This is a genomic window from Janthinobacterium sp. UMAB-60 (genome assembly GCF_900095235.1).
Classification (GTDB): domain Bacteria; phylum Pseudomonadota; class Gammaproteobacteria; order Burkholderiales; family Burkholderiaceae_D; genus Janthinobacterium.
Window position 1 is genome coordinate 1 of record NZ_LT607506.1, and the last position, 56,047, is coordinate 56,047.

Consider the following 56,047-nt stretch of genomic DNA (forward strand, 5'->3'; position numbering starts at 1 on the left):
GCCAGGCGATAACGTGTCGATCACCGTCAAGCTGATCAACCCGATCGCGATGGAAGAAGGCCTGCGCTTCGCTATCCGTGAAGGCGGTCGTACCGTCGGCGCCGGCGTGGTTGCAAAAATCCTCGCATAAGGAAATGTTATGCTTCCACCTGGGGCGTCCTGGGTGGTAGAATAGCACTCCTCGAAAGTTTTACGTAGGGACGTAGCTCAATTGGCAGAGCGTCGGTCTCCAAAACCGAAGGTTGGGGGTTCGATGCCCTCCGTCCCTGCCACCGTCAAGGTGCAGGGCACCGAAAGTAGAAAAATGTCAAATCAATCCGTGCAAACCGTTAGCACGTCGAGTGACAAGATAAAAGTCGCGCTGGCAATAGTGGCTGCGATTGCAGGAGTAGTCGGGTTTTATTACCTGGCAGGCCAACCAGCTCTGGTGCGTGCAAGCGCGCTTGTGGCTGGTTTGGTTATTGCTGTTGCACTCTTGTATATCTCGACGACCGGCCGTGAATTTCTCAATTTCGCCAAAGAAGCTGTGCGCGAAACCAAGAAAGTCGTTTGGCCTACCCGCAAAGAAGCCACGCAGATTACTGCGATCGTGTTTGCCTTTGTGCTGGTCATGGCGATTTTCCTGTGGGGCACGGATAAATTGCTCGAGTTTTTGTTGTATGACGTAATTCTGGGTTGGAAAAAATAATGAGCGAAAATGTGCATGATGAAGCGGCGGACGAGTCCGTTCCGGGCGACGCTCCGGTAGCGGACACTGGTGCCGCGCTGAGCGTGCCAGTCAGCAGCAAGCGCTGGTATGTCGTGCATGCTTATTCCGGCATGGAAAAAAGCGTCATGCGCGCACTGACCGAGCGCATCGAGCGCGCGGGCATGCAAGACCAGTTCGGCCAGATCCTGGTGCCGATCGAAGAAGTGGTCGAAGTCAAGAATGGTGTGAAGTCCGTCACCGAACGTCGTTTCTATCCCGGCTATGTGCTGGTTGAAATGGAAATGACGGACGAGAGCTGGCACTTGGTCAAGAACACCAGCAAGGTTACCGGTTTCATTGGTGGCAAGTCGAACAAGCCGACGCCGATCTCCGCGCGCGAAATCGACGGCATCATGAAGCAGATGCAGGAAGGTGTTGAAAAGCCCCGTCCAAAAACCTTGTACGAGGTGGGCGAGCAGGTGCGCATCAAGGATGGTCCGTTCACCGACTTCAACGGCAATGTCGAAGAAGTCAATTACGAGAAATCCAAAGTGCGCGTCTCGGTCACCATCTTCGGTCGCGCTACTCCGGTAGAGCTCGAATTCGGCCAGGTCGAAAAAGTTTAAGTCTGTATCAAGCGCCACCAGGAGCGTTGCGGTTGTATCAGCAAAATCCGGTCAGAGGAGCCCCGCCAGGGTAGGATCGGCGGGGCGCTACTACTCAATCCAAGATAGGAGCCATCATGGCAAAGAAAATCATTGGTTTTATCAAGCTGCAAGTACCAGCTGGTAAAGCAAACCCATCCCCACCAATCGGTCCAGCTCTGGGTCAACGTGGTCTGAACATCATGGAATTCTGCAAAGCCTTCAATGCACAGACCCAAGGTCTGGAAGCAGGCATGCCGATTCCAGTCGTGATCACCGCGTTTGCGGACAAGTCCTTCACGTTCGTGATGAAGACGCCTCCAGCAACCTACCTGATCAAAAAAGCTGCTGCGATCACCAAAGGTTCGCCGAAGCCACATACCGACAAAGTCGGTACGCTGACCCGCGCACAAGCTGAAGAAATCGCTAAATTGAAAACCCCTGATCTGACCGCTGCCGACATGGATGCTGCTGTACGCACCATCGCTGGTTCCGCTCGTTCGATTGGTATCACGGTGGAAGGTGTTGTATAATGGCTAAGTTATCCAAACGTATCAAGGCTTTGAAAGCCAAAGTCGACCGTACCAAAGTGTACGCTTTCGACAACGCTGTCGCTCTGATCAAAGAGTGCGCAACGGCCAAGTTCAATGAATCGATCGACGTATCGGTACAACTGGGTGTTGATCCTAAGAAATCCGACCAAGTGGTGCGCGGCTCCGTCGTGCTGCCAGCTGGTACCGGCAAAACCGTACGCGTGGCAGTTTTTGCGTCGGGCGAAAAAGCAGAAGCTGCTAAAGCAGCTGGCGCCGACATCGTTGGTATGGAAGACCTGGCTGAGCGTATCAAAGCCGGCGACATGCCTTTCGATATCGTTATCGCTTCGCCAGATACCATGCGTATCGTTGGTACCCTGGGTCAGATCCTGGGCCCACGCGGCATGATGCCTAACCCGAAAGTTGGCACTGTTACTCCTGACGTCGCTACCGCCGTGAAAAACGCGAAAGCCGGTCAAGTTCAGTACCGTACCGACAAATCCGGTATCATCCACGCTACCATCGGCCGTAAATCGTTCGCTGACGCAGATCTGAAATCGAATCTGGTCGCACTGATCGACGCACTGAACAAAGCCAAGCCAGCATCGAGCAAAGGCGTGTACCTGCGCAAAGTTTCGCTGTCGTCGACCATGGGCGCTGGCGTCCGTGTTGACCAGACTAGCCTGGCAGCTTAAGTAAAGAATCAAGTCCTGTGGCGCCTTCGGGCGCCGCGGGCGCATCTTTGGGCTGTCTGCCCGGTGTTCGCACCAGGCAGGCAGACAATCAAAGACCGTTGGGCCGACTGCGATCGCACATGCAGAAGGTTAATAGGCTTGCCGGCAACGGCAAGTGCCCAACGCAGATGGTGTACCCGAACAAGTTTTGTAGTCCTCATGCTGCGTGAATCCATCCGCTCAGTTTAGTACTTCTTGACTTCGGACGCCGTGTTCGAACCGATGCAAGGCGCTCAACCACTCGGTTGTGATTGCCGAACATCATTTAAGGAGGTTGACCGTGAGTCTCAATCTGAATGACAAAAAGGCCGTCGTCGCCGAAGTTTCCGCACAAGTAGCAAATGCGCAAACGATCGTCGTGGCCGAATATCGTGGCATCCAGGTTGGTCACTTGACGCAACTGCGTGCTAAAGCGCGTGCCCAAGGCGTGTACCTGCGTGTGTTGAAAAACACTCTGGCTCGTCGCTCCGTTGAAGGTACCGCATTCGCCAGCCTGGCAGATGCCATGACCGGCCCGTTGATCTACTCGATCTCGGCCGATGCCGTTGCAGCAGCTAAAGTCATCGCTGACTTCGCTAAAACCAACGACAAACTGGTCATCAAAGCAGGTAACTACGCAGGCAAGCCGCTGGATACAGCTGCTGTCACCGCGTTGGCGAGCATTCCTAGCCGTGAAGTTCTCATTTCGCAGTTGTTGGGCGTTATGCTGGCTCCGGTTTCGGGCTTTGCACGTGGTCTGGCTGCCCTGGCAGCGAAAAAAGGCGAAGGCGCCGAAGCTCCTGCAGAAGAAGCAGCAGCAGAAGAAGCCCCAGCAGCCGCTTAATTGCGCGCGCTTTTTTCTCTCAGTACCAATCTGATGTAACTAACGTAATAAATTTAGGAGTTTCAAAATGGCAATTAGCAAAGACGATATCCTGGAAGCAGTTAGCGCCATGTCCGTAATGGACCTGAACGACCTGGTTAAAGCATTCGAAGAAAAATTCGGCGTGTCCGCAGCAGCGATGGCTTCGGCCGGTCCTGCAGCAGGCCCAGCAGCTGCTGCTGAAGAACAAACCGAATTCAACGTCATCCTGGACAGCTTCGGCGCAAACAAAGTTGGCGTCATTAAAGCAGTTCGCGAAATCACCGGCCTGGGCTTGAAAGAAGCTAAAGACCTGGTCGATGGCGCACCAAAAACTGTGAAAGAAGCAGTGTCGAAAGCTGACGCTGAAGCAGCACAGAAGAAACTGGTAGAAGCCGGCGCAACCGCTTCGATCAAGTAATATCTGTACCGGCGGCAGTTAGCGCCCGAGTCAAAGTCTGAGGTTTCCCCTCGCAAGGGGGGAAATCCGACTTTGGCTCCTTTGTCGTCTGCATCGTATTTGTCATGTAGTTGTAGCAGCAGTTTTTATTCGATTCAAGCCGGAAAGCAGAGCCTTGAGGTTTCGTCTGTGTCACACGCAGCGGTGCAAACGAACACTTGCAAAACCTGAATTTTCTATCCTTTCTGTCACTCACGGAGTGTCCATGCACTACTCATTTACTGAGAAGAAACGCATTCGCAAATCATTCGCGAAGCGCGCCAACGTTCACCACGTTCCGTTCCTGCTGGCGACCCAGCTCGAGTCTTATCATAGCTTCTTGCAAGAGGACATAGCACCGTCCGGCCGCAAGAATGATGGCCTGCAGTCGGCTTTCACTTCGATTTTCCCTATCGTGTCGCACAATGGTTTTGCGCGTCTCGAATTCTTGTCGTACGTCCTGGGCGATCCTGCCTTCGACGTCAAAGAATGTCAACAACGTGGCCTGACGTTCGCGTCGCCGCTGCGCGCGAAAGTGCGCCTGGTGATCCTGGACAAGGAATCGCCAACCAAGCCTGTCGTCAAAGAGATGAAGGAACAGGAAGTCTACATGGGCGAATTGCCGCTCATGACGACCACCGGTTCGTTCGTGATCAACGGCACGGAGCGGGTTATCGTTTCCCAGCTGCACCGTTCGCCTGGCGTGTTCTTCGAGCACGACCGCGGCAAGACTCACTCGTCCGGTAAACTGCTGTTCTCCGCGCGTATCATTCCTTACCGCGGTTCGTGGCTGGACTTCGAGTTCGACCCGAAAGACATCCTGTTCTTCCGCGTCGACCGCCGCCGCAAGATGCCAGTGACGATCCTGCTCAAAGCCATCGGCATGTCGCATGAGCAAATCCTGGCCAATTTCTTTGTCTTCGACAATTTCAACCTGCGCTCCGAAGGCGCGGAAATGGAATTCGTCGCCGAACGTCTGCGCGGCGAAGTGGCGCGCTTTGACATCGTCGACAAGTCGGGCAAGACCCTGGTGCTGAAAGACAAGCGTATCAACGCCAAGCACGTGCGTGATATCGAAGCTGCCGGCATCAAGCACATTTCCGTACCGGAAGATTACCTGCTGGGCCGCGTATTGGCGAAGAACATCGTCGATGGCGACACCGGTGAAGTCGTCGCCTCCGCGAACGATGAGCTGACGGAAGACTTGCTGGGTCGCCTGCGCGATGCCAACATTTCCGAAATCCAGACCTTGTACACCAACGACCTGGATCAAGGCGCCTACATCTCGCAAACCCTGCGTATCGACGACACCGCCGACCAGATGGCTGCGAAAGTGGCGATCTACCGCATGATGCGTCCAGGCGAACCGCCAACGGAAGACTCCGTTGAAGCGCTGTTCAATGGCCTGTTCTACAACTCGGACCGCTACGACCTGTCGGCCGTGGGCCGCATGAAGTTCAATCGCCGCATTGGCCGCGATGAACTGACCGGCGCCATGACCCTGTCGAACGAAGACGTGCTGGCCGTGATCAAGATCCTGGTGGAACTGCGCAATGGCCGCGGCGAAGTCGACGATATCGATCACCTGGGTAACCGTCGCGTACGTTGCGTGGGCGAACTGGCCGAGAATCAATTCCGCGCCGGCCTGGTGCGTGTTGAGCGCGCCGTCAAGGAACGCCTCGGCCAAGCCGAAGCGGACAACCTGATGCCGCACGACCTGATCAACTCGAAGCCGATTTCGGCTGCGATTCGCGAGTTCTTCGGTTCGTCCCAGCTGTCGCAGTTCATGGACCAAACCAATCCTCTGTCGGAAATTACCCACAAGCGCCGTGTATCGGCTCTGGGACCCGGCGGTCTGACACGCGAACGCGCCGGCTTTGAAGTGCGCGACGTGCATCCGACCCACTACGGCCGCGTCTGCCCGATCGAGACACCGGAAGGTCCGAACATTGGTCTGATCAACTCGCTGGCTCTGTATGCCCGCCTGAATGAATACGGCTTCCTGGAAACCCCGTACCGCAAGGTCGAAGGTTCCAAGATCACCGATCAGATCGACTACCTGTCCGCCATCGAAGAAGGCCGCTACATCATCGCTCAGGCGAATGCGACCATCAGCGATGAAGGCACGCTGTCCGATGAACTGGTCTCGGCCCGTGAAGCCGGCGAAACCATCCTGGTCTCCCCGGAGCGCATCCAGTACATGGACGTGGCGCCAGGCCAGATCGTTTCCGTCGCTGCCTCGCTGATTCCGTTCCTCGAACACGATGATGCGAACCGTGCATTGATGGGCGCCAACATGCAACGCCAGGCTGTGCCTTGCTTGCGTCCGGAAAAAGCGCTGGTCGGTACCGGTATCGAACGCACCGTTGCGGTCGACTCGGGCACCACCGTGCAAGCCTTGCGTGGCGGTATCGTCGATTACATCGATGCGGGCCGTGTCGTGATTCGCGTCAACGATGACGAAGCCACCGCCGGTGAAGTGGGCGTCGACATCTACAACCTGATCAAGTACACCCGTTCGAACCAGAACACCAACATCAACCAGCGTCCTATCGTGCAAGTGGGCGACCGTGTTGCCAAGCGCGACGTGATCGCCGATGGCGCATCGACCGACCTGGGTGAATTGGCACTGGGCCAGAACATGACCGTGGCTTTCATGCCATGGAATGGTCTGAACTTCGAAGATTCGATCCTGATCTCGGAAAACGTCGTCAAGGACGACCGCTACACGTCGATTCACATCGAAGAGTTGTCGGTCGTTGCGCGCGACACCAAACTGGGCGCGGAAGAAATTACGCGCGACATCTCGAACCTGGCTGAAAATCAGCTGGCACGTCTGGATGAGTCCGGTATCGTCTACATCGGCGCTGAAGTACAAGCCGGCGATACCCTGGTTGGTAAAGTGACGCCTAAAGGCGAAACCCAGCTGACCCCGGAAGAGAAGCTGCTGCGCGCGATTTTCGGCGAAAAAGCTTCGGACGTAAAAGATACGTCGCTGCGCGTGCCTTCGGGCATGATCGGTACCGTGATCGACGTGCAAGTCTTCACGCGTGAAGGCATCGTGCGCGACAAGCGCGCTCAGCAAATTATCGATGACGAACTGAAACGCTTCCGTCTGGATCTGAACGATCAGATGCGTATCGTCGAAGGCGATGCCTTCCAGCGTCTGGAAAAAATGCTGATCGGCAAAGTTGTCAACGGCGGCCCTAAAAAGCTGGCCAAAGGCGCCAAGATCACCAAGGACTACCTGGCCGATCTGGACAAATACCACTGGTTCGACATCCGCCCTGCGGATGACGATGCAGCGGTAGCGCTCGAAGCGATCAAGGAATCGATCAACGAGAAGCGTCACCAGTTCGACCTGGCCTTCGAAGAGAAGCGCAAGAAACTGACGCAAGGCGATGAGCTGCAACCAGGCGTGCAAAAAATGGTCAAGGTGTACCTGGCCGTGAAACGCCGCCTGCAGTCGGGCGACAAGATGGCAGGTCGCCACGGTAACAAGGGTGTGGTTTCCCGTATTGTTCCTGTGGAAGACATGCCATACATGGCCGACGGCACGCCAGCCGACGTTGTGCTGAACCCGCTGGGCGTTCCTTCGCGGATGAACGTTGGTCAGATTCTCGAGACTCACTTGGGCTGGGCTGCCAAGGGTCTGGGTATCCGCATCGGCGAAATGCTGAAGGCGCAAACCAAGGTCGAGCAAATGCGCAAGTATCTGACGACGATCTACAACGACAATGGCCGCGCGGAAGATCTGGACAAGTTTGATGATGAAGAGATCATGAAACTGGCCGAGAATCTGAAAAAAGGTGTGCCATTCGCCACGCCAGTGTTTGACGGCGCGAACGAAGAAGAGATCCGCCGCATGCTGGACCTGGCGTATCCGGACGACATCGCCAAGAACCTGGGCATGACCCCGTCGAAGAACCAGGTGACCATGTATGACGGTCGCACCGGTGAAGCCTTCGAACGCAAGGTCACTGTCGGCGTCATGCACATGCTGAAACTGCATCACTTGGTCGATGACAAGATGCATGCGCGTTCGACCGGTCCTTACTCGCTGGTGACGCAACAGCCGCTGGGTGGTAAAGCCCAGTTCGGTGGTCAGCGTTTCGGTGAGATGGAAGTCTGGGCACTGGAAGCGTATGGCGCGTCGTATGTCTTGCAAGAGATGTTGACCGTCAAGTCCGATGACGTGAATGGCCGTACCAAAGTGTACGAGAACCTGGTCAAGGGCGACCACGTGATCGACGCCGGCATGCCGGAATCGTTCAACGTGCTGGTCAAGGAAATCCGTTCGCTGGGTATCGATATCGACCTCGAACGCAACTAAAAGACAGCCACCTGTCATTTGGTTTGGGAAACACAAAGCCCGGCTGGGAAACCACGCCGGGCAATGTAGTCTCAGGAATATAGAAATTTAATCACCTCTGGAGTGATACATGAAAGCACTGCTCGATCTATTCAAGCAAGTACAGACCAACGAGACCTTCGATGCAATCAAGATCGGTCTCGCTTCGCCTGAGAAAATCCGTTCGTGGTCCTACGGCGAAGTCAAAAAGCCGGAAACCATCAACTACCGTACCTTCAAGCCTGAGCGTGATGGCCTGTTCTGCGCCAAGATCTTTGGCCCGATCAAGGATTACGAATGCCTGTGCGGCAAGTACAAGCGCCTGAAACACCGCGGCGTGATCTGCGAAAAGTGCGGCGTCGAAGTCACGCTGGCCAAGGTGCGCCGCGAGCGCATGGGCCACATCGAGCTGGCCTCGCCGACCGCGCACATCTGGTTCCTGAAATCGCTGCCGTCGCGTCTGGGCATGGTCCTGGACATGACCCTGCGGGACATCGAACGCGTGCTGTACTTTGAAGCATACGTCGTGACCGATCCGGGCATGACCCCGCTGAAGAAGTGCCAGATCATGTCGGAAGACGACTACGCCGCCAAGTACGAAGAGTACGGCGACGACTTCACCGCCTTCATGGGCGCCGAAGGTATCCGTGAACTGCTGCGCTCGATCGACATCCACCGCGATGCCGAAACCCTGCGCGTGGAACTGAAGGAATCGAAATCCGAAGCCAAGATCAAGAAATACGCCAAGCGCCTGAAAGTGCTGGAAGCGTTCCAGCGTTCGGGCATCAAGCCTGACTGGATGATCATGGAAGTGCTGCCGGTGCTGCCGCCGGAACTGCGTCCGCTGGTACCACTCGATGGTGGCCGTTTCGCGACCTCGGATCTGAACGATCTGTATCGCCGCGTCATCAACCGTAACAACCGTCTGAAACGCCTGATGGAGCTGCGCGCTCCAGAGATCATCACGCGCAACGAAAAGCGCATGCTGCAAGAAGCGGTCGATTCGCTGCTGGACAATGGCCGTCGCGGTAAAGCGATGACCGGCGCCAACAAGCGTCCGCTGAAGTCCCTGGCAGAAATGATCAAAGGCAAGGGCGGCCGTTTCCGTCAAAACTTGCTGGGCAAACGCGTCGATTACTCCGGTCGTTCGGTCATCGTCGTGGGCCCGCAATTGAAACTGCATCAGTGCGGCTTGCCGAAACTGATGGCGCTGGAACTGTTCAAGCCATTCATTTTCAATAAACTGGAACTGATGGGTCTGGCGACCACGATCAAGGCAGCGAAAAAGCTGGTCGAGATTCAAGAGCCGGTCGTGTGGGACATCCTGGAAGACGTGATTCGCGAACATCCGATCATGTTGAACCGCGCACCTACGCTGCACCGTCTGGGTATCCAGGCGTTCGAGCCAGTCCTGATTGAAGGCAAGGCCATCCAGTTGCACCCACTCGTCTGCGCCGCATTCAACGCCGACTTTGACGGTGACCAAATGGCGGTCCACGTTCCTCTGTCGATCGAAGCGCAGATGGAAGCACGCACTTTGATGCTGGCATCGAACAACATCCTGTTCCCATCGAACGGCGAACCGTCGATCGTGCCGTCGCAGGATATCGTGCTGGGTCTGTACTACGCGACGCGTGAAGCGATCAATGCGAAGAACGAAGGGATGATGTTCCCTGACGTCTCGGAAGTGATCCGCGCCTACGACAACAAGGAAGTCGAACTGACGACCCGCGTCACCGTGCGTATTACCGAATACCCGAAAAACGCCGAAACGGGCGAATTCGAGAAAACGATTACCCGCTACGAAACGACGATCGGCCGTGCGATCCTGTCGGAAATTCTGCCTAAAGGCTTGCCGTTCTCCGTCCTGAACCGCGCGCTGAAAAAGAAAGAAATTTCCAAGCTGATCAACACGTCGTTCCGCAAGTGCGGCCTGCGCGCCACCGTGGTGTTCGCAGACAAACTGATGCAATCGGGTTTCCGCCTGGCGACACGCGCCGGTATCTCGATCTGCGTCGACGACATGCTGGTACCGCCGCAAAAAGTCACCCTGATCGCGGCGGCCGAGTCGGAAGTCAAGCAGATCGAACAGCAATACGCCTCGGGTCTCGTGACCGCCGGCGAGCGTTACAACAAGGTAGTCGATATCTGGGGCAAAACCTCGGATGAAGTCGGCAAGGCCATGATGGACCAGCTCAAAGTCGAAGACGTGATCCGCCGCGACGGCACCAAGTCGACGCAAGAATCGTTCAACGCCATTTATATGATGGCCGACTCCGGCGCGCGCGGTTCCGCAGCCCAGATTCGTCAGTTGGCTGGTATGCGTGGTCTGATGGCCAAACCGGATGGCTCGATTATCGAAACGCCGATTACCGCGAACTTCCGCGAAGGTCTGAACGTTTTGCAGTACTTCATTTCGACCCACGGTGCGCGTAAAGGTCTGGCCGATACGGCGCTGAAAACGGCGAACTCCGGTTACCTGACGCGTCGTCTGGTTGACGTGACGCAAGACTTGGTGGTGATCGAGGACGATTGCGGCACCATGAACGGCGCGCTGATGAAGGCGCTGGTCGAAGGTGGTGAAGTCATCGAAGCGCTGCGCGACCGTATCCTCGGCCGCGTCACCGTGCACGATGTCGTCCATCCTGAAACCCAGGAAACGCTGTACGAAGCCGGTTCGCTGCTGGACGAAGACATGGTCGAAGAGATCGAGCGTCTGTCCATCGATGAAGTCAAGGTCCGTACGCCACTGACTTGCGACACGCGCTTCGGCCTGTGCGCCAAGTGCTATGGCCGCGATCTGGGCCGCGGCATGCTGGTCAACGCCGGCGAAGCCGTCGGTGTGGTGGCAGCGCAGTCGATTGGTGAGCCGGGTACCCAGCTGACCATGCGTACGTTCCACATTGGTGGTGCGGCATCGCGTGCGGCAGTGGCATCGTCGGTGGAAGCGAAGTCGAACGGTACCATCCGCTTCACGGCAACCATGCGTTACGTGACGAACGGCAAGGGCGCGCAAATCGTCATTTCCCGTTCCGGCGAAGTGCTGATCACCGACGACCATGGCCGTGAGCGTGAGCGTCATAAAGTACCGTACGGCGCGACCCTGATCGTCAAGGACGGTCTGGTCATCAAAGCTGGTACGGCACTGGCAACGTGGGATCCGCTGACCCGTCCGATCATTACCGAATACGCCGGTCAAGTGCGTTTCGAGAACGTCGAAGAAGGCGTCACCGTAGCCCGTCAGGTCGACGAAGTGACCGGTCTGTCCACCCTGGTGGCGATCGATGCGAAACGTCGCGGTTCGTTGACGAAAACGTTGCGTCCGCAAGTCAAGCTGATCAACGAAGCGAACGAAGAAGTCAAGATCGCCGGCACCGAACACTCGGTGGCGATCGGCTTCCAGGTCGGCGCGCTGATCATGGTCAAGGACGGTCAACAGGTATCGGTTGGTGAAGTGCTGGCACGTATTCCTACCGAATCGCAAAAAACGCGCGATATTACCGGTGGTCTGCCACGCGTTGCGGAACTGTTCGAAGCGCGCTCGCCGAAAGATGCCGGTATGCTGGCGGAAGTCACGGGTACGGTTGCGTTCGGTAAAGAAACCAAGGGCAAGCAGCGTCTGGAAATCACGGACATGGACGGCAACAAGCATGAGTTCTTGATCACCAAGGACAAACAAGTGCTGGTGCATGACGGCCAAGTCGTGAACAAGGGCGAGATGATCGTGGACGGCCCGGCCGATCCGCAAGACATCCTGCGCCTGCTGGGTATCGAAGCACTGGCACGTTACATCGTCGACGAAGTGCAAGACGTGTACCGTCTGCAAGGCGTGAAGATCAATGACAAGCACATCGAAGTGATCGTGCGTCAGATGCTGCGCCGCGTACAGATCGTCAATGCCGGCGACACCAACTACATCGTTGGCGAGCAGGTTGAGCGTTCGGAACTGCTGGATCAGAACGACCTGATGGAAGCTGGAAACAAAATTCCTGCGACCTACGAAAACGTTCTGCTGGGTATTACCAAGGCTTCGCTGTCGACCGATTCGTTCATCTCGGCCGCATCGTTCCAGGAAACCACCCGCGTGCTGACCGAAGCGGCGATCATGGGCAAGCGCGATGGTTTGCGCGGCCTGAAAGAGAACGTCATCGTCGGTCGCCTGATTCCTGGCGGTACGGGCCTGGCCTTCCACCGCGCACGCAAAGAAAAAGAAGCGTGGGAAGTGGAAGAGCGTCAAGCACTGCTGCTGGCCGAGAAAGCCTCGATGGCCGGCGAAGCTGCCGAAGCGTTGCAGGATATCGAAAGCCAGCAACACCACGGCGACGAAGCGTAATCTACGCTGTCAGCTGACAAGAACGGCACCTTCGGGTGCCGTTTTTTTATGCCTGCGCGCTTATCCGAAGCATGCGCACGAATATCGTGGAATGCGAAAAATCATGGTGATCCATTTATAGCCCGGACTATCAATACTGAAAAACGTTATTTATATGGTGAACTGAAATAGTGGCTGAACGGGTCAATTGAAAACAAGCGATATATTGAAAGTCATGCCGATATTAATGGCTGAGATTACTAATCCAATCGATACCATGATAGTCATTCTATTAGGCTTGCACATAATATGGCAGGTTACTATTGCGTCGGGAATGCTTTATTTTGACGGGTTCAAACCCAGGTGATGCCGTTGCTGCAAGGTAGGTGGAGAGGCTGGCTGGGATGTCTGGTCGTCGTCTCAACGGATCGGAAGTAAGCGCTCACAAGGATGACGGATTGCTGGCTACCCGCAGTTGGGCAAGCGCTACCTCGCCCGCATGTATTTACCCAGCTGCTCTGATCGCGTAGCACCGCGTTGTGGTGCCATCACGCACTATTGCCCTCACCACGCCAGTTTCCAGTTTATTCATGCTAAGATTTGGCGCATGATTGCCCAAGCCCTGTTTACTCCCGCCCAGCAGAAACTGCTGGGCTTGCTCTTTGTTCGTGTGAATGAAGGCTTTCATTTGAACGAGATCATGCGTTTGACGGGCCTGGGCAGCGCATCGGCGCAGCGCGAACTGCGCCGGCTGCATGATTCCGGCCTGATCACGTCGGAACGGATTGGCAATGTGCGGCGCTTCTGGCCCAACAAGGAAAGCCTCGTGTATCCCGAGTTGAGCGGACTGGTGCAGAAAACCTTCGGCATCGTCGGCGTGCTCAGCGCGACCCTGGCGCCCTTGCGTGCCGAGTTGCACCTGGCATTCATTTCTGGCGCCACAGCGAAGGGACAGGACATGCCCGGTAGCGCCATCGACTTGCTGCTGGTGGGCGAGGAAGCCAATTATGGCGATCTGCTGACACGATTGGCCCCGGCCGAGCGAACCTTAAGGCGTAAAATCAATCCCAACTTGTATACGTTGGCCGATTATCGCCGACGTCTGCGTGAAGGTCAGCCATTTCTGTTGCAGGTATTACAGCAGCCGAAGTTGTTTGTCATCGGCGATGAATCGTTATTGCAGGCGCTGGCATTGCCAGAGGCTTCCTTGCAAACGAATGACATGCCATCTGTATTCTAAAGGCCGGGCCTGAAAAGCAGTTTCTGCAATAAAGTGAAATTGTTTGCTGGAATAATATCTGAGGCGGATTGATCGTATGATGAATAAACTACAGGCTTTCGGTTTAATTGTTTCCCAGGCAGTGCGCGGCGAATTAACGTTTCCCACGAGTGTTAATTCAGCGCTGCAATTGCAATTGGCCCTGGCTGAACCGGACTGCCATATCGATCATGCCATCAAGCTGGTGCTGGCCGAGCCCTTGCTGGCGGCGCGCACGGTGGCCCTGGCCAATTCGGCCGTGTACAGCCGCGGCGATGCGGCGCCCGTGACCAGCGTGCGCGCCGCCGTCATGCGCATGGGTTACCGCAATCTGTATGCGCTGGTGGCGGCCATGGTGGTGCGCCAGTTCGGCAGCAAGATCATCGACCCCGTCCTGCGCCAGAAGGCGACCCAGCTGTGGGAGCACACGGCGCACGTGGCGGCGCTGGCGCACGTGCTGGCCCGCCGCGTGACGCACGTCGATGCGGACACGGCGCTGTTCGCCGGCATCGTGCATGAGGTGGGCGGCTTTTACCTGCTGTCGCGCGCCGATGAATTCCCCGGCCTGCTCGATGATGATGCGGATCACTGGATGGAATCGGCCGAAGAGATCATTTCCCGCGAAGTCATGAAGAAGCTCTTGATCCCGCTGGCCGTGAGCGAAGCCATCGAAGGCTTGCGCGATGGCTTGCTGTCCATTCCGCCCGACTCCCTGCTCGACACTTTATTGTTGGCCAAGCAATTGTCGCCCGTGCCGTCGCCGTTGCAGGCGACGTACGTGGAAATGCTCACGCCTTCCGACTCCGTCATCGATTTCATTATTGATAACGAAACCCTGCAAAGCATCCTGGCCGAGTCAAACGAGGAAGTGCGCTCGATGAGTGCGGCGTTGCTGGTGTAACGGAAAACGCCAGCGGCGAAAAAAAACGGCAGCGCCATCGAGGTGCTGCCGTTTTGCCTTCAGGCTTTGCGTTTTACTTCTGCTGCGCGATCCACCGGTCGACCTTGGCTTCCAGCAGTTTCAGGGGCAGGGTGCCGTCGCTGAGCACGACTTCATGGAATTTCGGCAGGCTGAACTTGTCTCCCAGCGCCTGTTGCGCGCGCTGGCGCAGTTCGACGATCTTCAGCGCCCCGATCTTGTAGCCCAGCGCCTGACCCGGCCATGCCATGTAGCGCTCCGTTTCGCTTTTCGCCACGGCGTCATAGCCGAGGGTGTCGCGCATGTACTTGATCGTCTGCTCGCGCGTCCAGCCTTTGGTGTGCAAGCCCGTGTCGACCACCAGGCGCACGGCGCGCAGCATCTCGTCGTTCAAGTGGCCGAAGTACTGGGCCGGGTCGTCGAACAGGCCCATCTCTTTGCCCAGGGTTTCCGCATACAGGGCCCAGCCTTCGGTGAAGGCATTGTTGCCGCCGAAACGGCGGAAGTTTGGCAAGTCCATCTCTTGCACCAGCGCCAGGTGGAAATGGTGGCCAGGCTTGCCTTCGTGCAGGAACAAGGTGGTCATGCCCGTATCGCCATACTGTTTCGGATCGGTGACGACGGACCAGAACACGCCGGGGCGCGAGCCGTCGGCCGCGGGCGCCGTGTAGTGGTCGGCGGCCGTGTCGCGGCTCAGTTCAGGCTCCAGGCGCAAGTCCAGCGGCGCTTTCGGTACCAGGGTGAACAGGGCAGGCAATTTGCTGTCGAGCAGCACGTTCAGCTTGCGGTAGACGTCGAGCACTTCCTGCTCCGTCTTGAACGGGCGGTATTTCGCCTGTTCCGAGACCCACACGGGCAAGCCGGCGGCCGGGCCGGTGTAGCCCATCTTCGGTCCCACGATCGCGTATTGTTCCTGGATGCGCGCCACTTCCTTCAAGCCGATGGCGTGGATCTGCTCCGGTTTCAAGTCCGTGGTCGTGCTGCTGGCCACGCGCGCCTGGTACCAGGCAGCGCCATCGGGCAGGGCGCTCCAGCCGCTGCTCGTGCGGCTGGCCGGCAGGTAATCGCGTTCCATGAAGGTGGACAGGCGCTGCAGCGCGGGCATCAGCTTGGCCGCGATGATGACAGTGTAGGTTTGCGTCAGGCGCGCCTTGTCGGCGTCAGAAAAACTGGCCGGCAAGTTCTTGATGGGCGTGTAATAGACGCTGTCTTGCGGCGTGGCGCTGACGAGTTTCTTGAATTGCGGCAGGGCCGACTCCGTCAGCGCCTTCGGCAGCACGATGCCCTTTTGCATGCCGACTTGCATGTTGGCGATGGCCTGGTCTATCCAGCCCGGCAACTGGCCGATACGGCTCAGGTAAGCGTCGTACTGCTTGACCGTGGTCAGCGGTTGCGATGCCTCGCCGCCCGCATAATTGGCCAGGGTGACGGGCATGCTGTCCATCTGGTTCAGTGGCAACAGGTATTCGGGGAAGCGCTCGAAGCTCAGCGCCGTCGCCAGTTCATAGTCGAGGATATCGTAGTTGATCTGGTCCTGGTGCGACAGCTGCGCGCGGCCGATGCTGCGCAGGGTCTTCTGGTACTGGCGGTACAGGGCAAATTGTTTCGCGCGCGCGGCGGGCACGATGGCTGAACCGAGCTGGTCGTCAAAACGGTTGTCGCCGCTTTCGGTCGCATTGATCGGCTCGAAACGGGCCAAGGCATCGTAGTACTGATCGGCCACGACCTGCAATCGCTGCTTGGCTTGCGGCGTACTGACGGCCACGCCTTTGGCAATGGGCTGGACCGCTTGCGCCATGGGCGCGTAGGCGAACAACAGGGAGATGGCCAGGGTGCCGAGGGTGCCGGCGGCAAAACGATGCTTCATGCGCGATGTCCTTTGTAAGGAGGGGAATGAACGGAGGCGTAGCGAGGTCGGGGTGGCCGGGGGCCGCCGGGGCGTAAGCATACGCCATTGCCCAGTGCGGTTGGATAAATTGTATGAGGGGAATGTTGCTATTTCGCTGTAGGCGGCAAGGCCGCTTTCATCTGCTGCCAGCCGCTGCTGTGCAATGGCACGCAGGCGGGGCAGGGCGTGGCGGCGATCAGGCTCTCGATCTGCTGTGCGCGCGCCGCCGTCTGCGGGTGCGAGGAAATCCAGCCCGGCACCTTGGCCTTGTCCTTGTCATCGCGCTTCTGAAAAAAGCGCAGCATGCCGTCGGGACGGATCTGTGCGCGCTGCAAGGCGAGCAAACCCAGGCGGTCCGCTTCCTCTTCCATATCGCGGCTGAAATACAGGGTGCCCGCCTGGTGCGCCAGCATGGCGGCCACGGCGCTGATGTCGCCGATGGTCACGCCCACCAGGGCGCCCCAGCCCAGGCTGCTGATCATCTGCCGCAGCGAATGGCGTCGCTCCACGTGCTGCACTTCATGCGCCAGCACGCCGGCCAGCTCGCCCGGATCGCCCGCCTGGCGCAGCAAGCCCGTATGCACGACGATGATGCCGCCCGGTATGGCAAACGCGTTGACCGTGTCATCCTGCTTGACCAGCCAGCGGTACTGGTAGCGCGACCCCGTTGTCAGCTTGCGGCCGATCTCCTGCACCGTCTGCTGCGCCACGCCGTTCTCAACGATGCCGCCCTGCGCGCGCACTTGCGACAGGGCCAGTTCGCCCAGCTGCTTTTCCGTCGACAAGGGGATCCATCCGGCCAGCGCGCCGATGGCGTTGCCCCCTTGCCACCACAGCAGGGCAGAGGCGACAACTGCCGCGCCCGTCAAGGCGGCCAGCCAGCCCGATACTTGCCGCCGGTTGCGCTGGCGCTCGCCCCACAGGCGCTGCAGTTGCGGCTGCAGCGCGGGTGGCGCTTCTTTTAACACGATGGTGATGTCGCCCGCTGTCAGCGGCTTGAGCGAGGCTTGCCGTCCTTGTTCGTCGAGCCAGTTCAGGAACAGTTCCGGTCCGTCGACACCGCCCACGCTGACGACCAGCTGTGCCACATCCACGTCATGGCCGGGCGCGTCGATGGCCAGCTGCCTGCCGAAAAAATGCGCGCTGACGGGTGTGTCGGCGGCGCCGCCATCGGGGCCGGTCAGCAGTGCCTGGAATGGCGTCATGCGGCCGCCTCGGCAAAGCGGCTTTCATATAAGGCCGCCATCAGATCGGACTGGCTGATGATGCCTGCCAGGCGCTCTTCAGCGTCGAGGATGGGAATATGGTGATAGCCGGCGTCGGCCATCAGCGGCACCAGGTCGATGATGGGCGTGCCCAGGCGGGCCGTGTGCGGCGATGGCGTCATCAGCTGGCCCACCACCTCGGGCTTGTCGCCGTGGGAAAGCCCGCTACGCTGCAGCAAGCCGCGCAGGCGCTGGCGCACGCCCTGATAATCGTCGAGGCCGCCATGGCGCAGAAAATCCGTCTGCGTGATGATGCCGATCACGCGGCGCGCCCGGTTGATGACGGGCAGGGCGCCCACGTCGTGCTCGCGCATGGTGCGCCAGGCAACATCGAGCGGCGTGCCGAATTCCACGCTGAGCACGTCTTTCGACATGATGTCGGCGCAGGTGACGACGCCGAAGCGGCGCTGGTAGGCGCGCATTTCCGTTTGCAGGAAGATCGCCTGCAAATCGTCGCGGCTGATGTCGAGCACTTCGCTGTGCTGGCGCAAGACGGCATCGAGGTCGTCCGGCGAAAAGCCCAGGCGGTTGCTGGGTACGTCATCCCTGGTGGCGTGCGGATGTGGCGCGACCAGTTGCTGGATATGCGGGTAGCGGCGTCCCGTCAGGTTGTTGTACAGCACGGCGCAGGCGACCAGCACGGCGGAATTGAACAGCACGGTGATGAAGACGAATTCAAAGCCGGCCGCATGCACGCTGGCGCCACCGACGACGGTGGTGAGCGCCACGGCGCCGCCCGGCGGATGCAAACAGCGCAGGGCAAACATGGCGCTGATGGCCAGGCAGGCCGCCAGCGCCGCCACGCCCACGCCAGATCCTAACCATTTGACGCAGGCCATGCCGACCAGGCCGGAGACGACATTGCCGCCCACCACCGACCACGGTTGCGCCAGCGGGCTCGCTGGCAGGCAGAACAGCAGCACGGCCGAGGCGCCCATGGGCGCGATCAGGTAGACGCTGGCGCTGTCGGGGGCCAGCAGGAAATGGCAGACGAGACCAGTGAGCAGCAGGCCGCAGATGGCGCCCGCGCAGGCGCGCAATTGTTCGCGGCGGCTGCCGTTGTTCGGTTGCGGCAGCCAGCGTGCCAGGAAAGAAGTCGTCATGGGGAGGGCGCGTTCGGGCCGCGTTGCTCAGTGTGAGCCCGAGATTATCCCATGCGTTGCATTTCGCTGCCGGCGTTACTCTTCCGCGCAGACCGCCTGCAAGCCGTGCCGCTCCAGCAGGCGCCTGGCGGCTGCGATGGCGGCCGCCTCCGGCCTGCTGCTGGCGCAGGCATAGACGTCATTGAGAATCGTCGCCGCATCTTTGCCCGTGACGGCGGCCATCAGCTCGGCCAGGTTACGGTCGGAAAAGTGTTCATACAGCAGGGCCAGCACGGCGACATACGCCGTCTCTGGCATGCCGCCGGGGTAGGCGCTGCGCAGCATGTGCGCGGCGCCGGACAGTGTCGGGGGCAGGGTATCTGGCATGCTCAAGCGGCGACTCCTTGGTGGCGCTGATACGCGCTTATGCGTTTTGCGCATAAGCACAGTGCAATTAAATGGTGGATATTTCCTACAGGTACGCATATTCTAGACAATCACGCCCGCTGGCAGCTGTTCAGCTGGCCTCACGATTTCTCTCAGGAGCCCTGCATGCGCCTTTCCCTTTTCTTTGCCAGCCTGCTGCTTGCCGGCACCGCCGTTGCCGCTGCGCCAACGCCAAGCAACCCGGTCGCCACGCCGCACTTGCCGTACAACGCGGCGGCCGACGCCAAGGCCGACGTGGCCCGCGCGCTGGCCGATGCCAAGGCGGCGCACGTGCCTGTCTTGCTGATCTTTGGCGCCAACTGGTGCGAGGATTGCCGTGCGCTCGACAAGGCCTTGAAGGAAGGCAAGAACGCCGAGTTGATGCAACAGCAGTTCAAGGTCGTCAAGGTCGATGTGGGCAACTTCGACCATAACCTGGACGTGGCGCACGCCTATGGCAATCCGCTCAAGAAAGGCATCCCGGCTGCCGTGCTCGTATCGAGCGACAACAACCAGGTGCTGTACGCCACCAAGGGCGGCGAACTGGCGAACGCCCGCCGCATGAGTGAAAGCGGCATTTATGATTTCTTCAAGCAAGCGGCGAGCGTGAAAGCGCCGGCGATTTGATCTCTTCCAGTTTGAAGACGCTGACCACCTGTGCCAGCCGGCCCGCCTGATCCTGCAGGGATTGGGCCGCCGCCGCCGCTTCCTCCACCAGGGCCGCATTTTGCTGGGTCGCATCATCCATCTGCGTCACCGTGGCATTGACTTGCGCGATGCCCTGGCTTTGTTCCTGGCTGGCCGAAGCGATTTCTCCCATCAGGTCGGCGACCCTCTGGACGGAGACGACGATGTCCTGCATGGTGGCGCCGGCCGAGTCGACCAGCTTGCTGCCGGCTTCCACCTTGCTGCCCGAGTCGACGATCAAGTCCTTGATTTCCTTCGCCGCCGCTGCCGAGCGTTGCGCCAGGTTGCGCACTTCTGTCGCCACCACGGCAAAGCCGCGGCCCTGTTCGCCCGCGCGCGCCGCCTCGACCGCCGCGTTCAGGGCGAGGATATTGGTTTGAAAGGCAATGCCGTCGATCACGCCGATAATGTCCGCGATCTTGCGCGAACTTTCCGTAATCGCGCCCATCGTCTGTACGACTTGTCCGACCACTTCGCCACCCTTGACGGCATGGCTTGACGCCGACACCACCAACTGGTTTGCCTGGCGCGCGTTGTCCGCATTCTGTTTCACGGTCGACGTCAGTTCTTCCATGGCCGCCGCCGTCTCTTCCAGGCTCGATGCCTGGGTTTCCGTGCGCGCCGACAGGTCCAGGTTGCCCGACGCGATCTGGCTCGACGCGCTGGCAATGGCCCCCGTACTGTCGCGTACTTCGCGTATCGTCACGTTCAGCGATGCGACGAAACGGTTGAAGGCGGCAGCCAGCGCGCCGACCTCGTCTTCCGATTCGACGGGCATGCGGCGGCTCAGGTCGCCGTTCCCGCTGGCGATTTCGCTGAGCATGTCCGCTGCGCGTGCGACAGGGGCGGCAATGGCGCGGCTGATGACATAAATGATGCACAGGGCGATGCCGCCACCGACCAGCCCGGCGATCAGCGCGGCGATCAGGGCCGAACGCGTGACATTGCCCAGCACTTCCGCTTCCGGCACTTCGGCCACCACGTACAGATTCAGTTCTGGCACGAAGGAAGCGGCCACCAGTTGTTTGCCGGTGGGCGCCGCGTAGCTGGCATGCGCGTACTTGTTACCGGTCAGCAGGCTCTTGCTCAGTTCTTCGCTAAAGCCGGGCAAGTCCTTCAACTGATGCTTGCCGTCGGCCAGGGCAGGGTCGCGGTGGATCAACAGGCTGCCGTCGGCGCGCACCAGGTAGACATAGCCGGTCTGGCCGATCGTGTAGCGGCGGATGGTCTCGGCCAGGGCATCGATGCTCAAGCCCAGGCCCGTGACGACCTGCTTGCCGCCCGCTGTCTGGCCCCGGGCATTCAGGAACAGCATGAAGCTGGTCGAGCCGACATCCTTGTCGATATCCATGGTGTAGCCCTTGTCGCTGGCCAGCAAGCCATAAAACCATTTGTCCGACGCCTGGTTCTTGTCCAGTGTGCGCATCAGGCCGCCCGTGGTGAAATACTTGCCGGTGCTGCCGGAGGCCCAGCTGACCGACGCCGCCTTGTTCTTTTCCTTCAGGGCGGTGGCATAGCGCTGGAAGGTGGCGATGCCGCTCTCGGGCAGGCCGGCGTCTTCCCAGTCTTGCAGGAAGACATCGTTGGCCATGGTCATGGCCACGGACAGGGGTTGGCTGATCTGGCGCAACACATCGTTGCGGATTTCACCCACTTGCGCCGGCAGTTCCTGGTTGACGACGCGCTCGCGCACATACTCGCTGCTCATGCGCACGCTGAGGAAGGACGAGATCGCCATGAATAGCAGCAGGCACAAGCCCATGCTGAACATCAATTTTTTCTGGATGGAGAGGCGGCGGAGCAGATGCATGGAAGACCCTGGAATGGGCCTGCGCGACGGGCAGAAGTTGCCGGAAAGACGCAGGCAGGCAAGCTTCAAGTATACGACCCGTTGCCGCAGGAAGCCTTGGCGCGGCTGCATTTAGTTGAGGCATGTTGCAATGCGGCAACGTAAATAAAGTGCAATTGTGCACTTTACTCAAGTGAATCTGCTGCCGTTGGAAAACATTCAGGCAGGCAAGCCGTGGGCGATCAATTCCAGCGGCAATTCCGTGCTGCACTTGATTTGCTCCATGGAAAAAGCGGACGAGACGCCCGTCAGCTGCACGGCCTTGATGAGCTTTTTATAGAAGGTATCGTAGCCCTTGATGTCGGTGGTGACGACTTTCAACAGGTAGTCGATGTCGCCGCTCATGCGGTGAAATTCCTGTACCTCGGGCAAGACAATGACGGCGGCGGCGAAGCGGCGCAGCCATTTTTCATCGTGCTGCCCCGTGCGCACGCTGACGAAGACGGTCACGGGCAGCCCCACTTTTTGCCGGTTGACGATGGCCACGCGGCTCTCGATATAGCCCTCTTCCTCCAGGCGCTTGACGCGCTTCCAGCACGGCGTGCTGGACAGGCCGATCTTCTCGCTGAGGGCGGCGATCGACAGGGTGCCGTCCTGCTGCAGGGCGGCCAGGATGGCGCAGTCAAATTTGTCGAGCGAGGTGCTTGGTGAATTCATTTTACTATTCCGATTTTTATAGCATGAACATGCTGCATAGTAGCGTAGTTGCAGTGTCTTTTGGCATATCTTCATGGGGGCAGGCCGGTAGACTATCCATATATTCCAGCCGCCTGCGCTGTGCCCTGTTTAGCTGCACCCTTTTTAGAGAATACTCAGACTGCCATCATGAAAGAAATCTACCTCGACAGCAATGCCACCACTTGCGTGCTGCCCGCCGCCGTTGCCGCCGCCAGACAAGCGATGGAGCAAGGCTATGGCAATCCCAGCAGCACCCATGCCACGGGATTGCGGGCCAAGGCCATGATGGATGGGGTACGTCAGCGCGCCAGCGGCTTGCTGGGCGTGGGTGACGGCCGCTTGATGTTCAATAGCGGCGCCACGGAAGGCATCCAGACGGCCGTGCTGTCGGCCCTGTGCGCGCTGCGCGAACGGCGCGATGCGGGCAAGCGCATCGGCAGCCTGCTGCTGTATGGCGCGACCGAGCACAAGGCCGTGCCGGAAAGCCTGGCGCACTGGAACCGGCTATTGGGCCTGAACCTGGAAGTGCGCAAGTTGCCCGTCGATGCACACGGGCGCCACGATCTGCCGGCGCTCGACGCGCTGATCGGCGACACAGCCATGCTGTGCACGATGGCGGCGAATAATGAAACGGGCGTCATCAGCAATTTGTCCGCCATCGCGCAACTGCTGCAGGAGCGCGGCGCGGACGCCTACTGGATGGTCGATTGCGTGCAGGCGCTGGGCAAGCTGAAACTGAACCTGGCCGCCACGCGCATCGATTACGCGCCATTCTCCGGCCACAAGCTGTATGCGCCGAAGGGTATCGGCATGCTGTATGTGCGCGCCGGCGCGCCTTTTACACCGTTGATGATGGGCGGCGGCCAGGAAGCGGGCCTGCGCTCGGGCACGGAGAACATGGCCGGCATCGCCGCCCTGGGCGCCGTGCTGGCCGCGCTGGACGATGGCAAGACCTTCCGCAGCGATGCGGAACTGGCGGCTTTCCGCGCGCAGCTGGTGACCAGCCTGGAACAGGCTTTCCCTGGCATCGTTTTCAATATGCCGTTCGAGTTGTCGCTGCCGACCACGCTCAATTTTTCCGTGCCGGGCTTGTCCTCGAAAGAGCTGCTGGACCTGTTCGACGCGGCGCGCGTGCGCGTCAGCTCGGGCAGCGCCTGTTCCGCCGCCAAGGCCCTGCCCAGTTATGTGCTCGAAGCGATGCACGTGCCGCAATGGCGCGCCAGCTCGGCCATCCGTTTGTCGTTCGGCCCGCAGATCGATGCGGCGACGATAGCGGCCGCCTGCGCGCGCATCGAGCGCTGCGGCGAAGCGCTGCGCAGCAGCTGTTTGCTGCCGTCGGTGCTGGCGCCATCGCAGCAGGACGGCGCGCAGGACGGCGTAATCCAGCTGAGCGTCGATGGCCAGTGCACCTGGCTGCTCAGCGACGCCGCCAGCGCCAGTTGCGTCGTCATCGATCCCGTCGCCGCGCTCGTGCCGCGCCTGGCCGCCTTCATCCGCTGCCAGCACCTGGCCTTGCGCGCCATCGTGCACACGACGGCTCCCTCCGACCATGGCGTGGCGCGCCTGGCCTTGCTGCAGGAACTTGCTATCGAACAGGTGGGCCGCATCGATATCGACGGTGAGCTGGCACTGGGCCAGCAGCGTTTGCGCCGCATCGAGTGTGGCGAAAACCATGTGTATTTGCTGGAGCAGCGCTTCGCCTTCATCGGCACCCTGGCGCCCGAGGCGCTGACACCCTTGCTGGATGCGGCGCTGCTGACGCAAGACACCGTGCTGTGCGGCGCGCGCGACGATGGCGGCATCTGCTGCACCGTGCGCGCCGCACGCGAAGACGCAGCCCCCGCGCGCGAACTGCAGCTCGATGCGGCCAGCTTGCCCGCCTTCCTGCGCCAGCATCCCGACGCCATCCTCGTCGACGTGCGCGAAGCGTATGAACACGCGGCTTGCGCCGGCACCGTGTTCGAGGGCTGCGCCGTGCACAGCGTACCGCTGAGCCGCCTGGCGGGGCAGGTGGCCGCATGGCTGCAGCAGCCTCAATTCCCGCTGGTCTTTTTCTGCCGCAGCGGCAACCGCAGCGCGCGCGCCGCCGCCTGTCTGCGCCGCCTGGGCCATGCCGCGGCATGGCAGCTCAACGGCGGCATGGCGATGGCGGAGGCGACGCGCCACCCGCTGGCCCTCGCTGCTTGAGCGCCTTGAACTTTCTTCTTTGAAATATTGCACCGTGCCATCATCGGCACGGTGCCCGTCACGTAGTGTCTCCCATTCATTTCCTGCCAGCATTTTTCTGCCATTCAACGTGCTGATTCTTTGCTGAAACGTCCCTAAAACACTGTGTATGTACGCTAGCGCACGGTCCTGCACACAGGGCGCACCTACGATGAAGTTCAGAAAATCTCCCTATACCCTGAGATTCGTCGCAACGCTCCGGCGCTTCGCTTTCCGTCTTCGCCAGTGTCCGATCGTGTTCTTCCAGACTGGGCCTGCGTAACGGTGGCCGCTGGCTGCTTGCGCGCACCTAGCGAGGCCAAGTTGAAAGAGTACACCGCAGTCGTCACGCAGCAGATCAAGGAACAGCTTTCCAAATTCAAGGAAATCTTCCGCGACCATTCCCATGTACCGGACAGTTTCGACGCCGCGCGCGACGATGCCTTGCCTTTGCGTTCGGAGTTATTCAGCGCCATGCAGATGGCCGCCCACGGCAAGCATCTGGCCGCCGGCCATGCGGTAGGGCGACACCATGGCCGCGACCGCCTGCTGGCGCGCCTGGCCGACAATGCGGCCCTGATCACGGCCACCGTCAACGAGCTGACGGCGACCGTCAAAAGCGGACGTCAGGTCACGCCCGCTTCGGAATGGCTGCTGGATAATTTTTACCTGATCGAAGAGCAGATCCGCACCACGCGGCGCCACTTGCCGAAGAACTACAGCAAGGAGCTGCCACGGCTGAGTTCCGGCGTGGATGCGGGCTGTCCGCGCGTGTATAAAATTGCGCTGGAAATCATCTCGCATGGTGACGGCCGCGTCGACCTGGAAAACCTGTGCCATTTCATCGAGGCTTACCAGGACGTGGCTACCTTGACCCTGGGTGAACTGTGGGCCGTGCCCATCATGCTGCGCCTGGCCCTGATCGAAAACCTGCGCCGCGTCGCCGCGCGCGTGGCCGACGACCGCATGCAGCGCGACCTGGCCAATACCTGGGCCGACCAGATGACGGACATCGCCGAGCGCAATCCCAGCGGCTTGATCCTGCTGGTAGCCGACATGGCCCGTTCGAATCCGCCGTTGACCAGCGCCTTCGTGGCCGAATTGTCGCGTCGCCTGCAGGGACAGAGTTCCTCGCTGACCCTGGCGCTGTCGTGGCTGACGCACAAGCTGGCCGAGTCGGGCCTCACCATCGAGCAGCAGATCCAGTCCGAGATCGGGCAGCAGGCGGCCGACCAGGTCTCGATCGCCAACAGCATCGGCAGCCTGCGTTTTCTCGGCACCATGGATTGGCAGGAATTCGTCGAGACCATGAGCGTGGTCGAGCAGACCTTGCGCCTGGACCCGGCCGGCACGTATGGCTTGATGGATTTCGCCACGCGCGACAGCTACCGCCATGCCATCGAACGCATCGCCAGGCGCAGCGCGCGCAGCGAAGTGGACGTGGCCGAGATGGTGGTGCAGCTGGCGCATACGCACGGCAACGGCAATGACGCGCGCCGCGGCCACATCGGCTTTTACCTGGTCGGGCGCGGCGTGCTGGTGCTGGAAAAGCAGGCCGGCGCGAAGCTGCCGTTCATCGAGGCGCTGCAGCATACGGCGCGCGCCGCGCCGCTGGCCGTCTACCTGGGGGCCATCTCGTTCCTGACCCTGGCGACGAGCGCCTTGCTGCTCGAGCGCGCCGTGCGCCATGGCGTGCAGGGCTGGCCTTTGGTGGCGCTGGGCGTGCTGGCGTTGCTGGGCAGCAGCCAGCTGGCCGTGGCCGTGGTGAACTGGCTGGCGACCCTGATGACGTCGCCGCACCCGCTGCCGCGCATGGATTACCAGTCCGGCATTCCGTCGGACGGGCGCGGCATCGTCGTGGTACCGACCCTGATCTACAGCGCGGACAACGTGGCCGCCCTGTGCGAGGCGCTGGAAGTGCGTTATCTCGCCAACCGCGACCCGAACCTGCGTTTCTGCCTGCTGACGGATTTTGTCGATGCGTCCGCGCAAACGATGCCGGGCGACGAAGCCTTGCTGCGCCAGGCGCAGGAGACCATCCGTGGCTTGAACGATAAATACCGCGTGGAAGGCGCCGAGTTCAAGGACAACGGCGACCCAGCCGACCCGGAAGAGCTGGGCCATGCGGGGCCGTTCCTGCTGCTGCATCGTCCGCGCCTGTGGAATTCGCAGCAGAATGCGTGGATGGGGCAGGAGCGCAAGCGCGGCAAATTGTCCGATCTGCACGCGTTTTTGCGCGGCGGCGCGCGCGACAAATTCTCGCTGGTGGAAGGCGAGTTGCGCGGCCTGCGCACGATCAAATACGTGATCACGCTCGACACCGATACGCAGCTGCCGCGCGACGCGGCGCGCGAATTCATCGCCACCATGATGCACCCGCTGAACCGTCCCGTGCTGGACGCGGCCGGCACGCGCGTGGTGGCCGGCTACGGCATCTTGCAGCCGCGCGTGGCCGTGGCGCTGCCTAGCGCGAACGCCTCGCGCTACGAGCTGCTGTGCGGCGGCGAACCGGGAATCGACCCATACACGCGCACCGTCTCCGACCTGTACCAGGACGTATTTTACGAGGGCTCCTTCATCGGCAAGGGCATCTATGACCTCGACATGTTCGAGCGCGTGCTGGGCCAGCGCCTGCCCGACAATAAAATCCTCAGCCACGACTTGCTGGAAGGCTGTTATTTACGCGCGGGCTTGCTCAGCGACTCGCAGCTGTATGAGGAATACCCGGCCCGCTACGACGCCGATGTGAGCCGCCGCCAGCGCTGGATCCGCGGCGACTGGCAACTGATTGGCTGGTTGCTGGGCCGCGTGCCGGGCCGCGCCGGCAAGCGCGAACGCAATCCTTTGTCGATGCTGTCGCGCTGGAAGCTGTTCGACAACCTGCGCCGCAGCATCGTGGCGCCGGCCACCACCCTGTCGCTGTTGCTGGTGTGGGGCTTCTTGCCGCACGTGGTTTTCTGGAGCGTGGCCGTGCTGGCCATTATCTTCCTGCCGCCCGTTTTTTCGGCCCTGTACGATCTGCTGCGCAAACCGCGCGACACCCTGTGGCGCCAGCATCTGGCCGCGTTCGAGCGGCGCTGCGGCGTGCAGTTTTCGCATGCCATGCTGACCCTCGTCTTCCTGCCGTACGAAGCGTGGATCAGCCTCGATGCCATCGCGCGCACCCTGTGGCGCCTTGGCGTCTCGCACAAGCATTTGCTCGACTGGCGTGCCTCGAACCTGCATACGTCTTCCGGCTCGCAGGCAGACAGCTGGCGCGCCATGTGGTGCTCGCCCGCGCTGGCGCTGGTCACCTTTGCCGCCTTGCTGCACTGGCGCCCGGCAGCGTTGCCGGCTGCCGCCGTGGTGCTGCTGCTGTGGCTGGCCGCGCCCGCCATCGCCTGGTGGATCAGCCGCCCCATCGAGCGGGCCGTGGCGCGCCTGTCGGCCGAGCAGGGACGTTTCCTGCATGGCGTGGCGCGCAAGACCTGGGCCTATTTCGATACCTTCGTCGGACCGGACGATCACTGGCTGCCGCCCGATAACATGCAGGAGCATCCGAACCTGGTGGTGGCGCACCGCACCTCGCCGACGAATATCGGCCTGGCCCTGCTGGCCAACCTGACGGCCTACGATTTCGGCTATGTCACCATGGGCCAGTTGATCGAGCGCAGCCGCGCCACCTTGCACAGCATGGGGGAACTGGAGCGCTTCCAGGGGCATTTCTACAACTGGTACGACACGCAAACGCTCAAGGCGCTGCAGCCGATGTACATCTCGACGGTCGACAGCGGCAACCTGGCGGGCCATCTGCTGACCTTGCAGCCGGGACTGGTGGAACTCTACGACGCCCCGATCATGGGGCCGCAGATCGTGGACGGCATCCGCACGACGGCGCAGGTACTGCAGGAGTTTATCGCCGCGGAAGGCGAAGGCAAGACGGTGCGCGCATCGCTGGCGCTGCTGCAGATGCCTGCGGTGCCAGCCAGCCTGCCCGAATGGCATGCCTACCTGAGTGCCGCGAATGGCGCGGCCGACGCGCTGCTGTCGTTGACCTTGCAAAGCGAGGATGGCGAGCTGGCCATGTGGTGCGGCGCGCTGGCGCGCCAGTGCCGCGCGGCGCTGGCCGAGTTGCTGCAACTGGCGCCATGGGCGGCACAGGCAGGCCTCGATGCGGCGTGGCTGCGCGTGCCGACCCTGCGCGAACTGGCCAATCTGGAGGCCCCGGAAGGCCTGCCTTCCGAGCTGGCCGCATGGCTGGCGCAAGGCCGCGAACAGGCGGGCCGCCACATGCGCGACATCGCCCATGCGGCGGGCCAGGCGCGCGATTTCGCGCAGATCGAATACGCATTTCTGTACAACCCGTCGACCAAACTGCTGGCCATCGGCTACAACGTCAGCGAACGGCGCCTCGACCCCAGCTACTACGATTTATTGGCTTCCGAAGTACGCCTGGCCAGCTTCATTGCCATCGCCCAAGGCCAGCTGCCGCAGGAGCACTGGTTCGCGCTGGGCCGCCAGCTGTGCATGGTGGCGGGGCAGCCCGTGCTGCTGTCGTGGAGCGGCTCGATGTTCGAGTATCTGATGCCGCTGCTGGTGATGCCGAACTATCCGAACACCTTGCTTGACCAGACCTACCACTCCGTCATCGAGGCGCAGATCGACTATGGCCGCCAGCGCGACGTGCCGTGGGGGATCTCCGAGTCCGGCTACAACACGGTCGATGCAAGCCTGAATTACCAGTACCGCGCCTTTGGCGTGCCGGGGCTGGGCCTGAAACGGGGCCTGGCCGACGACCTGGTGGTGGCGCCGTACGCCAGCATGATGGGCCTGATGGTGCAGCCGGAAGCGTCGTGCCAGAACCTGCAGCGCATGCAGGCGGCCGGCTACATGGGCCGCTACGGTTTTTTTGAAGCCATCGACTTTACCACCGCGCGCCTGCCGCGCGGGCAGGTCAGCGCCGTCATCCGCTCGTTCATGGTGCATCACCAGGGCATGGGCTTTTTGGCCCTCAGCTACCTGCTGCACGACCGCCCCATGCAGCGCCGTTTCGAGTCCGACCCGCTGCTGCAATCGGCCTTGCTGGTGCTGCAGGAGCGTACGCCGCAGGCCGGCGCGTTTTATTCGAACACGGCCGAACTGGCGGTGCTGCGCAGCGGCGCGCCCGAGCAGGCCATGCCGATGCGCATCCTCACCCAGGCCAACAGCGCCGTGCCCGAAACGCAGCTGCTGTCGAATGGCCGCTACCACGTCATGGTGAGCAATGCGGGCGGCAGCTACAGCCGCTGGAAAGACTTGTCCGTGACGCGCTGGCGTGAAGACAGCACGCGCGATAACTGGGGCAATTTCTGCTACCTGCGCGACCTCGACGACGGTGCCGTCTGGTCCACCACGTACCAGCCCACGCTGGCTGAACCGAAGAAGTACGAAGTGATTTTTTCGGAAGGACGGGCGGAATTTCGCCGCGCCGACCATGGCCTCGACCTGTACACGGAAATCGTCGTCTCGCCCGAGGACGATATCGAAATCCGGCGCACGCGCATCAGCAATAATTCGAACCGCCAGCGGCGCATCGAGATCACCAGCTTTGCCGAAGTGGTGATGGCGCCGGCGGCGGCCGACGCGGCGCATCCCGCGTTCAGCAAGTTGTTCGTGCAGACGGAAATCCTGGCGCATGAAAATGCGATTTTATGCACGCGCCGGCCCCGCTCGAAAGACGAGCAGATGCCGTGGCTGCTGCATGTGATGACCGTGCATGATATCGACCAGTATGCCGTGTCGTTCGAGACGGACCGCGCGCGCTTCATCGGCCGCGGCAACACGGCGCAGCTGCCGCAGGCGCTGCAGGACAGCGGGCCGCTCAGTGGCGGCCACGGTTCCGTGCTCGACCCCATCGTGGCCATCCGCTACGTCATCACGCTCGAACCGGACCAGGCCGTCACCGTTGACAGCGTCACCGGCATGGTGGAGCAGCGCGAGGCGGCGCTGCACCTGATCGACAAATACCAGGACCGCCATCTGGCCGACCGCGTGTTCGAACTGGCCTGGACGCACAGCCAGGTGGTGTTGCGCCAGTTGAACGCCAGCGAAGCGGACGCGCAGTTGTATGCGCGCCTGGCCAATGCCGTGATCTACCCGAATGCGGCCCTGCGTGCCGAGGCCGGCATCCTGATCAAGAACCAGCGCGGCCAGTCCGGCCTGTGGGCGTATGCGATTTCCGGCGACTTGCCCATCGTGCTGCTGCAGATACGCGATGCGGCCAATATTGAACTGGCGCGCCAGATGGTGCAGGCGCATGCGTACTGGCGCCTGAAAGGATTGATAGTCGACCTGGTGATCTGGTACGAGGAACAGTCGGGCTACCGCCAGCTGCTGCACGAGCAGATCATGGGCCTGATCGCCTCGGGCATCGATGCGCAGGCGATCGATCGTCCGGGCGGCATTTTCGTGCGCCTGGCCGAGCAAATTGCCAACGAAGACCGCATCTTGCTGCAATCGGTGGCGCGCGCCATCATCAGCGACTTGCGCGGCACCCTGGCCGAGCAGGTCAAGCGTCCGCCCAGCCCCGTACTGCGCATGCCGCCGCTGCTGCAGGATCCGTCCCGCGAACAGGGCGGCGTGCCGCACCGGGCGCCAAAGCGTGACCTGATTTTGGAAAATGGCCTCGGCGGTTTCACGCCCGATGGCCGCGAATATGTGATCACCACGGCAGAAGGCACGCAGACGCCGGCGCCCTGGTCGAACGTGCTGGCCAACGCGCAATTCGGCACGGTGGTGTCGGAAGGCGGCCAGGCGTATACGTGGAGCGAGAATGCGCATGAATTCCGCCTCACGCCATGGCAGAACGACCCCGTCTCCGACCTGTCCGGCGAAGCGTTTTACGTGCGAGACGAGCAAACCGGCCAGTTCTGGTCGCCGTCGGCCCTGCCTGCGCGCGGCAGCGGCGACTACGTGACGCGCCACGGTTTCGGCTACAGCATTTTTGAACACAGCGAGGGCGGTATCGCCACCGAACTGTGCACCTATGTGGCGCTCGACGCAGCCGTCAAATACTCGGTCATCAAGGTGCGCAACGACAGCGGCGTGCCGCGCCGCCTGTCCGTCACAGGCTACGTGGAATGGGTGATGGGCGACCTGCGCGCCAAGTCCTGCATGCACGTGGCGACCGAAGTCGACACCATCAGCGGTGCGCTGTTTGCGCGCAATAACTACAACACGGAGTTTTCAGGCCGTGTCGGCTTTTTCAATACGGACGCCAGCATCCGTTCGATTACCTGCGACCGCAATGAATTCATCGGCCGCAACGGCAGTCTGGCGCAGCCGGCGGCGCTGCGGCGCGTGCGCCTGTCCGGCAAGGCGGGCACGGGACTGGACCCGTGCGCAGCGATCCAGGTGCCGTTTGAACTGCAGCCGGGGCAGGAGCGCGAAATCGTCTTCATCCTCGGCGTGGGCGGGCGCCGCAATGCCGACGCCAGCACCATGGTGCAGCGCCATGCGGGCAAGGATGCGGCCCGCATGGCGCTCGACGCCGTGCGCGCGCACTGGGAGAGCACCCTGGGCGCCGTGCGCATCGAAACGCCCGATCCGTCGCTGGACGTGATCGCCAATGGCTGGCTGATGTACCAGACCATCGCCTGCCGCCTGTGGGCGCGCAGCGGCTATTACCAGTCGGGTGGCGCCTACGGTTTCCGCGACCAGCTGCAAGATGCGATGGCCATGATTCACACGGCGCCGCAACTGCTGCGCGGCCATTTGCTGCTGTGCGCGGCGCACCAGTTTGTGGAAGGCGACGTGCAGCACTGGTGGCATCCGCCATCGGACCGGGGCGTGCGCACGCATTGTTCCGACGATTACCTGTGGCTGCCGCTGGCCGCCTGCCGCTATGTGATTGCCACGGGCGATGTCAACGTGCTGTCCGAAGTGGCCCCCTTCATCGAGGGGCGCGCCGTCAAGCCGGAAGAGGATTCCTATTACGATTTACCCGTGCGTTCGGGCGAGTCGGCCGACCTGTACGAGCACTGCGTGCGCGCCATTCGCCACGGCTTGCGCCTGGGCGTGCACGGCTTGCCCCTGATGGGTTCCTGCGACTGGAATGACGGCATGGACAAGGTGGGCGAACACGGCAAGGGCGAGAGCGTGTGGCTGGCCTTCTTCCTGTACGAAGTGCTGCAGCGCTTCGCCGAGGTGGCCGTGCTGCGCGGCGATGCGGCGTTTGCCCAATTCTGCCGCGACGAAGCCGTGAAACTGGCGGTCAATGTCGAGGAACATGCATGGGATGGCGAGTGGTACCGGCGCGCGTATTTCGACGACGGCACGCCCTTGGGTTCGCACACCAACGAGGAATGCCAGATCGATTCGATTTCGCAAAGCTGGGGCGTGCTGTCGGGCGCGGCCAACAAGGAGCGCGTGGCCGGCGCCATGCGCCAGGTCGATGCGCGCCTGGTGCGCCGTGACTCGGGGGTGATCCAGCTGCTCGATCCGCCGTTCGACAAATCCGACCTCAATCCCGGCTATATCCGCGGTTATGTGCCGGGCGTGCGCGAGAACGGCGGTCAGTATACGCATGCGGCCATCTGGACGGCGATGGCGTTTGCCCGCCTGGGCGATGGCGAAAAGGCGTGGGAACTGCTGCGCATGATCAATCCCGTACGCCATGGCGTGGATGCGCAGGCGGTGCAACGCTACAAGGTCGAGCCGTATGTGGTGACGGCCGATGTGTATGCCGTGGCGCCGCATGTGGGGCGCGGCGGCTGGAGCTGGTACACGGGATCGTCGGGCTGGCTGTACCGGCTGATCGTCGAATCGCTGCTCGGCTTGACGCGCGAGGCGAACGTGCTGCGTGTGCTGCCGACCATGCCGGCCGAATGGGACAGCTTCAAGCTGCATTACCGCTTCGGCGCCAGCAGCTATGCCATCACGGTGGAAAAGGCACAGGGGCGGCCTGCAGGACTGTCGCTCGATGGCGTGGCGCAGGAGGGCAACAGCATCGCCCTGCGCGACGAGGGCCGCGAGTATGCGGTGCTATTGCTGGTGTAGTCTTGCCCACGACTCAAGAAAGCGCGCTGACCGTTCAGGATCGGCGCGCCGGTATGCATGTTGCCGACATTGGTCAGAAGCCCAGAGCCGCGCCCGCGCCCAGCAGGGTTGCCACGCCCAGCACGGCAAAGACCAGCGCCGCGACGCCGTGTACGAGGCGCAGCGACACGCGGTTGGCGATCTTGTCGCCCAGGTACACGGCCGGCACGTTGGCCAGCATCATGCCGAAGGTGGTGCCCAGCACGACGGAAACAATGTCGTGGTAGCGCGCCGCCAGCGCCACGGTCGCCACCTGCGTTTTATCTCCCATTTCCGCCATGAAGAAGGCGATCAGGGTGGTCAGGAAGACGCCATACTTGGCCAACTTCGTTTCGTCTTCGTCGAGCTTGTCGGGGATCAGGGTCCAGGCCGCCATCGCCAGGAAGGACACGCCGAGTACCCAGCGCAGCACGTCGGGCCCCAGCATGCTGGTGATCCAGGCACCGACGGCGGCGGCGAACGCGTGGTTGGCGATGGTGGCGACGAAAATCGCCAGCACGATGGGCAAAGGCTTGCGGAATTTGGCAGCCAGCAAAAAGGCCAGGAGTTGGGTTTTGTCGCCGATTTCAGCGAGACCGACGATGCCGGTGGAGATGAGGAATGCTTCCATGAGATTGCAAGAGGTACGCGGGCCGGACGAATTAACCAATGATCCACGGGCGACTCCGGCCCATGCGGCCGCCCTGGATCAATGGTCTCGTCAAGTTCTGCAACCACCTGCACCATGGCCTGCGGGCCAATTATGTTGATACAGGTTCCCGCGGCAGGACCGCGGGACGACTACTCCCCAATGTTCGAGGCGCATCATACGCCAATGCCCGTGCCGGCGCCAGTGCCGCCGGGGCATGGCACTGGCTGGTGTGTGGGACTTCCACAACAATGAGCGATTTGCAAACAGACTCGACTTAGAATGCAGTCTGTCCACCACTTCCAGATGGAATGCGCCATGCCGGTCCTTGTCCGCTTGCTTGCCCTGTGTTTGACCTTGTTTGCTCCCTTGCCCGGCCTGTGCGCCGCCGCGCCCTTCGACGACAAGTTCCGCCAGCTGGAAGAATTGCTGCCCACGCCGAATAACTACCGCACGGCGTCCGGCGCGCCGGGCCACGCCTACTGGCAGCAGCGCGCCGATTACGTGATCCGCGCCACCTTGGACGAAGCGCGCCGCGAAATCACGGCCAGCGAGCAGATCACCTATCACAACCGCTCGCCGGACAGCCTCGCGTATCTGTGGCTGCAACTGGACCAGAATGGCTTGCGCCAGGATGCCGACCAGCGCCGCGTCCTGAGCGCGCCGTCGCGCCAGGCCTGGCTCAGCGGCACTGAAGAGGAAGCGCTGAAATTCGAAGACTTGCGCGCCCTCCATGCGGGCCGTGAATTCGACGGCGGCTTCAAGCTCACCGCCGTGAAAGCGGCCAGCGGCAAGCCGCTGCCGTATGTCGTCAACCAGACCATGCTGCGCATCGATTTGCCGGTGGCGCTGGCGCCCGGCCAGAGCATCAGCTTTGGCATCGACTGGTCCTATCAAATCAATGACCAGAAGGTGCTGGTCGAGCGCTCCGGCTATGAATATTTTGAAGACGACAAGAACACGATCTTCCAGATCGCACAGTGGTTTCCGCGCATGGCCGCGTATTACGACGCCGTTGGCTGGCAACACAAGCAATTCCTCGGCTCCGGCGAATTCACGCTGGAGTTTGGCGACTACGAACTGTATCTGACGGTGCCGGGCGACCATGTGGTGGCCGCCACGGGCGAACTGCAAAATCCTGCGGCCGTGTTGAGCGCGGCGCAGCGCGAGCGCCTGGCGCGGGCGAAAAACAGCAATACGCCGCTGCTGGTGATTACGCCCGCCGAGGCGCTGGCGGCGGAAAAGGGCAAGCCAGCGGGGATGAAAACCTGGCACTTTAAGGCGGTCAATGTGCGCGACGTGGCGTGGGCGTCGAGCCGCAAGTTCATCTGGGATGCACAGGGACTGGATAGCGGCGGCAAGCGCGTGATGGCCATGTCGTATTATCCGAACGAGGGCAACCCGCTGTGGCAGCAGTACAGCACGCGCGCCGTCGTGCACGCGATCGAACAGTACAACAAGTACAGTTTCGACTATCCGTATCCGAACGCGATTTCCGTCAATGGCGCCGTGGGCGGCATGGAGTATCCGATGATCGCGTTCAATGGCGGGCGTCCCGTGAAGGACAAGAAGACGGGAGCGCTGACCTATTCGAAGACGGCAAAATATGACCTGATCGGCGTGATCATCCATGAAGTGGGCCACAATTATTTTCCCATGATCGTCAACTCGGACGAGCGCCAGTGGACGTGGATGGACGAGGGCCTCAATTCCTTCCTGCAGTACCTGGCCGAGCAGGCGTGGGAAGAGCATTTCCCCTCCTGGAATGGCGAGCCGCGCAAGATCGTCGACTACATGCGCAGCCAGAACCAGGTGCCCATCATGACCAATTCCGAGTCCTTGCTGCAGTTCACGGCGAACGCCTACGACAAGCCGGCCACGGCGCTCAACATCCTGCGCGAGACCATCCTCGGGCGCGAACTGTTCGACTTCGCCTTCAAGCAGTACGCCTTGCGCTGGAAGTTCAAGCGCCCGACGCCGGCCGACTTTTTTCGCACCATGGAAGACGCTTCCGGCACCGACCTGGACTGGTTCTGGCGCGGCTGGTTCTATACCACCGACGCGGTCGACATCAGCATCGACGGCATCAGCGAATATGGCGTGAGCACGAAGAATCCGGAAACGGAAAAGGCGTGGAAGAAGGCGCAGAAGGCGGCGCAGCCCATCTCGATCTCGGATCAGCGCAACAAGGCGCTGCCGAAGAAGGTGGATCTGGACCCCGCGCTGAAGGATTTTTATAACCGGCACGATGAATTCACGGTCACCAACAAGGACCGCAACAGCTATGCGGAAGAGCAGGAAACGCTGGAGCCATGGGAAAGAAAGCTGCTGGAGCAGCATAATCTGGGCAAGCATCTGTACCTGGTCGATTTTTCGAATCTCGGCGGCCTGGTGATGCCGCTGATTCTGGAAATCGAACTGAAAAGCGGCAAGAAGATCATCGAGCGCGTGCCGGCCGAAGTGTGGCGCTATGCGCCGCACAAGATCAGCAAGGTCATCGTCACGGACGAGCCGATGGTGGGGCTGGTGCAGGACCCGTACTGGGAGACGGCCGACATCGACACCAGCAACAACGCCTGGCCGCGAAAAATCACGCCCTCGCGCCTGGAACTGTTCAAGCTGGACCGGGACAAGAATAACCTGATGAAGGATTTTAATACGCCGCTGAAGGCACCCGAGGCCAAGGCAGAAGCAAAATAGGAAAACAGCGCCGGCCAGTCCGGCGCTTTTTTCTGCCGGCCTGCGCCGGAAGTGCTATTCTGCGCGACGCCCCGGCGCACACGGACCGGGGCTTTCGCAAATCATTCAAAAGACGACCATGCAAACTTTGACCTTCCTGCGCGCGCTGGGCTGTGCGCTACTTTGCCAGGTGACCCTGGCAGCGCACGCCGATCCCCTCAGCTACGCGCGTTACGACCAGGTGCGCACGCGCGACCTGCAGCTGGACCTGAAAGCCGATTTCAAGCAAAAGACCTTGAGCGGCTATGCCGAGCTGTCCTTGAACTGGATCGACCCGGCGGCACGCACCCTGGTGCTCGATACGCGCGATCTGTCGATCGCGAAAGTGCAGGTGCAGGACAAGCGCGGCGCATGGCAGATGGCGCCGTATCAGCTGGACAAGGCCGACCCGGAAAAGGGTCAGGCGCTGCGCATCACCACCACGGGCCAGCCGGGCAAAGTGCGCGTCTACTATCACACGGCGCCGAACGCCATCGCGCTGCAGTGGCTCACGCCGCAGCAGACCATGTCGGGCAAGCTGCCTTTCATGTTCAGCCAGTCGCAAAGCATCAACGCCCGCTCGTGGGTGCCATTGCAGGATACGCCTGCCGTGCGTTTTACCTACAGCGCGCGCATCGATGCGCCAGCGGGCATGCGCGTCGTGATGAGCGCCGAGAATGACGACAAGGCGACGGGCAAGGGCGGCTGGAAATTCAGGATGCCGCAGCCGATTCCATCGTACCTGCTGGCGATCGCCATCGGCGAACTGGAGGTGCGCAAGCTCGGTCCCCGTTCCGCCGTGTATGCCGAACCGCCGCGCATCAAGGCGGCCGAATACGAGCTGGCCGATACGGAAAAGATGATCCAGGCGGCCGAGGCGCTGTATGGCCCGTATGGCTGGGGACGCTATGACATGATCGTGCTGCCGCCATCGTTCCCCTACGGCGGCATGGAAAACCCGCGCCTGACCTTCCTCACGCCGACCATGATCGCGGGCGACCGCAGCCTGGTCGACCTGATCGCGCATGAACTGGCCCACTCGTGGTCGGGCAACCTGGTCACCAACGCGTCGTGGAAGCACATGTGGCTCAACGAAGGTTTCACCACCTACGTCACCACGCGCATCGTCGAGCAGCTGTATGGCAGCGAAGTGGCGCAGATGGGCGTGCAGGTCGACCAGGAAGAACTGGCCGCCTCGATCCGCGAACTGCCGGCGGCGAAAACGGCGCTGATCACGCGCGATGCGGATGCCAACCCGGCCGAAACGTACACGGATGACGGCATCATTTATCCGAAGGGCGCCTGGTTCCTGGCCACCATGGAGCGCCGCGCCGGCCGCGCCGTGTTCGATCCTTTCCTGCGCGGCTGGTTCGACCAGCACGCGTTCCAGAGCGTGACGACGGAGCAGTTCATCGCCTACCTGCGCAAGAATCTGCTGGCGCAGCATCCGGACGTGATGCCGCCAGCGGAACTCGATGAATGGCTGTATGGCACGGGCGTGCCGGCCAGCGCGCAGCGCGTCGTCTCGCCGCGCCTGGCGCTGCTCGACCAACACCGCGACGCCTGGCTCAAGGGCGAGCTGTCCACCAAGGACCTGGGCATGGACAAGTGGATCGCCATCGAGTCGATGCACTTCCTGAACGACATCAACAACAAGGCCAGCGCGGCGCAATTGCGTGAGCTGGACCAGGTCTACGGCGTGGGCAAGAGCGGCAACAATGAAGTCGCCTACCGTTTTTATCTCGCTGCCGTAAACGCCGGCTACGACGTGCGGCAGCCCTTGCAGGCATTCCTGATGAGCGTGGGTCGCCAGAAGTTCGTCGTGCCCCTGTACGGCGCCTTGATGAAGACGCCGCAGGGCCATGCCTGGGCCAAGGAAGTGTATGCGCAGGCGCGTGAACGCTACCACCCGGTGACGCAGGAAAGCGTCGATAAATTGATGGCCGCGCAAGCGCATTGAACCTTATTTGGACATCCTGACCATGCATACCATGAACCGCCTCGCCGCCGCCATCGTGCTGGCGTTTTCCAGCATCACCATGCCGGCGCTGGCATTTGACGCCATCCCCGTCGTTGCTGCTGCTTTGGCCCCCGCGCCGGCCTTCGATCTTGAGCGTGACGTCGCCACTGCCCTGAAAGTGTTCGACGTGCCCGGCATGGCGATCGCCATCGTCAAGGATGGCAAGGTCATCACCGCCAAAGGTTTTGGCGTACGCAAGCTGGGCGAACCGGCATCCGTCGACGCCAAGACGCTGTTCGAAGTGGCATCGAACTCGAAGGGTTTCACGGCCGCCGCGCTGGCCATGCTGGTTGACGAAGGCAAGCTGGCCTGGGACGATCCCGTCACCAAACATTTGCCCGGCTTCCAGATGCACGATTCCTACGTGACGGGCGCCATGACCATCCGCGACTTGCTGACGCACCGCAGTGGCCTGGGCCTGGGTGCGGGCGACTTGCTGTGGTGGCCCACCACCACGTTCAGCACGGACGAAATCATCGAGAAGCTGCGCTACATCCGTCCGGCCACGAGTTTTCGCAACAGCTATGCCTACGATAACCTGCTGTACATCGTGGCCGGCAAGATCATCGCCGACAAGGCGGGCAAGAGCTGGGGCGAGGCGATGCATGAGCGCATCCTGGCGCCGCTGGGCATGACGGGTACCACCACCAGTCTGGCGGAAAACGTGGGTAATCCCGACGTCGCCAATGCGCACAGCAAGATCGACGGCAAGATCGCCGCCGTCAAGTCGATGCCGGTGCCGAACGCCGTGGGCGCCGTTGGCATCAACACGAATGCGGAAGATATCGCCAAGTGGATGATGGTGCTGCTCGACGAGGGCAAGATCGCCGGCGTGAAGGACAAGGATGGCAAGGACGCGCGCCTGTTCAGCGAAAAGCAGGGTCGCGAAATGTGGACGGCGCAAACGCCGATCAAGATTGCCGAGCCGAAGCCAGAGCTGGCCGCCACCAAACCGAACTTCAGCGCGTATGGCCTGGGCTTCCAGCTGCGCGACTACAAGGGCATGAAAGTGGCCATGCACGGCGGCGCGCTGCAGGGCTTTTATTCGCGCGTGGTGATGGTGCCGGAAGCGAAACTGGGTGTGGCCATACTCACCAATGCGGAAAATGGCGGTTCCATGACGGCGCTGCAATGGCGCATCCTCGACCATTACCTGCAGGCGCCGGCGTCGGACTGGCTGGCGCTGGTGGCCAAGGTGGAGCAGGACCAGCATGCCGAAGAGGTGAAAAAGCAGGGCAAGGCGTCGAGCGCGCGCGCGGCCAAATCGCAGCCATCGCTGCCGCTGGCGGCGTATGACGGCGAGTATGAGGACGCCTGGTATGGCAAGGTCGTGATCAAACCGGAAGGGAAAAAACATATCCTCAGCTTCACGCGCACGCCGGACCTGACGGGCGAGCTGGAACACTGGCAGCACGATACCTTCATCGTGCGCTGGAAGGAGCGCAATTTCAACGCCGATGCCTACGTGACGTTCTCGCTCAATCCCGATGGCAGCATCGACCGCGTGAAAATGGCGCCCGTGTCGGCCGAGACGGATTTCAGCTACGACTTCCAGGACCTGAACCTGGCGCCGGTGAAACCGAAGGAAGTGAAGAAATAAGATGGTAGGTCGGGTTAGCGCGCAGCGCGTAACCCGACACGCTCACTTTATGGCTTGACGAACTTCAGGGTCATGCGGTCGCTCTCGCCGATGGCCGTGTATTTGGCCCGCTCGACATCCTTGTTGGCGTAGGTCGGCGGCAACGCCCAGACGCCGCCCTGATGGTCTGCCGTGTCTTTCGGATTGGCGTTGACCTCGGACTTGGCCGCCAGCTTGAAGCCGGCGCCTTCGGCCAGCTTGATCACATACGCTTCGTGCATGTAGCCGCTGCTGGCCGTGGCATCTTGCGCCTTGCTGGCCGGCAGGCGGTGCTCGACGATGCCGAACACGCCGCCCGGTTTCAGGCTGTCATACACTTCCTTGAACAAGGTCTGCATGCCTGCTTCGCCGATGGGTATCCAGTTGTGGATATTGCGAAAGGTGAACACCATGTCGGCCGTGCCCTTGGGCGCGATGCGGTAGGTGGTGGGCGGTGCGAAGGCACCGATCTCCACCTTGCCGAAAGCAGCGGGATTGGCGTCGAGTTTTTGCTGGAAGCGCGCCGCGCCACGGCGTGCGCCTTCGCTGGCGGATTGAGGATCGTTACCGGCGGCGATCAGCTTGCCGTTGTCGCGCAGGTAGGGCGCCAGGATTTCCGTGTACCAGCCGCCGCCAGGCGCCAGCTCCACCACCGTCATGCCCGGCTTGATGCCGAAGAACGTCAGTGTTTCATACGGGTGCCGGGCGCTGTCGCGCAGCGCGTTGGCCGGCGTGCGTGCACTGCCGGCGATGGCTGCCTTCAAGGCTGCGTCGCTGCTGTCGGCCGCCAGTGCCGCACCGCTGCCGCCACAGGCCAGCATGACCGTCAAGGTCACGGTCAGGGATACTCGCTTCATCATCATCTGCTCCATTCATGAGTGGGTCGATTGGTGGCTATTGCCATCAACGCCGATCATCGGGCAAGCACGCTGGCCGGTCAAGCGGATTCCGTACCCCATGCGGCGGCATACGCGGGCAGCGTGCTGGTGTTGAGCGCATCGGCGATGGCCGCGCCACGGCCGTGCGTAAAAGGCAGTTCGCCCGTCCAGACGACGTGCGCCATGTCGCCCGCGTCGTCGAGCGGGCCACCCTTGCGCTGCTTGACGGCGCATTCGTCGAGCGCGATGCGCAGCACCGTGGTGGCCGCGTATTCCTTGGCGCTGCCGCCGCGCACCTGCGCCAGGCGTCCCGGCGCCAGCTTTTCCATCAGCGCATCCATGGCCGCATGCTGCTGGCCGATGTCGCTCACCTTGTCAAACCGTCCGTACACCATCGCCGAGCGGTAGTTCATGGTGTGATTGAAGGCCGAGCGCGCCAGCACCAGGCCGTCGAGATGGGTGATGGTCACGCACACGTCGGTGTCGTTGACGAGTTGCTTGAGCATGCGGCTACCGTTCGAGCCATGGATGTACAGGTGGCCGTCGATGCGCCAGCAGGCGGTCGGGATGCAATGGCTTCCGTGCTCGTCGCGGAAGGCGATATGGCACAGGAAGGCGGCGTCGACGATGGCATGCAGGGTGGCTTGCTCGTAGCTGGCCAGTTCGGCGACGCGGCGCACGCGGGTACGGGAGCTGGGAGGGAGGGCGACAGCGGTCATGGCGAAAATCCGGTTGGTTGAGGAGGCAGGCCGCACTATAATCGGCATCTGGCCCTGAAAAAAGATCCAGAAGTTAGAAATAATTTGGAGCCATAACGGAAGTCGCATGGATTATGCATTGCTGCTGAACGCTTTCGAACGTACGCACCGCGAGCGGAGCTGGTCGCGCCAGCGCCTGCTGCATGAATGCCTGCGCGCGGCGATCCGCGGTGGCCAGCTGGCTCCCGGCACGCGGCTGGCCGCCACGCGCGTGCTGGCGGCCGAACTGGGACTGGCGCGCAATACCGTGTTGTACGCTTACGAGCAGCTGGCCAGCGAAGGTTTTGTCTTGCCGGACCGGCGCGGCACCGTGGTCGCCGGCACCGTCGGTCAGCAGGAAGTGGCGCCGCCGGCCGGCAGCAAGGATGGCTTGTCGCGCCGCGCACAACATTTGCGCGGCTTGGCGGGACAGGACAGGAATGCGACGGTGGTGTTTCCCGCCGACGCGATGGGGGCGTTCGCGCCGGGCGTGCCGGCGCTCGATGAATTCCCGCTGGCGCAGTGGCGGCGCATGCTGGACCGCGCGTGGCGCGCGCTGACGCCGCGCCAGCTCAATTACGGCGACCCTGCCGGCGAGCCGCAGCTGCGCATGGCCATCGCCGACCATTTGCGCGCCGCGCGCGGCGTCGTCTGCGATGCGGGCCAGGTGTTCATCACGGACGGCACGCAGAGCAGCCTGGATGTGTGCCTGCGCGCCTTTGCCGACCAGGGCGACACCTTGTGGATCGAGCACCCCGGCTATGGCGGCGCGCTGGCGGCGGGTCGTGGCGCCGGCCTGCAGGTGACGGGCATTGCCGTCGACATGGATGGCATCGCGCCGACGGACGACGACTGGAACGCGGCGCCGCCGCGCCTGATCTACACCACGCCGTCGCACCAGTATCCGACCGGCAGCGTGCTCAGTCCCGCGCGCCGCATGGCGCTGCTCGAACGTGCCCGCGCCTTTGGCGCCCTGATCATCGAAGACGATTACGACAGCGAGTTTCGCCATGGCGGCCCGCCCCTGGCGGCCATGCAGGGACTGGTGAGCGATGCGCCCGTCGTGTATCTGGGCACGTTCAGCAAGACCATGTTTCCGGCCTTGCGGCTGGCCTTTATTGTCGTGCCGGCAGGGCTGGCCGGGGCCTTCGCGCAGATGCAGGCGCAGGGCGCCACACGGGGGCGCGTGGCCGAACAGCTGGCGCTGGCCGAGTTCCTGCGCAGCGGCCTGTTTGCGCGCCACGTGCGTCGCATGCGCCGCCTGTATTGCCAGCGCCGCGACGCCTTGAGCGAGGCATTGCAGCGCCATGCGTGTGCGGGCGCGGTCATTCATGGCGGCACGGCCGGCATGCACCTGGCGCTGCGTTTTCAAGACGTCCGGTGGGATGACCTGGCGTTGAGCCGCAGCGCCGCGCAGGACGGCATCGTGGCGCTGGCGTTGTCCGCGCATGGCACGGGCGAGGGCGCCGGCTGGAACGGTTTCCTGCTCGGTTATGCGCAGGTGCCGGCAGAAAACATGGACGGCCTGGCGCGCCGCCTGGGCGCGCTGCTGCCGGTGTGATGCGGCGCTACGGCCTTACTGCTGGTCCTGCATCCACTGCTTCAAGCCGTTGACCCAATTCTTGGCGGGCAGGTTGAATTGCTTCTTGATGGTGGCGGCGCGTTCGTACAAGTCGCTGAAATCGAGCAATGGCGATTTTTTGAAGGCCAGCACGACGATGTTTTCATCTTCCGTTTCCGGCACCCAGACGACGGCGTCGAAGACCAGTTCCATCGCCTGCAAGTTCTTGTCGTAGTTGGGGAAGTCGCCGAAGACATTCGTGCACATGATGCCGTCGTCCGTCAGGCAGTCGACGCAGGCCTGGTAGAACTCGGGCGTGTCGAGCACGGGGCCGCGCGCGTCTTCGTCGTACAGGTCCACTTGCAGCGCATCGACCGTGCCATGGTTGGCAGGATCGAGCACGAAGTCGAGCGCATTCATTTCGCGCACGTCGAGGCGCGCGTCGTTCGGCGGCAGCGCGAACTGGGCGCCGCAGATGGCGATCACGTTCGGATTGAGTTCGATGGCTGTGACCGTGGCATCGGGGAAGCGGCGGTAGCTGAATTTGGTCAGCGCAGCGCTGCCCAGTCCCAGCTGCACGATGCGTTTTGGCTGCGTCTTGAACAGCATCCACATCATCATCATCTGCACGTATTCGAGCTCGATGGCATCGGGTTTGTCCAGGCGCATGGCGCCCTGCACCCACTTGGTACCCAGGTGCAGGTAGCGGATGCCGCGGTGTTCGGTGGTGGTGGCCGGCGGGTGGCCCGGGTGGCTGAAAGCGGTATGGCTGGTGGAGGTAAAGTCGGTGGTCATGGCGTCAGTGTAGCAGCCACCTGAAAAAAGACGCCGCAACGTCTTTTGGGAGGGGAGCTCAAGAATGCTTGCGGCGCCGCGCCAGGAAGCCCAGCAGGCCCAGGCCGGCCAGCATCATGGCATACGTTTTTCGGTTCGGCAGCCGGGATCAGGTTCAGCAGGGAAGAATCAATGTCACCGCCAGTCCACCGCCTTCGCGGTTGGCCAGGGTGATGCGTCCGCCATGCGCTTCGGCGATCTCGCGCGCCAGGGCCAGGCCCAGTCCTGTACCGCTGCGTTTGGTGGAGTAAAACGGCACCAGCGCGTTTTCCAGCACGGCGCCATTCATGCCCGGCCCCCGGTCGCGCACTTCGATGCGCAACTGGCCTTGCGCCTGGCTGACGTGCAGCCCGATGTGCTGGAGCTTGGAGCCGGACTCCAGCGCATTCTTGAGCAGGTTCAGCAGTGCCTGCTGCATTTGCGCCGCATCGAACACGGCCGCCTGCGTCGGCGGCGGGCCGTCGAGCGTGAATGCCGCTTGCGAAGCCAGGCTGTCGAGGAAGGGTTGCCACTCGTATGGCGCCAGGCGCGGCGCGGGCAACTTGGCAAAGCGCGCATAGCCGAGGATGAAGGTTTCCAGGTGGCGCGTGCGCTCCTCGATGGTGGCGAGGATTTGCGGCAGGCGCTCCGTCTGGCCGCGGCGTACCAGCTCGGCGCCGGAATGGGCCAGCGAGGCCAGTGGCGCCAGCGAGTTGTTGAGCTCATGGCTGATGACGCGGATCACCTTTTTCCAGGTCTGCACTTCCTGGCGCCGCAGTTCCAGGGTCAGTTGGCGCAGCAGCAGCAGCTCGTGCTTGCGCCCGTTCAGGCTGAAGCTGCGCCGCGCCAGGTGATACACCTCTTCCTGTTCCCCTTCGCCGCTGGTAAACAGACCGTCGTTGCGGCGCGCGAGCGCCTCGGCCAGGGCCGGTGCCGCCTGCTGCACGATGTCGGCCAGGTGATGCCCTTCGAGCCGGCGGCCGTGGTGCAGCAACTGGCGCGCGGCCAGGTTGGCGTAGACGATGGCGCTGCCCTCGGCCACCAGCAGCATGGCCACCGGCGTGTTTTGCACCATGGTGTCGAGCAGCAGTTCGCGCTGCACCAGGTCCAGGCGCTGCTTGCGCAGCACGTCGCCGAGCGCATTGTGGGCCGCCACCAGGTCGGCCAGTTCATCGTTCTGCGGCCAGCGCAAGCTGAAGCCGAAGTCGCCATCCTGGTAGCTGGCGACCGTGCCGCTCAAGGCGCGAAACAGCGACAGCATCGATTGCAGCTGTGCGCGGATGGTAATGACGGCCACCGGCAGCACGCACAGCAGGGTACCGGCCAGCACCAGCAGCGGCTGGCCAGGTAAAAAATGCGCGAGCAGCAGGGCGATGACAATGCCCAGCACCAGCAAGGTGACGATCAGCGCCGTCCAGCGCGTCAGCAGGGAGAGGCGCATGGGACGGTAGGCCATCAGCCGCGCGCGATGCCCAGGCGCTCCATGCGCCGGTACAGCGCCTGGCGCGACAGGCCCAGTTCCTGCGCCGCCTGCGCCACCACGCCGTGCGCGCGCGCCAGGGCGGCAACGACGCTGTCGCGGTCCGGCTCCGCCGCTGCGCCATCCTGCGGCACGCGCAGCGATGGCGCAGCCGCCACCGGCAAGCCCGTTTCCAGCGCGCCGATCACCGGGCCGGCCGTCAGCAGGCTGGCGCGCTGCATCACGTTTTTCAGCTCGCGCACGTTGCCCGGCCAGCCGTGCGCCAGCAGGGTCGCCTGCGCCTGCGCGTCCAGGGTTTTTTCGCTGCCCAGGAAATGCCGCGCCAGTACCAGGATGTCCAGCGGGCGCTGCGCCAGCGGCGGCAGGCGCAGTTCGATCACGTTCAAGCGGTAGAACAGGTCTTCGCGAAACGTGCCGGCCTTGATCATCGCCGGCAGGTCGGCATTGCTGGCGCTGATGACGCGCACTTTCACTTGCCGCTCGCGGTTCGAACCGAGGCGCTCGAAGCGTCCCGTTTCCAGCACGCGCAGCAGTTTCATTTGTCCGGCCAGCGGCAGGTTGCCGATTTCGTCGAGGAACAGGGTGCCGCCGTCGGCCGCGTCGAACTTGCCATCGCGCGCGCGCGTGATGCCGGTATAGGCACCCGCCTCGGCGCCGAACAGTTCCGCCTCGATCAGCTCCACCGGCACGGCGCCGCAATTGAGCACGACGAAGGGACCGCTGGCGACCTGCGAATTGGCTTGCACGATGGCGGCGATGCGTTCCTTGCCGCTGCCGTTCGGCCCCGAAATGAGCACGGGCACGTCGGCCCGCGCCACCTGGCACGCCAGGTGCACCACTCTTTCGGTGGCCGGGTCTTGCCACACCATGCCGCGCAAATCGAAGTCGTGTTCCAGTGCGTGGCGCTGGCGCCGCTCGGCCACCACGCGCTGGCGCAGCGCGCGGTTGGCCTGTCCCAGTTCCAGCAGGTTCTGCACGGAAGCGATCAGGCGCCGGTCATCCCATGGCTTGGCCAGGTAGTCGGCCGCGCCGGACTTGATCAGGTCGACGGCCGCGTCGAGCTGGGTCCATGCCGTCAGCAGGATCACGGGCAGGTCCGGGTAGCGCGCGCGGATGGCGTGGAACAGCGCGCTGCCTTCCTCGCCCGAGGTGGTGTCGGCCGTGAAGTTCATGTCCTGCACCACCAGGTCGATGGCGTGGCGCTCGAGCAGCTGCAGGCCTTCCTCGGGCGAGGCGGCGCGCACGGCGTCGATCTCGTGCAGGGAGAACAGCACGTCGAGCGCGATGGACACGGCGGCATTGTCGTCAATAATCAGTACGGTAGGCATGCGCGCAGCATATCACTCAGGTGCCGGCTCAGGTACTGCGGGTGGCAGTGGCCGGCGAAATACTGGCCGCGCGCCATGCCGGGCCGTACACGGCGCCCAGGCCCAGCAGCCAGAAGACGGCCGCGCCACCCAGCAGGTAGGGCAGGGGCAGGCGCGCCATTTCCAGCTGGCTTACCAGCAGCTGGTTCAGCGCCAGGGCCAGCAGCACGCCGGCAGCCACGCCCACGCTGGTGATCATGAAATTCTCCGTTAAAAAATAGCGCAGGATGTCGACGCGGCGCGCGCCCAGTGCGCGCCGCACGCCGATCTGCTTCCTGCGCTGCGTCACCCACAGGCTGGCGATGCCGACGATGCCGCTGGCTGTCACCAGCAGCAGCAGGGCCGAGACCGTGATCAGCATCCACGACATCGCGTGGTCGGCGCGGTAGCGCGTGTCGCGGTCTTCATCGAGCGTGCGCAGGCGCAGGATCAGCTTGTCCGGCGTGGCTGCGCGGATGGCCTGCTCGGCTTCCTTCATCACGCGGTCGCGCTGGCCCGCTTCGGCACGGATGGTCAGCAGGGTATCGCCGTCGCCCGTCAGGCGTACGGGAAACAGCACCGAATACTCTCCCTTGTCACCCACTTCCGCACCCTGGCTCTGCAGCCGCTCGACGACGCCGACGACTTGCAATTGCTGCGCTCCTTCGCCGGTGCCCAGGAAGAGGGGCATGCCCAGCGCACTGCCGCCACCAGGGTGGATTTTCTCGGCCATTGCCCGCGTGACGATGACTTGCGGGGGGAATTCTTCCGTCACGTTCTGGTCGATTTCGACGATCTCGGCTGGCGTGAAGTCACGTCCTTCCACCAGCTTCAGCCCCCAGGTCTTGATCAGCGAATCGGGCGTGATATACACGGCGGCAATGGCGGAACTATTTTCCTGCTTGCGGCTGGCGGCGAAGCCGCTGTTGCTGCCGCTGCGCGACAACGGCACCTGGCTCACCTGTGCTACCGAGACGACGCCCGGCACGGCGCGCGCGGCCGCGGCCAGGCGCTTTTGCAGCGCGAGTTCTTCGTTGTGACCCAGCGGGCGCAGGTTGCGCGCCAGCAGGTGGAAGACGTCGCCCTCCGCCGCCACGCCGCTGGGTCGCGCCGCCACTTCCTGGCGCACGTTGACGATATGCAGGGCATTGGCCAGGATGGCCAGGCTCAGGGCTACTTGCACGGCGACCAGGATGGCGCCGGTTTTGCTGCGCATCAGCGCAGACAGGATGGGTCGGATTTCCATGGTGATCCTATTCGTGTGCGGTCGATTCTGTCATTGGGATTTGAGCTGGATGGCCGGCGTCACCTGGCAGGCGCGCCAGGTCGGCAGCAGGCCCGCCAGGATCGCCGCGGCCACCGAGATGACGAAGGTCATGGCCAGCATCACCCAGTCCATGTGCGCGGCGACGGTCAGCTGCTTCGACTGCATGCCGATCAGTGCCAGCGCACCGAAGGACAGCAACAGTCCCAACATGCCGCCGGCCAGGCCGATGACGGTGGTCTCGACGAGGAACTGGCGGAAGATATCGCTGCGCGAGGCACCCAGTGCGCGGCGGATGCCCACCTCGGCGGCGCGTACCGAGAACTTGGCCAGCAGCAGGCCGATGGTGTTGACCAGGCACAGGGCCAGAAAACCGAAGGCCAGCCAAGCCGACAGCTTGTTGTCATTGCCCACCACGCGCAGGTGCACCAGCCATTCATCGATGCTGAACAAGCGGTTAGGCGCAGCGCGTTTCAGGCGGCCCAGCTTGCGCTGCTCCTGCGCATAGCTGTCGAGGTAATTTTGCAGTTCGCCACGCTGGCCGTCGTTGGCCATCTCGAACCAGAACTGCATCCACGTGCATTCCGAATCGAGCGTGCCCTGGTAGCCCGGCTCTCGGTTGCCGCTGCAGTTCATGCTGCCGTTATGGCTGGTCTGGTGGCGGATCGCGCTGGTAAACGGGATGAAGTAACTGTCCTCGCTGCCAAAGGCGCCGCTGCCGATGATGCGATGGATGCGCGGCACGGGTTCCCATGTATCGAGCACGCCCGTGATCTGGTATTGGAAGCCCATGAGCGTCATGCGCTGGCCCACAGGATTGCTGTCGCCGTACAGCTTTTCCGCCAGCTTGCGCGACAGGACGATGACGTCGGCACCGGCGGCATCGTCGGCCTCGCTCCATGGCTGGCCATGCAGAAAGGGCGTCTCGAACATGGGAAAGAAATCGCGGTAGGCGGCCAGGCCTTGCGACGTGAAGGCGCCGATGTCCTTGCGCTGCGGCTCGATGGCACCGCCCACGCCGAACATGACGCTGCGCCGCTCGCCCATTTTGCTGTTCTGGAAATTGACGGCGTCGCGGTAGCTGAGCTGCTTGTCGTCCGATGTATTTCCCGGCGTATAGCCGGAGAGGGAACCATTGTCGACCAGCGGCACGAACATGCGGCCATTCTTGTGCGGCAGGGGATTGCCCGACATGACATGCAGGATGGTCAGGGTAGAGATGCTGGCGGCCACGCCGATGGCCAGGGTCAGCACCATCAGTGCCGTCAGGGCAGGGTTGCGGCGCAGGCTGCGCAGGCCGAGCAGAAAGTAGTACTGGAACATGGGCGATCCTCAGACAGTGGCGGCGTTGCTGCCGGCCTTGGCCTGGCGGCTGGCCAGCGACGGCCCCTTGTGCGCCAGGTCCGACACCTGGCCGTCGATGATGTGCACATTGCGCTGGCTGCGCAGCGCCAGTTCGGGATCGTGCGTGACCATCAGGATGGTGGTGCCTTGCGCGTTGATGTCTTCCAGCAGTTCCATCACGCCGCGCGCCATCTGCGTGTCCAGGTTGCCGGTCGGTTCATCGGCCAGCAACAGTTTGGGCGAGCCGGCCAGCGCGCGCGCGATCGCCACGCGCTGCTGCTGGCCGCCCGACAGTTCGGCCGGATAGTGTTTCATGCGCGACGCCAGGCCCACCTTGGCCAAGGCATCCTCGATGCGTTCGCGCCGCTCGGCACTGTTGAAGCCCCGATAGCGCAGCGGCACGTCGACGTTGTCGAACAGTGACAGGTCGGGGATCAGATTAAAACCCTGGAAGATGAAGCCGAGTTTTTCATTGCGCAGGCGCGAGCGGGCATTGTCGTTCATGCCCTTCACGTTGACGCCGTCGAGGATGTATTCGCCGTCGGTGAATTCTTCCAGCAGGCCAGCGATGTTCAGAAAGCTCGTCTTGCCCGAGCCGGACGGCCCCGTGACGGTGACGAACTCACCTTGTTGTACATGGATGTCGAAGCCGCGCAGCGCGTGCGTTTCGATCATGTGGGTGCGATAGACTTTGCTCAGGTTTTGCATGCGCAGCATGGAGGGCCTCTTGATGGAATGGAGTGGGTGCAGCTGACTAATTGAGGGAAACGCGGGCCGCGTTCTCGAACGCTTCCGTGCCGGCGACCACCACCTTGTCGCCCAGCTTCAGGCCGCCGAGGATTTCCACGGCCGAGACGCTGGTGGCGCCCATCTTGATGGGCGTGCGGATGGCCACGCCGTCGCGCACGACATAGGCGTAGCGGCCGCCTTCGGCCTCGACGAAGGGGCCGCGCGCCAGCATCAGCACATTCGGCTTTTCGTCGATCAGCAGGCGTGCCGTGACGCGCTGGTTCTGGCGCAGGCCGGCCGGCTGTTCGCCGTTGAAGCGCACGCGCGCCAGCACCTGGTTTTTGACCACTTCGGGCGACAGGGCCGAGAGTTTGCCCGTTGCCTTGATGGCGCCCGTTTCGATTTCCGCGCGCATGCCCAGGCCGATATCGGCCACATAGGTTTCCGGCACTTCCAGCTCGACTTCCAGCTGCGACAGGTCGACCAGGGTCATCAGCGCCGTATTGGCTTGCACCACGCTGCGGTTGGCGACCGACAGGGTGCCGATGAAGCCGTTGACGGGGGCGCGCACGGTCAGTTCGTCGACGCGGCGCTGGGCGTTGTCACGGCTCAGGCGCTGGCGTTCCAGCTCATTCGCCTTGGTTTTCAAGGCCAGGGTCACGTCCTCGCTTTCCAGGCCCGCCGCCTGCGAGGCGTGCTTGCTGCGGATATCGGCCGAATTCAACGCATCCTTGGCCTTCTGATAATCGATCTTGGCGATGATGCCCACCTGCGCCACGCTTTCATAGCGCTCCAGCGTGCGCTGTGCGGACAGGCGTTCGATTTCGGCCGTATCGGCTTCACGGCGCGCCAGCAGTTTTTGTTTCTTGGCCAGGATCTGCTGGCGCGCCACTTCCGCTTCCAGTTGCTGCACGCTCGATTGCTCGCGCTTCAATGCGTCGGACAGGTCCGGCGATTCCAGCACGGCCAGGATGTCGCCCTTTTTCACCGTGTCACCGGCCTTGGCCTTCAATGTCACGGTCGCTACCGTTGTCGAATACAGGGTGGGACTGATGGCGGCCACCACCCGGCCATTCACGGCCGCGTCGCGGATCAGGGTGCCGCGCGTGACGTCGGCGATGCGCAGGCGGCTGCTGTTGACGGAATGCTCGCTGTTGCGCCAGCCGGCAACGGCAGCGATGGCGGCGCCGATGACGATGACGGCGCCGGCCAGCAGCAGGGCACGTTGCTTGTGGCGCTGGCCCGGTGGGGCGGACAACACGGCGTCTTGGGAAGAGGTATCGCGGATCATGGTCGGGTCTCGTGGAGAATGCCTTTCCCAATGCACGATCCGTGCCAGTTATTAAGTCGTTGATTTGAATGGAGATTTTTTTTGGTGTCCGGCTGTCCGCCGTGTCCGCCCCGCCCAGGCGGTGTCCGCGTGCGCGGCAGTGTCGCGGCGTGTGCGCATGGATCTTGATATTCTGGCAATTGACCTGATCTGCGGCACAGGCAGTGATGGCGCGCGGCGCCATGCTGGTCCCCTACTTTGGAGCATGATGTCGCCTTCGCCCTCCCTTTTTGCCCGCCTGCGTCCTTGGCTGCGCCAGTTTGCCAGCCTGCCCGAGCCGGCGGAACTCGATTATCCATTTGCCGCCAGCGACATCGCCATGCTGCAGCGGATCGAAGGCGGCTTGCCCCAGCTCGATAGCCAGACGTGGGATGAAATGCTGCTCGACGCCTACCATGCGCAACTGGCCACGCAGACCAGCATTCTTGGCCAGCAGCGATTGCATCAGCGTCTGGCGAGCGGCACGGCGGACGTCGCTTCACGCGCGCGTATCGCGGCCTTGCTGGCGGCGCCGGCACAGCAGGCGGTGATCGAGCACGCCATGCAGCCGCTGCGCACGGCAGATAGGGAAGTGGCGGCGCTGCTGTGCGGCGCAGCGCCGCCAGCACCACCGTGGTGGAGCCGCTGGCTGCTGCTGCCGACACTGGCGTTGTTGGTGTCGCTGCTGGCCGCGTGGCTGTTTGCGCCGCTGGCATGGGCCGTCGCGGTGCCCGTCTGGCTCTTGCTGATGGCGTTGCAGATGCGTTTTTACGACCGTTGCAAACCGTGGGAGCGCAGCGTCTTTACCTTGCAGCAGATACTGCTGGTGCATGGTCGCCTGGGCGCGCTCGATACCGCGTTCACGGCGGATATGCGAGAAGGTGGGCGGGCTGCCGGCGTGATCAACCGCCAGATCACGCCAGTACGCTGGATCAAGATGATTCCCCTGCTGAGCGAATATGATGACTGGCTCATGCTGGGCAATATCCGGCGCTACTTTCACAGCCTGCGCGTGGTGCGGCGCGAACGCGCCTTCCTGCGCCAGAGTTTCCTGCTGCTGGCCGACCTGGAGGCGGACCTGGCCCTGGCGCGCCACCTGCGCGGTCGCGCGCAGTTTTGCTGGGCGCAGGAAGCCGATGCGCGGCAGTTGTCGCTCGATGCCATGGTGCATCCGCTGCTGGAACGCGCCGTGCCGCTGTCGCTGCGGCTCGCTGGTCGCGGCGCCTTCATTTCGGGGCAGAACGCCATCGGCAAGAGTACCCTGTTGCGCGGCGTGGGTCTCAATCTGATCAGTGCGCGCGCCTTCGGCTTTTGCTATGCGCAGACGGCCCAGGTGCCCATGCTGCCCCTGTATTCGAGCATGCAGAATGAAGACTCGCTCGATGGCGGCGAAAGTCTCTATATCGCCGAATTGCGGCGCGCGCGCGAATTGCTGGCGCTGGCCGAAGCGGGGGCGCCGGCGCTGTTCCTGATCGACGAGATTTTCCGCGGCACCAACCACCTCGAATCGGTGGCGGCCGCGGCCGCCGTGCTGCATTCCCTGGCCGCGCGCCACCTGGTGATCGTCTCGTCGCACAACCTGGTGCTGGGGCCGCTGCTGGAAGACTGCCTGGCGCCGTGGTGCGTGCGCCGCGATGACGGGGGAGCGCTGCGGCTGGCGCCCGGCGTGCTGCAGGCCACCAACGGCATCGCCCTGCTGGCGCAGCGCGGTTTTGACGCCGGTATCGCTGACAAGGCCGGGCGCGTCTTTGACTGGCTCAGCACGCACATGGCGCAACCGGCCGATTGCGGCGGCGTGCTCGAACGGGGGTGATGGCCGCCCTTACTTGTCCTGCTTTTCCGGCGTGCTCTTGTCGATCACTTCGCGGCAATCGCCGCGGATGATGGCGTTGTCGTAGTTGGTCCAGCCGTAGCTGTCGACGTAGCGCTTGTGCTGCTTGAAGCGGGGGCTGGCGATGCTCCATTCGGGCTGTTCGCCGGCAAAGCGGATGTCGCCCAGGTCGAGCAGCGTGTGGAACATGTTTTCCGTCGACAGGCGTGCCTTTTGATGGCGCCGCAGCTGCGTCACCTTGTCCGGATAGTGCTGCTGGAATTGCGGCGAATACCAGACGAAGGCGGGCACGTGGAATTCGAATTGCGTGTTGTGGCCATGGAAGGCCAGGCGGCAGGTGCCGTCGTACAGGGTCTGGCCATGATCGGCCACGTAGACGAGCGAGCTGCGCAGGGCGGTGCGCTGGCCATCGTCCTTCAGCATGCCGATCACGTTCGACAGGAACCAGTCCGTGTACAGGATGGAGCTGTCGTAGCTGTTGTTCAGCTGCGGCTTGATGGCCGTGTCCGTGTAGACGGGCTTGTCGACGCCGAACAGCGACGGCTGCCACTTGTCGAAGGACTTCGGATAACGCTGGCTGTAGTTCCAGTGGCTGCCCAGCGTGTGCAGCACGATGAGTTTTTTCGGCGCCGGGTCGGCCAGCGCATTCTTGAACGGGTCGAACAGGATCTGGTCGAAGTTCGAACTGTTGGTAAAGCCGCCCAGGTTCAGGAATTGCACCACGTCCGCTTCCTTGGCAAACACGGACACGGGCGTGTCGAACTGGCCGAACGAAATCTGGTTCGACAGCCAGTAAGTCTTGAAGCCCGCTTCCTTGTAGGCGGTGAGGAAGGATTTTTCCGAGAAGCCATCCTTGAGGCTTTGCGTCGCCGGCTTGCGCGAGATGATGACGGGCACGGACAGGCGCGTGGCGGAAACGGCCGTGATGACATCGGCCAGCGGCACCAGGTTGGCTTCCTGTTTCAGCAGGGGATTGGTGTCGCGTTCGTAGCCGTTCAGGCTCCAGCGGTCGTAGCGCGACGATTCGCCGATCACCATGACCACCACTTCCGGATGGGCATCGGGCTGTTGCTGGTGCGCGCCGAAACGGAAGTTGCTGCTTTTCTGTCCCAGCTCGGCCAGGTACTTGCGTTCCTTGTAGAAATCGAAGCCGCGCGCGGCCGGGCCGAAAGGCCAGGAATTGCTGACGGTGTCGAAGGCGTAGGGCAGGCGCGCCCAGTGGGGCAGGCTGGGCCAGCCCAGGCCCGTTTCGTCGGCGCCGGCGATACTGGCGTTCTCCGGCTTGCTGCTTTCCTCGTCTTCTTCGGCTGTTTCGTCTTCGGTCGAGCTGGCGTCGCCGAAGCCGGAGGCGCCCGCCTTGCCGCTGGCCGCCGGCTTGCCGGCCTTGGCGGACGCGGGCGCGCTATGCGGAACCTTGGCCTCGAAACCGAATTCGTAGCCATACCACCAGAAGCCGCCCAGCAGGATCAGCAGCACGAAGGCGGCCGGGCGCGTCTTGCCGCGCCAGTCCAGGTCGCGCGTGCGCGTGGCCGCAAACCAGCCGAGCAGGCACCAGGCGATCACGCCCAGCATGACGGCGCCCATCAGCCACACTTTTTGCCCGAGGAATTCCATCGCTTCCTTGGGGCTGGTTTCGAAGATGATGCCCAGGTGGTGCGTGGAAATGCCCTGGCCGTAGAAGATGAACAGGTAGATTTCCGTCGGCAGGGCCAGGAAGGCGGGCACCAGCAGCCAGTGGAAGTACGCGGGACGCTTGAATACGCTCCAGACGGCCAGCCAGGCCAGCAGCTCGAAGGTGAGCATCTGCCAGGGATGCTCGGGCGCACGCCCCAGCAGCGCGGGGACGAAGGGCACGGCCGTCAGCAAGGCATACGTCAGGAGCAGGAACAGATTGGCGGGGCGAAGCAAGGAGCGCATA

36 protein-coding genes, 1 tRNA gene, 1 pseudogene and 1 riboswitch are annotated in these 56,047 nt (G+C 62.4%); of the genes and pseudogenes, 20 read left to right on the plus strand and 18 right to left on the minus strand.

The annotated features are described in order from the left end of the window. The 12 genes and pseudogenes from K0F86_RS25930 to K0F86_RS25985 all read left to right on the plus strand — a co-directional run. Nucleotides 1-130, plus strand: a pseudogene (locus K0F86_RS25930) (elongation factor Tu); the annotation flags it as partial. A 66-nt stretch (nucleotides 131-196) separates the two neighbouring features. Next, nucleotides 197-272: transfer RNA gene (locus K0F86_RS25935), tRNA-Trp, on the plus strand. 32 nt (nucleotides 273-304) lie between these two features. Then, nucleotides 305-688, plus strand: coding sequence for a preprotein translocase subunit SecE (secE, locus tag K0F86_RS25940; RefSeq protein ID WP_035823944.1), 384 nt, complete (start codon nucleotides 305-307; stop codon nucleotides 686-688). Further along, complete coding sequence (gene nusG, locus K0F86_RS25945; protein WP_034753130.1) at nucleotides 688-1,314, plus strand: transcription termination/antitermination protein NusG; 627 nt, start codon at nucleotides 688-690, stop codon at nucleotides 1,312-1,314. The genes secE and nusG overlap by 1 nt, the downstream gene beginning before the upstream one ends. A 116-nt stretch (nucleotides 1,315-1,430) precedes the next feature. Continuing rightward, nucleotides 1,431-1,865, plus strand: coding sequence for a 50S ribosomal protein L11 (gene rplK, locus K0F86_RS25950; protein WP_010394312.1), 435 nt, complete (start codon nucleotides 1,431-1,433; stop codon nucleotides 1,863-1,865). Continuing rightward, nucleotides 1,865-2,560, plus strand: a complete 696-nt coding sequence (rplA, locus tag K0F86_RS25955) for a 50S ribosomal protein L1 (RefSeq protein WP_071079797.1) — start codon at nucleotides 1,865-1,867, stop codon at nucleotides 2,558-2,560. Before rplK ends, rplA begins: the two co-directional genes overlap by 1 nt. Before the next feature lie 319 nt (nucleotides 2,561-2,879). Then, on the plus strand, nucleotides 2,880-3,422 hold the full coding sequence (gene rplJ, locus K0F86_RS25960) for a 50S ribosomal protein L10 (RefSeq protein ID WP_029496119.1): 543 nt from the start codon (nucleotides 2,880-2,882) through the stop codon (nucleotides 3,420-3,422). 67 nt (nucleotides 3,423-3,489) lie between these two features. Then, nucleotides 3,490-3,861, plus strand: a complete 372-nt coding sequence (gene rplL, locus K0F86_RS25965; RefSeq protein ID WP_010394320.1) for a 50S ribosomal protein L7/L12 — start codon at nucleotides 3,490-3,492, stop codon at nucleotides 3,859-3,861. Nucleotides 3,862-4,105: 244 nt separating this feature from the next. Next, nucleotides 4,106-8,212 carry a DNA-directed RNA polymerase subunit beta gene (rpoB, locus tag K0F86_RS25970; RefSeq protein ID WP_096233370.1) on the plus strand — a complete coding sequence of 1,369 codons (4,107 nt, stop codon included), beginning with the start codon at nucleotides 4,106-4,108 and terminating at the stop codon, nucleotides 8,210-8,212. A gap of 109 nt (nucleotides 8,213-8,321) precedes the next feature. Continuing rightward, entirely contained in the window at nucleotides 8,322-12,563 is a 4,242-nt protein-coding gene (gene rpoC / locus K0F86_RS25975; RefSeq protein WP_099760957.1) for a DNA-directed RNA polymerase subunit beta', read from the plus strand. A 454-nt stretch (nucleotides 12,564-13,017) separates the two neighbouring features. Then, nucleotides 13,018-13,782 (plus strand): ArsR family transcriptional regulator, encoded by a 765-nt coding sequence (locus K0F86_RS25980; protein ID WP_257572377.1) that lies wholly within the window; start codon nucleotides 13,018-13,020, stop codon nucleotides 13,780-13,782. 79 nt (nucleotides 13,783-13,861) lie between these two features. After that, complete coding sequence (locus K0F86_RS25985) at nucleotides 13,862-14,701, plus strand: HDOD domain-containing protein (protein ID WP_219137033.1); 840 nt, start codon at nucleotides 13,862-13,864, stop codon at nucleotides 14,699-14,701. Between the two features lie 73 nt (nucleotides 14,702-14,774). Here the strand turns inward: K0F86_RS25985 and K0F86_RS25990 are convergent, their stop codons facing one another. From K0F86_RS25990 to K0F86_RS26005, 4 genes are all read right to left on the minus strand, one after another. Then, nucleotides 14,775-16,586, minus strand: coding sequence for a DUF885 family protein (locus K0F86_RS25990; RefSeq protein ID WP_219137009.1), 1,812 nt, complete (start codon nucleotides 16,584-16,586; stop codon nucleotides 14,775-14,777). 128 nt (nucleotides 16,587-16,714) lie between these two features. Next, nucleotides 16,715-17,812: a M48 family metallopeptidase gene (locus K0F86_RS25995; protein ID WP_219137010.1), complete on the minus strand. Its 1,098-nt coding sequence runs from the start codon at nucleotides 17,810-17,812 to the stop codon at nucleotides 16,715-16,717. After that, entirely contained in the window at nucleotides 17,809-18,975 is a 1,167-nt protein-coding gene (locus K0F86_RS26000) for an HPP family protein (RefSeq protein ID WP_219137011.1), read from the minus strand. Before K0F86_RS26000 ends, K0F86_RS25995 begins: the two co-directional genes overlap by 4 nt. 75 nt (nucleotides 18,976-19,050) lie before the next feature. Continuing rightward, nucleotides 19,051-19,341 (minus strand): DUF3349 domain-containing protein, encoded by a 291-nt coding sequence (locus K0F86_RS26005; protein WP_257572379.1) that lies wholly within the window; start codon nucleotides 19,339-19,341, stop codon nucleotides 19,051-19,053. Between the two features lie 165 nt (nucleotides 19,342-19,506). On the opposite strand from K0F86_RS26005, the gene K0F86_RS26010 reads away from it, so the two are divergent. Continuing rightward, entirely contained in the window at nucleotides 19,507-20,007 is a 501-nt protein-coding gene (locus K0F86_RS26010; protein WP_219137013.1) for a co-chaperone YbbN, read from the plus strand. Here K0F86_RS26010 and K0F86_RS26015 read toward each other — a convergent pair. Continuing rightward, nucleotides 19,970-21,877, minus strand: coding sequence for a methyl-accepting chemotaxis protein (locus K0F86_RS26015; RefSeq protein WP_219137014.1), 1,908 nt, complete (start codon nucleotides 21,875-21,877; stop codon nucleotides 19,970-19,972). The genes K0F86_RS26010 and K0F86_RS26015 overlap by 38 nt on opposite strands. Before the next feature lie 198 nt (nucleotides 21,878-22,075). Next, entirely contained in the window at nucleotides 22,076-22,573 is a 498-nt protein-coding gene (locus tag K0F86_RS26020; protein ID WP_071079787.1) for an Lrp/AsnC family transcriptional regulator, read from the minus strand. A gap of 168 nt (nucleotides 22,574-22,741) precedes the next feature. Here K0F86_RS26020 and K0F86_RS26025 point away from each other — a divergent pair, with 168 nt between their 5' ends. Then, the gene (locus K0F86_RS26025; protein ID WP_219137015.1) at nucleotides 22,742-24,781 is read left to right on the plus strand and encodes an aminotransferase class V-fold PLP-dependent enzyme; all 2,040 of its coding nucleotides are present in this window, start codon (nucleotides 22,742-22,744) and stop codon (nucleotides 24,779-24,781) included. 405 nt (nucleotides 24,782-25,186) lie between these two features. Continuing rightward, nucleotides 25,187-33,814, plus strand: coding sequence for a GH36-type glycosyl hydrolase domain-containing protein (locus K0F86_RS26030; protein WP_219137034.1), 8,628 nt, complete (start codon nucleotides 25,187-25,189; stop codon nucleotides 33,812-33,814). A gap of 73 nt (nucleotides 33,815-33,887) precedes the next feature. On the opposite strand, the gene K0F86_RS26035 is transcribed toward K0F86_RS26030, so the two are convergent. Further along, nucleotides 33,888-34,463, minus strand: a complete 576-nt coding sequence (locus tag K0F86_RS26035; RefSeq protein WP_219137016.1) for a TMEM165/GDT1 family protein — start codon at nucleotides 34,461-34,463, stop codon at nucleotides 33,888-33,890. A gap of 9 nt (nucleotides 34,464-34,472) precedes the next feature. Beyond that, a riboswitch (yybP-ykoY riboswitch) is annotated at nucleotides 34,473-34,654 on the minus strand. Nucleotides 34,655-34,799: 145 nt separating this feature from the next. On the opposite strand from K0F86_RS26035, the gene K0F86_RS26040 reads away from it, so the two are divergent. The 3 genes from K0F86_RS26040 to K0F86_RS26050 all read left to right on the plus strand — a co-directional run bounded on the left by K0F86_RS26040 (nucleotide 34,800) and on the right by K0F86_RS26050 (nucleotide 40,819). After that, nucleotides 34,800-37,181 carry a M1 family aminopeptidase gene (locus tag K0F86_RS26040; RefSeq protein ID WP_219137017.1) on the plus strand — a complete coding sequence of 794 codons (2,382 nt, stop codon included), beginning with the start codon at nucleotides 34,800-34,802 and terminating at the stop codon, nucleotides 37,179-37,181. A 118-nt stretch (nucleotides 37,182-37,299) separates the two neighbouring features. Then, on the plus strand, nucleotides 37,300-39,159 hold the full coding sequence (locus K0F86_RS26045; protein ID WP_219137018.1) for a M1 family metallopeptidase: 1,860 nt from the start codon (nucleotides 37,300-37,302) through the stop codon (nucleotides 39,157-39,159). 22 nt (nucleotides 39,160-39,181) lie between these two features. Further along, complete coding sequence (locus tag K0F86_RS26050) at nucleotides 39,182-40,819, plus strand: serine hydrolase (RefSeq protein WP_219137019.1); 1,638 nt, start codon at nucleotides 39,182-39,184, stop codon at nucleotides 40,817-40,819. Nucleotides 40,820-40,866: 47 nt separating this feature from the next. On the opposite strand, the gene K0F86_RS26055 is transcribed toward K0F86_RS26050, so the two are convergent. Then, nucleotides 40,867-41,697, minus strand: coding sequence for a class I SAM-dependent methyltransferase (locus K0F86_RS26055; protein WP_374197329.1), 831 nt, complete (start codon nucleotides 41,695-41,697; stop codon nucleotides 40,867-40,869). Between the two features lie 77 nt (nucleotides 41,698-41,774). Next, nucleotides 41,775-42,434 carry a pyridoxamine 5'-phosphate oxidase family protein gene (locus K0F86_RS26060; protein ID WP_219137021.1) on the minus strand — a complete coding sequence of 220 codons (660 nt, stop codon included), beginning with the start codon at nucleotides 42,432-42,434 and terminating at the stop codon, nucleotides 41,775-41,777. 106 nt (nucleotides 42,435-42,540) lie between these two features. Between K0F86_RS26060 and K0F86_RS26065 the strand changes: the two genes are divergently transcribed. Beyond that, a complete protein-coding gene (locus K0F86_RS26065; RefSeq protein ID WP_219137022.1) occupies nucleotides 42,541-44,013 on the plus strand; it encodes a PLP-dependent aminotransferase family protein in 1,473 nt (490 codons plus the stop codon). A gap of 15 nt (nucleotides 44,014-44,028) precedes the next feature. On the opposite strand, the gene K0F86_RS26070 is transcribed toward K0F86_RS26065, so the two are convergent. The 8 genes from K0F86_RS26070 to K0F86_RS26105 are packed head-to-tail and all read right to left on the minus strand — an operon-like array spanning nucleotide 44,029 to nucleotide 52,280. Next, on the minus strand, nucleotides 44,029-44,808 hold the full coding sequence (locus K0F86_RS26070) for a spermidine synthase (protein ID WP_219137023.1): 780 nt from the start codon (nucleotides 44,806-44,808) through the stop codon (nucleotides 44,029-44,031). 58 nt (nucleotides 44,809-44,866) lie between these two features. Further along, a complete protein-coding gene (locus K0F86_RS26075; protein ID WP_219137035.1) occupies nucleotides 44,867-44,950 on the minus strand; it encodes a PEP-CTERM sorting domain-containing protein in 84 nt (27 codons plus the stop codon). A gap of 12 nt (nucleotides 44,951-44,962) precedes the next feature. Continuing rightward, entirely contained in the window at nucleotides 44,963-46,267 is a 1,305-nt protein-coding gene (locus K0F86_RS26080) for a PAS domain-containing sensor histidine kinase (RefSeq protein WP_257572378.1), read from the minus strand. A gap of 14 nt (nucleotides 46,268-46,281) precedes the next feature. After that, a complete protein-coding gene (locus K0F86_RS26085) occupies nucleotides 46,282-47,634 on the minus strand; it encodes a sigma-54 dependent transcriptional regulator (protein WP_219137025.1) in 1,353 nt (450 codons plus the stop codon). Nucleotides 47,635-47,662: 28 nt separating this feature from the next. Beyond that, nucleotides 47,663-48,898 carry an ABC transporter permease gene (locus K0F86_RS26090; RefSeq protein ID WP_219137026.1) on the minus strand — a complete coding sequence of 412 codons (1,236 nt, stop codon included), beginning with the start codon at nucleotides 48,896-48,898 and terminating at the stop codon, nucleotides 47,663-47,665. Between the two features lie 30 nt (nucleotides 48,899-48,928). Further along, the gene (locus tag K0F86_RS26095) at nucleotides 48,929-50,239 is read right to left on the minus strand and encodes an ABC transporter permease (RefSeq protein WP_219137027.1); all 1,311 of its coding nucleotides are present in this window, start codon (nucleotides 50,237-50,239) and stop codon (nucleotides 48,929-48,931) included. Nucleotides 50,240-50,248: 9 nt separating this feature from the next. Further along, on the minus strand, nucleotides 50,249-50,977 hold the full coding sequence (locus K0F86_RS26100) for an ABC transporter ATP-binding protein (RefSeq protein WP_219137028.1): 729 nt from the start codon (nucleotides 50,975-50,977) through the stop codon (nucleotides 50,249-50,251). A gap of 37 nt (nucleotides 50,978-51,014) precedes the next feature. Next, the gene (locus tag K0F86_RS26105; RefSeq protein WP_219137029.1) at nucleotides 51,015-52,280 is read right to left on the minus strand and encodes an efflux RND transporter periplasmic adaptor subunit; all 1,266 of its coding nucleotides are present in this window, start codon (nucleotides 52,278-52,280) and stop codon (nucleotides 51,015-51,017) included. 247 nt (nucleotides 52,281-52,527) lie between these two features. Between K0F86_RS26105 and K0F86_RS26110 the strand changes: the two genes are divergently transcribed. Next, the gene (locus K0F86_RS26110) at nucleotides 52,528-54,111 is read left to right on the plus strand and encodes a DNA mismatch repair protein MutS (protein ID WP_219137030.1); all 1,584 of its coding nucleotides are present in this window, start codon (nucleotides 52,528-52,530) and stop codon (nucleotides 54,109-54,111) included. A gap of 9 nt (nucleotides 54,112-54,120) precedes the next feature. On the opposite strand, the gene K0F86_RS26115 is transcribed toward K0F86_RS26110, so the two are convergent. Further along, complete coding sequence (locus K0F86_RS26115) at nucleotides 54,121-56,046, minus strand: phosphoethanolamine transferase (protein WP_219137031.1); 1,926 nt, start codon at nucleotides 56,044-56,046, stop codon at nucleotides 54,121-54,123. Nucleotide 56,047: the final 1 nt, after the last annotated feature.

Bases quoted from the DNA above. Each gene is read 5' to 3' on its own strand.
- secE (WP_035823944.1), top strand. From the start codon at position 305: ATGTCAAATCAATCCGTGCAAACCGTTAGCACGTCGAGTGACAAGATA.
- nusG (WP_034753130.1), top strand. From the start codon at position 688: ATGAGCGAAAATGTGCATGATGAAGCGGCGGACGAGTCCGTTCCGGGC.
- rplK (WP_010394312.1), top strand. From the start codon at position 1,431: ATGGCAAAGAAAATCATTGGTTTTATCAAGCTGCAAGTACCAGCTGGT.
- rplA (WP_071079797.1), top strand. From the start codon at position 1,865: ATGGCTAAGTTATCCAAACGTATCAAGGCTTTGAAAGCCAAAGTCGAC.
- rplL (WP_010394320.1), top strand. From the start codon at position 3,490: ATGGCAATTAGCAAAGACGATATCCTGGAAGCAGTTAGCGCCATGTCC.
- rpoB (WP_096233370.1), top strand. From the start codon at position 4,106: ATGCACTACTCATTTACTGAGAAGAAACGCATTCGCAAATCATTCGCG.
- rpoC (WP_099760957.1), top strand. From the start codon at position 8,322: ATGAAAGCACTGCTCGATCTATTCAAGCAAGTACAGACCAACGAGACC.
- K0F86_RS25985 (WP_219137033.1), top strand. From the start codon at position 13,862: ATGAATAAACTACAGGCTTTCGGTTTAATTGTTTCCCAGGCAGTGCGC.
- K0F86_RS25990 (WP_219137009.1), bottom strand. From the start codon at position 16,586: ATGAAGCATCGTTTTGCCGCCGGCACCCTCGGCACCCTGGCCATCTCC.
- K0F86_RS25995 (WP_219137010.1), bottom strand. From the start codon at position 17,812: ATGACGCCATTCCAGGCACTGCTGACCGGCCCCGATGGCGGCGCCGCC.
- K0F86_RS26000 (WP_219137011.1), bottom strand. From the start codon at position 18,975: ATGACGACTTCTTTCCTGGCACGCTGGCTGCCGCAACCGAACAACGGC.
- K0F86_RS26005 (WP_257572379.1), bottom strand. From the start codon at position 19,341: ATGCCAGATACCCTGCCCCCGACACTGTCCGGCGCCGCGCACATGCTG.
- K0F86_RS26010 (WP_219137013.1), top strand. From the start codon at position 19,507: ATGCGCCTTTCCCTTTTCTTTGCCAGCCTGCTGCTTGCCGGCACCGCC.
- K0F86_RS26015 (WP_219137014.1), bottom strand. From the start codon at position 21,877: ATGCATCTGCTCCGCCGCCTCTCCATCCAGAAAAAATTGATGTTCAGC.
- K0F86_RS26020 (WP_071079787.1), bottom strand. From the start codon at position 22,573: ATGAATTCACCAAGCACCTCGCTCGACAAATTTGACTGCGCCATCCTG.
- K0F86_RS26025 (WP_219137015.1), top strand. From the start codon at position 22,742: ATGAAAGAAATCTACCTCGACAGCAATGCCACCACTTGCGTGCTGCCC.
- K0F86_RS26035 (WP_219137016.1), bottom strand. From the start codon at position 34,463: ATGGAAGCATTCCTCATCTCCACCGGCATCGTCGGTCTCGCTGAAATC.
- K0F86_RS26040 (WP_219137017.1), top strand. From the start codon at position 34,800: ATGCCGGTCCTTGTCCGCTTGCTTGCCCTGTGTTTGACCTTGTTTGCT.
- K0F86_RS26045 (WP_219137018.1), top strand. From the start codon at position 37,300: ATGCAAACTTTGACCTTCCTGCGCGCGCTGGGCTGTGCGCTACTTTGC.
- K0F86_RS26050 (WP_219137019.1), top strand. From the start codon at position 39,182: ATGCATACCATGAACCGCCTCGCCGCCGCCATCGTGCTGGCGTTTTCC.
- K0F86_RS26055 (WP_374197329.1), bottom strand. From the start codon at position 41,697: ATGATGAAGCGAGTATCCCTGACCGTGACCTTGACGGTCATGCTGGCC.
- K0F86_RS26060 (WP_219137021.1), bottom strand. From the start codon at position 42,434: ATGACCGCTGTCGCCCTCCCTCCCAGCTCCCGTACCCGCGTGCGCCGC.
- K0F86_RS26065 (WP_219137022.1), top strand. From the start codon at position 42,541: ATGGATTATGCATTGCTGCTGAACGCTTTCGAACGTACGCACCGCGAG.
- K0F86_RS26070 (WP_219137023.1), bottom strand. From the start codon at position 44,808: ATGACCACCGACTTTACCTCCACCAGCCATACCGCTTTCAGCCACCCG.
- K0F86_RS26080 (WP_257572378.1), bottom strand. From the start codon at position 46,267: ATGCGCCTCTCCCTGCTGACGCGCTGGACGGCGCTGATCGTCACCTTG.
- K0F86_RS26085 (WP_219137025.1), bottom strand. From the start codon at position 47,634: ATGCCTACCGTACTGATTATTGACGACAATGCCGCCGTGTCCATCGCG.
- K0F86_RS26090 (WP_219137026.1), bottom strand. From the start codon at position 48,898: ATGGAAATCCGACCCATCCTGTCTGCGCTGATGCGCAGCAAAACCGGC.
- K0F86_RS26095 (WP_219137027.1), bottom strand. From the start codon at position 50,239: ATGTTCCAGTACTACTTTCTGCTCGGCCTGCGCAGCCTGCGCCGCAAC.
- K0F86_RS26100 (WP_219137028.1), bottom strand. From the start codon at position 50,977: ATGCTGCGCATGCAAAACCTGAGCAAAGTCTATCGCACCCACATGATC.
- K0F86_RS26105 (WP_219137029.1), bottom strand. From the start codon at position 52,280: ATGATCCGCGATACCTCTTCCCAAGACGCCGTGTTGTCCGCCCCACCG.
- K0F86_RS26110 (WP_219137030.1), top strand. From the start codon at position 52,528: ATGTCGCCTTCGCCCTCCCTTTTTGCCCGCCTGCGTCCTTGGCTGCGC.
- K0F86_RS26115 (WP_219137031.1), bottom strand. From the start codon at position 56,046: ATGCGCTCCTTGCTTCGCCCCGCCAATCTGTTCCTGCTCCTGACGTAT.